This is a genomic window from Haemophilus influenzae, assembly GCF_003494325.1.
Lineage (GTDB): Bacteria > Pseudomonadota > Gammaproteobacteria > Enterobacterales > Pasteurellaceae > Haemophilus > Haemophilus influenzae_I.
Genome location: NZ_QQIK01000001.1, coordinates 115,344 through 173,014, shown reverse-complemented (window position 1 = coordinate 173,014; position 57,671 = coordinate 115,344). Strand labels below are relative to the sequence as shown.

At 36.8% G+C, this 57,671-nt stretch carries 53 protein-coding genes, 1 other RNA gene, 2 pseudogenes and 1 riboswitch (1 of these 57 only partly in view); of the genes and pseudogenes, 23 read left to right on the top strand and 33 right to left on the bottom strand.

All coding sequences use genetic code 11. From position 1 onward, the window contains the following. Window positions 1-803, bottom strand: partial view of a protein-disulfide reductase DsbD gene (locus tag DV356_RS00925; RefSeq protein WP_118806399.1) — the start only. It extends 937 nt beyond the left edge of the window; 803 of the gene's 1,740 nt are visible here — the first part of the coding sequence; it begins with the start codon at window positions 801-803; the stop codon falls past the left edge of the window. 191 nt (window positions 804-994) lie between these two features. Here DV356_RS00925 and arcA point away from each other — a divergent pair, with 191 nt between their 5' ends. Together arcA and DV356_RS00915 are read left to right on the top strand one after the other, a co-directional pair. Next, on the top strand, window positions 995-1,705 hold the full coding sequence (arcA, locus tag DV356_RS00920) for a two-component system response regulator ArcA (protein WP_118806398.1): 711 nt from the start codon (window positions 995-997) through the stop codon (window positions 1,703-1,705). A 176-nt stretch (window positions 1,706-1,881) separates the two neighbouring features. Continuing rightward, window positions 1,882-1,992, top strand: a riboswitch (glycine riboswitch). A gap of 111 nt (window positions 1,993-2,103) precedes the next feature. Continuing rightward, entirely contained in the window at window positions 2,104-3,474 is a 1,371-nt protein-coding gene (locus DV356_RS00915; RefSeq protein WP_005648183.1) for an alanine/glycine:cation symporter family protein, read from the top strand. Between the two features lie 58 nt (window positions 3,475-3,532). Here DV356_RS00915 and DV356_RS00910 read toward each other — a convergent pair whose 3' ends face one another. Continuing rightward, the gene (locus tag DV356_RS00910) at window positions 3,533-4,270 is read right to left on the bottom strand and encodes an epoxyqueuosine reductase QueH (protein WP_061723768.1); all 738 of its coding nucleotides are present in this window, start codon (window positions 4,268-4,270) and stop codon (window positions 3,533-3,535) included. Window positions 4,271-4,320: 50 nt separating this feature from the next. Next, window positions 4,321-5,310, bottom strand: coding sequence for an octaprenyl diphosphate synthase (gene ispB / locus DV356_RS00905; protein WP_006995542.1), 990 nt, complete (start codon window positions 5,308-5,310; stop codon window positions 4,321-4,323). Between the two features lie 212 nt (window positions 5,311-5,522). On the opposite strand from ispB, the gene rplU reads away from it, so the two are divergent. The 4 genes from rplU to cgtA all read left to right on the top strand — a co-directional run bounded on the left by rplU (window position 5,523) and on the right by cgtA (window position 8,316). Next, on the top strand, window positions 5,523-5,834 hold the full coding sequence (gene rplU, locus DV356_RS00900; RefSeq protein WP_005626416.1) for a 50S ribosomal protein L21: 312 nt from the start codon (window positions 5,523-5,525) through the stop codon (window positions 5,832-5,834). A 20-nt stretch (window positions 5,835-5,854) separates the two neighbouring features. Further along, a complete protein-coding gene (gene rpmA, locus DV356_RS00895) occupies window positions 5,855-6,112 on the top strand; it encodes a 50S ribosomal protein L27 (RefSeq protein ID WP_005539872.1) in 258 nt (85 codons plus the stop codon). Window positions 6,113-6,192: 80 nt separating this feature from the next. Then, window positions 6,193-7,113 carry a DMT family transporter gene (locus tag DV356_RS00890; protein WP_118806397.1) on the top strand — a complete coding sequence of 307 codons (921 nt, stop codon included), beginning with the start codon at window positions 6,193-6,195 and terminating at the stop codon, window positions 7,111-7,113. Window positions 7,114-7,140: 27 nt separating this feature from the next. Further along, window positions 7,141-8,316, top strand: coding sequence for an Obg family GTPase CgtA (cgtA, locus tag DV356_RS00885; protein WP_118806396.1), 1,176 nt, complete (start codon window positions 7,141-7,143; stop codon window positions 8,314-8,316). A gap of 69 nt (window positions 8,317-8,385) precedes the next feature. Here cgtA and ndk read toward each other — a convergent pair whose 3' ends face one another. Further along, entirely contained in the window at window positions 8,386-8,808 is a 423-nt protein-coding gene (ndk, locus tag DV356_RS00880; protein WP_162627499.1) for a nucleoside-diphosphate kinase, read from the bottom strand. Between the two features lie 9 nt (window positions 8,809-8,817). Then, window positions 8,818-10,122 carry an aminopeptidase PepB gene (pepB, locus tag DV356_RS00875; protein ID WP_118806395.1) on the bottom strand — a complete coding sequence of 435 codons (1,305 nt, stop codon included), beginning with the start codon at window positions 10,120-10,122 and terminating at the stop codon, window positions 8,818-8,820. 152 nt (window positions 10,123-10,274) lie between these two features. Between pepB and DV356_RS00870 the strand changes: the two genes are divergently transcribed. Beyond that, on the top strand, window positions 10,275-11,501 hold the full coding sequence (locus DV356_RS00870; protein WP_118806394.1) for an O-antigen ligase family protein: 1,227 nt from the start codon (window positions 10,275-10,277) through the stop codon (window positions 11,499-11,501). Between the two features lie 26 nt (window positions 11,502-11,527). Here the strand turns inward: DV356_RS00870 and rfbB are convergent, their stop codons facing one another. The 8 genes from rfbB to glnA form a co-directional block, all read right to left on the bottom strand. After that, window positions 11,528-12,541, bottom strand: a complete 1,014-nt coding sequence (gene rfbB / locus DV356_RS00865; RefSeq protein WP_010869078.1) for a dTDP-glucose 4,6-dehydratase — start codon at window positions 12,539-12,541, stop codon at window positions 11,528-11,530. 61 nt (window positions 12,542-12,602) lie between these two features. Then, window positions 12,603-14,018, bottom strand: a complete 1,416-nt coding sequence (gene wbaP / locus DV356_RS00860; RefSeq protein WP_118806393.1) for an undecaprenyl-phosphate galactose phosphotransferase WbaP — start codon at window positions 14,016-14,018, stop codon at window positions 12,603-12,605. Next, window positions 14,011-14,931, bottom strand: coding sequence for a glycosyltransferase family 52 protein (locus tag DV356_RS00855; RefSeq protein ID WP_118806392.1), 921 nt, complete (start codon window positions 14,929-14,931; stop codon window positions 14,011-14,013). Before DV356_RS00855 ends, wbaP begins: the two co-directional genes overlap by 8 nt. Window positions 14,932-15,974: 1,043 nt before the next feature. Next, window positions 15,975-16,859: a glycosyltransferase family 2 protein gene (locus DV356_RS00845; RefSeq protein WP_118806390.1), complete on the bottom strand. Its 885-nt coding sequence runs from the start codon at window positions 16,857-16,859 to the stop codon at window positions 15,975-15,977. A 5-nt stretch (window positions 16,860-16,864) separates the two neighbouring features. Beyond that, window positions 16,865-17,617 carry a glycosyltransferase family 2 protein gene (locus DV356_RS00840; protein WP_118806389.1) on the bottom strand — a complete coding sequence of 251 codons (753 nt, stop codon included), beginning with the start codon at window positions 17,615-17,617 and terminating at the stop codon, window positions 16,865-16,867. Continuing rightward, window positions 17,598-18,815, bottom strand: coding sequence for a flippase (locus DV356_RS00835; protein WP_118806388.1), 1,218 nt, complete (start codon window positions 18,813-18,815; stop codon window positions 17,598-17,600). Before DV356_RS00835 ends, DV356_RS00840 begins: the two co-directional genes overlap by 20 nt. A 237-nt stretch (window positions 18,816-19,052) precedes the next feature. Further along, window positions 19,053-19,676, bottom strand: coding sequence for an LPS O-antigen chain length determinant protein WzzB (locus tag DV356_RS00830; RefSeq protein ID WP_005651375.1), 624 nt, complete (start codon window positions 19,674-19,676; stop codon window positions 19,053-19,055). 476 nt (window positions 19,677-20,152) lie between these two features. Then, window positions 20,153-21,571, bottom strand: coding sequence for a glutamate--ammonia ligase (glnA, locus tag DV356_RS00825; RefSeq protein ID WP_118806387.1), 1,419 nt, complete (start codon window positions 21,569-21,571; stop codon window positions 20,153-20,155). Window positions 21,572-21,802: 231 nt separating this feature from the next. On the opposite strand from glnA, the gene typA reads away from it, so the two are divergent. Then, window positions 21,803-23,653: a translational GTPase TypA gene (typA, locus tag DV356_RS00820; protein WP_011272253.1), complete on the top strand. Its 1,851-nt coding sequence runs from the start codon at window positions 21,803-21,805 to the stop codon at window positions 23,651-23,653. An 87-nt stretch (window positions 23,654-23,740) separates the two neighbouring features. On the opposite strand, the gene pdxH is transcribed toward typA, so the two are convergent. Further along, the gene (gene pdxH, locus DV356_RS00815; protein ID WP_005648237.1) at window positions 23,741-24,373 is read right to left on the bottom strand and encodes a pyridoxamine 5'-phosphate oxidase; all 633 of its coding nucleotides are present in this window, start codon (window positions 24,371-24,373) and stop codon (window positions 23,741-23,743) included. Between the two features lie 192 nt (window positions 24,374-24,565). Between pdxH and DV356_RS00810 the strand changes: the two genes are divergently transcribed. From DV356_RS00810 to rlmB, 3 genes are all read left to right on the top strand, one after another. Beyond that, complete coding sequence (locus tag DV356_RS00810; RefSeq protein ID WP_005648239.1) at window positions 24,566-25,273, top strand: 7-cyano-7-deazaguanine/7-aminomethyl-7-deazaguanine transporter; 708 nt, start codon at window positions 24,566-24,568, stop codon at window positions 25,271-25,273. 191 nt (window positions 25,274-25,464) lie between these two features. Further along, complete coding sequence (gene rnr, locus DV356_RS00800; protein WP_118806386.1) at window positions 25,465-27,813, top strand: ribonuclease R; 2,349 nt, start codon at window positions 25,465-25,467, stop codon at window positions 27,811-27,813. 55 nt (window positions 27,814-27,868) lie between these two features. Then, on the top strand, window positions 27,869-28,609 hold the full coding sequence (gene rlmB, locus DV356_RS00795; protein ID WP_011272250.1) for a 23S rRNA (guanosine(2251)-2'-O)-methyltransferase RlmB: 741 nt from the start codon (window positions 27,869-27,871) through the stop codon (window positions 28,607-28,609). Window positions 28,610-28,646: 37 nt separating this feature from the next. Here the strand turns inward: rlmB and clpB are convergent, their stop codons facing one another. The 4 genes from clpB to DV356_RS00775 form a co-directional block, all read right to left on the bottom strand. Beyond that, window positions 28,647-31,217, bottom strand: coding sequence for an ATP-dependent chaperone ClpB (gene clpB, locus DV356_RS00790; protein WP_011272249.1), 2,571 nt, complete (start codon window positions 31,215-31,217; stop codon window positions 28,647-28,649). A 127-nt stretch (window positions 31,218-31,344) separates the two neighbouring features. Continuing rightward, complete coding sequence (locus DV356_RS00785) at window positions 31,345-31,908, bottom strand: 5-formyltetrahydrofolate cyclo-ligase (protein ID WP_118806385.1); 564 nt, start codon at window positions 31,906-31,908, stop codon at window positions 31,345-31,347. A 12-nt stretch (window positions 31,909-31,920) separates the two neighbouring features. Further along, a non-coding RNA gene (gene ssrS, locus DV356_RS00780) (6S RNA) lies at window positions 31,921-32,118 on the bottom strand. Between the two features lie 107 nt (window positions 32,119-32,225). After that, entirely contained in the window at window positions 32,226-32,528 is a 303-nt protein-coding gene (locus DV356_RS00775; RefSeq protein WP_005651366.1) for a cell division protein ZapA, read from the bottom strand. Window positions 32,529-32,676: 148 nt separating this feature from the next. Between DV356_RS00775 and polA the strand changes: the two genes are divergently transcribed. Beyond that, entirely contained in the window at window positions 32,677-35,484 is a 2,808-nt protein-coding gene (gene polA, locus DV356_RS00770; protein ID WP_118806384.1) for a DNA polymerase I, read from the top strand. A gap of 14 nt (window positions 35,485-35,498) precedes the next feature. Continuing rightward, window positions 35,499-35,744: pseudogene (locus tag DV356_RS00765) on the top strand (serine dehydratase subunit alpha family protein); the annotation flags it as partial. A 182-nt stretch (window positions 35,745-35,926) separates the two neighbouring features. Here DV356_RS00765 and DV356_RS00760 read toward each other — a convergent pair. Continuing rightward, a complete protein-coding gene (locus tag DV356_RS00760; RefSeq protein ID WP_005655721.1) occupies window positions 35,927-36,292 on the bottom strand; it encodes a transcriptional regulator in 366 nt (121 codons plus the stop codon). Between the two features lie 100 nt (window positions 36,293-36,392). On the opposite strand from DV356_RS00760, the gene DV356_RS00755 reads away from it, so the two are divergent. The 9 genes from DV356_RS00755 to DV356_RS00715 are packed head-to-tail and all read left to right on the top strand — an operon-like array spanning window position 36,393 to window position 44,704. Next, window positions 36,393-37,397 carry a TerC/Alx family metal homeostasis membrane protein gene (locus tag DV356_RS00755; protein ID WP_112119009.1) on the top strand — a complete coding sequence of 335 codons (1,005 nt, stop codon included), beginning with the start codon at window positions 36,393-36,395 and terminating at the stop codon, window positions 37,395-37,397. Window positions 37,398-37,431: 34 nt separating this feature from the next. Continuing rightward, on the top strand, window positions 37,432-38,013 hold the full coding sequence (locus tag DV356_RS00750) for a DUF4328 domain-containing protein (protein WP_239990308.1): 582 nt from the start codon (window positions 37,432-37,434) through the stop codon (window positions 38,011-38,013). A gap of 26 nt (window positions 38,014-38,039) precedes the next feature. Next, window positions 38,040-38,678: a vWA domain-containing protein gene (locus DV356_RS00745; protein ID WP_065245103.1), complete on the top strand. Its 639-nt coding sequence runs from the start codon at window positions 38,040-38,042 to the stop codon at window positions 38,676-38,678. Window positions 38,679-38,696: 18 nt separating this feature from the next. Next, window positions 38,697-39,332, top strand: coding sequence for a vWA domain-containing protein (locus DV356_RS00740; protein WP_005690492.1), 636 nt, complete (start codon window positions 38,697-38,699; stop codon window positions 39,330-39,332). Window positions 39,333-39,340: 8 nt separating this feature from the next. Continuing rightward, a complete protein-coding gene (locus DV356_RS00735; RefSeq protein WP_005690491.1) occupies window positions 39,341-40,378 on the top strand; it encodes a TerY-C metal binding domain-containing protein in 1,038 nt (345 codons plus the stop codon). A gap of 2 nt (window positions 40,379-40,380) precedes the next feature. Further along, window positions 40,381-41,937, top strand: a complete 1,557-nt coding sequence (locus DV356_RS00730) for a PP2C family serine/threonine-protein phosphatase (protein WP_112119008.1) — start codon at window positions 40,381-40,383, stop codon at window positions 41,935-41,937. Next, the gene (locus DV356_RS00725) at window positions 41,930-43,429 is read left to right on the top strand and encodes a helix-hairpin-helix domain-containing protein (protein WP_112119007.1); all 1,500 of its coding nucleotides are present in this window, start codon (window positions 41,930-41,932) and stop codon (window positions 43,427-43,429) included. The genes DV356_RS00730 and DV356_RS00725 overlap by 8 nt, the downstream gene beginning before the upstream one ends. A gap of 36 nt (window positions 43,430-43,465) precedes the next feature. Beyond that, window positions 43,466-44,044: a TerD family protein gene (locus DV356_RS00720; RefSeq protein ID WP_005660063.1), complete on the top strand. Its 579-nt coding sequence runs from the start codon at window positions 43,466-43,468 to the stop codon at window positions 44,042-44,044. A 12-nt stretch (window positions 44,045-44,056) separates the two neighbouring features. Next, on the top strand, window positions 44,057-44,704 hold the full coding sequence (locus DV356_RS00715; protein WP_005690478.1) for a hypothetical protein: 648 nt from the start codon (window positions 44,057-44,059) through the stop codon (window positions 44,702-44,704). Window positions 44,705-44,875: 171 nt separating this feature from the next. Here DV356_RS00715 and DV356_RS00710 read toward each other — a convergent pair whose 3' ends face one another. The 11 genes and pseudogenes from DV356_RS00710 to DV356_RS00660 all read right to left on the bottom strand — a co-directional run bounded on the left by DV356_RS00710 (window position 44,876) and on the right by DV356_RS00660 (window position 53,635). Next, on the bottom strand, window positions 44,876-45,634 hold the full coding sequence (locus DV356_RS00710) for a HugZ family heme oxygenase (RefSeq protein WP_112119006.1): 759 nt from the start codon (window positions 45,632-45,634) through the stop codon (window positions 44,876-44,878). 175 nt (window positions 45,635-45,809) lie between these two features. Beyond that, window positions 45,810-47,453, bottom strand: coding sequence for an ABC transporter substrate-binding protein (locus DV356_RS00705; protein WP_162627493.1), 1,644 nt, complete (start codon window positions 47,451-47,453; stop codon window positions 45,810-45,812). Window positions 47,454-47,599: 146 nt separating this feature from the next. After that, window positions 47,600-48,991 carry an MDR family MFS transporter gene (locus DV356_RS00700; RefSeq protein ID WP_118806383.1) on the bottom strand — a complete coding sequence of 464 codons (1,392 nt, stop codon included), beginning with the start codon at window positions 48,989-48,991 and terminating at the stop codon, window positions 47,600-47,602. Continuing rightward, entirely contained in the window at window positions 48,988-49,503 is a 516-nt protein-coding gene (gene mobB, locus DV356_RS00695) for a molybdopterin-guanine dinucleotide biosynthesis protein MobB (protein ID WP_005648290.1), read from the bottom strand. The genes DV356_RS00700 and mobB overlap by 4 nt, the downstream gene beginning before the upstream one ends. Before the next feature lie 153 nt (window positions 49,504-49,656). After that, window positions 49,657-49,854 (bottom strand): annotated as a pseudogene (locus DV356_RS09890) (hypothetical protein). Window positions 49,855-49,925: 71 nt separating this feature from the next. Next, window positions 49,926-50,360: a SoxR reducing system RseC family protein gene (locus tag DV356_RS00685; protein WP_005648296.1), complete on the bottom strand. Its 435-nt coding sequence runs from the start codon at window positions 50,358-50,360 to the stop codon at window positions 49,926-49,928. Next, complete coding sequence (locus DV356_RS00680) at window positions 50,354-51,127, bottom strand: class I SAM-dependent methyltransferase (RefSeq protein ID WP_012055257.1); 774 nt, start codon at window positions 51,125-51,127, stop codon at window positions 50,354-50,356. Before DV356_RS00680 ends, DV356_RS00685 begins: the two co-directional genes overlap by 7 nt. Then, the gene (gene trmA / locus DV356_RS00675) at window positions 51,109-52,200 is read right to left on the bottom strand and encodes a tRNA (uridine(54)-C5)-methyltransferase TrmA (RefSeq protein WP_015701887.1); all 1,092 of its coding nucleotides are present in this window, start codon (window positions 52,198-52,200) and stop codon (window positions 51,109-51,111) included. Before trmA ends, DV356_RS00680 begins: the two co-directional genes overlap by 19 nt. A gap of 143 nt (window positions 52,201-52,343) precedes the next feature. Continuing rightward, window positions 52,344-52,679 (bottom strand): MaoP family protein, encoded by a 336-nt coding sequence (locus DV356_RS00670; protein ID WP_005648303.1) that lies wholly within the window; start codon window positions 52,677-52,679, stop codon window positions 52,344-52,346. Between the two features lie 61 nt (window positions 52,680-52,740). Continuing rightward, entirely contained in the window at window positions 52,741-53,358 is a 618-nt protein-coding gene (gene dsbA / locus DV356_RS00665; protein WP_005693196.1) for a thiol:disulfide interchange protein DsbA, read from the bottom strand. 10 nt (window positions 53,359-53,368) lie between these two features. Continuing rightward, window positions 53,369-53,635 (bottom strand): YihD family protein, encoded by a 267-nt coding sequence (locus tag DV356_RS00660; protein WP_005648308.1) that lies wholly within the window; start codon window positions 53,633-53,635, stop codon window positions 53,369-53,371. Window positions 53,636-53,699: 64 nt separating this feature from the next. Between DV356_RS00660 and mobA the strand changes: the two genes are divergently transcribed. Next, window positions 53,700-54,278 (top strand): molybdenum cofactor guanylyltransferase MobA, encoded by a 579-nt coding sequence (gene mobA / locus DV356_RS00655; protein WP_118806382.1) that lies wholly within the window; start codon window positions 53,700-53,702, stop codon window positions 54,276-54,278. A 137-nt stretch (window positions 54,279-54,415) separates the two neighbouring features. Here the strand turns inward: mobA and DV356_RS00650 are convergent, their stop codons facing one another. The 3 genes from DV356_RS00650 to DV356_RS00640 all read right to left on the bottom strand — a co-directional run bounded on the left by DV356_RS00650 (window position 54,416) and on the right by DV356_RS00640 (window position 57,583). Beyond that, window positions 54,416-55,408, bottom strand: a complete 993-nt coding sequence (locus DV356_RS00650) for an amidohydrolase family protein (protein WP_005648312.1) — start codon at window positions 55,406-55,408, stop codon at window positions 54,416-54,418. A 197-nt stretch (window positions 55,409-55,605) separates the two neighbouring features. Beyond that, the gene (locus tag DV356_RS00645; protein ID WP_118806381.1) at window positions 55,606-57,363 is read right to left on the bottom strand and encodes a DUF3413 domain-containing protein; all 1,758 of its coding nucleotides are present in this window, start codon (window positions 57,361-57,363) and stop codon (window positions 55,606-55,608) included. 1 nt (window position 57,364) lies between these two features. Continuing rightward, window positions 57,365-57,583 (bottom strand): YejL family protein, encoded by a 219-nt coding sequence (locus DV356_RS00640; protein ID WP_005625990.1) that lies wholly within the window; start codon window positions 57,581-57,583, stop codon window positions 57,365-57,367. Between the last annotated feature and the right edge of the window lie 88 nt (window positions 57,584-57,671).

Genomic DNA, 57,671 nt, shown 5'->3' with positions numbered 1-57,671 from the left:
AGGGCAAGAGCAACAAATAAAATAGAAAGCCCTATCATCACATAAGGATGTTGCAAGGCGATTTGAAACGGCAAACCGATAGCCGCTACCGCGAGCCCTAACAAGGTGTAAGTCAGTGCCATGCCTTGAACATAAAGAAAAGCTAAACTAAACGCTCGCATCATATTTGGACGTTGTTGCTGACCGATAACAATAGCAGAAAGCAACGGTAACATTGGCAATACGCAAGGCGTAAAAGCCAGTCCCAATCCTAATAAAAAGAAACCAAAAATTGTCCATTTACTATGGAATAAACCATCAGCTAAACGATCTTGTTCAGATAAAAGTGCGGTATTTTTTTCAACTGTTTTTTCGACAATTTGCTCTTGAGAAACGGCTAAATCCCCAATTCGTAATACTTTAGTTTCAGGCGGATAGCAAAAACCTTCGGTACATCCTTGATAAGTGATTTCAACCTTATCATCAGCATTATTAAATGTGCCCCTAAATATGCCATCAATTGAGTGAGTAAAAACTTTTACTTCGCCAAAATAAGGATCTTGATGTAATTCCGCCGCCTGTTGGGTATGTAAAGAGAGAGGATTTGATTTACCGACTAACTCAGCACTAATTTTATCTTGATACAAATAATAGCCATCGGCAATATCCCAATGGGCTTGTAACTGGCTTTTATCTGTAGATAAAGTAGCAGAAAAAGCAAAAGCATCATCTACTTTTAAAAAGGTTTGTTTTTTATCGAATAAACCTGAATTAGCCGCAAAAGCGGTGAAAATCAGCGTAAAAAAAAGAAAGAGTTTTTTCATAGAATTGAGTGTAAAAATATAGATTCTCGAAATTCTATCACAAAGAAAGTTGAATACCTAAAACTATGATTTAGATCACAAAAACGAAAATCAAGTAAAAAATCACCGCACTTTTTTATTGTTACAATAATGTTGCACAGATAGAATGATAGCTTTGATAGCATACGCCAAAATAAGTATAAGGATGGAAAATGGCTACTCCAAAAATTCTCGTTGTTGAAGATGAAATTGTCACTCGAAATACGCTTAAAGGGATTTTTGAAGCGGAAGGATATGATGTGTTTGAAGCAGAAAATGGTGTTGAAATGCATCATATATTGGCAAATCATAATATTAATTTGGTTGTGATGGATATTAATTTACCAGGTAAAAACGGCTTATTATTGGCAAGAGAACTCCGTGAAGAATTAAGCTTACCTCTTATTTTTTTAACTGGTCGAGATAATGAAGTGGATAAAATTTTAGGTCTGGAAATTGGTGCCGACGATTATTTAACCAAACCTTTTAACCCTAGAGAACTGACTATCCGCGCACGTAATCTATTGCATCGCACAATGTCGCATCAAGAAAAAGAAAATACATTTGGTCGAGAATTCTATCGTTTTAATGGTTGGAAATTAGACCTAAATAGCCACAGTTTAATTACACCAGAAGGACAAGAATTCAAACTTCCTCGCAGTGAATTTCGTGCAATGTTACATTTCTGTGAAAATCCAGGAAAATTGCAAACGCGCAAAGAATTGCTCAAAAAAATGACGGGACGAGAGTTAAAACCTCAGGATCGTACCGTAGATGTCACAATTCGACGTATCAGAAAACATTTTGAAGATCATCCAAATACTCCAAATATCATTATGACTATACATGGAGAAGGCTATCGTTTTTGCGGAGATATTGAATAAAGTGATTGTTCTACATAAAAATTCCTTTTTGAAATTCATTTCGTGTTTTGTTAGAATTCGCACACTTTTCAATATCTAATGGAAAGTGAGTTCGGATGAAGGTAGCTGGAGAGCGGGGAATTGACCCCACACCGACGATGTAAAATCTTTCAGGTGCGATGGCAGGGACTGTTACTGGACGAACCCTTGGAGAGATCCATTTTAGAAATGGACGCCGAAGGCGCAAAAGAGCGGTTAATTTTTCAATCGTTTTTCAAACGCTCAGGCAAAAGGACAGGGGCAAAAGACAATCTATTGTAAGTGTGGAAATTATTTATTTTTTACCGCACTTTCTTTTCTATTGTATCTTTTCGTCTTCTTGTCGTGTTTATTTTTGATTTAAACGACGAGGAATCACAATGACAATTGAGTCAATTCTTTCAGCTATTGATAGCTTTATTTGGGGCGCACCGCTACTCATACTCTTATCGGGCACGGGGCTCTATTTAACGTTACGCTTAGGCTTTATTCAAATTCGCTACTTACCGCGCGCACTAGGTTATTTGTTCAAAAAAGATAAAGGTGGAAAAGGGGACGTTTCCTCTTTTGCCGCACTTTGTACTGCATTAGCTGCAACAATTGGAACGGGTAATATTGTGGGCGTAGCAACTGCGGTACAAGCAGGTGGGCCAGGGGCTATTTTTTGGATGTGGCTGGTTGCTTTGTTAGGAATGGCAACAAAATATGCTGAATGTTTACTCGCGGTTAAATACCGTGTTCGCGATAAAAATGGCTTTATGGCTGGCGGCCCGATGTATTACATTGAACGCGGACTAGGTATCAAATGGTTAGCAAAATTATTTGCATTATTTGGTGTGATGGTGGCCTTTTTCGGGATCGGCACATTCCCACAGGTCAATGCGATTACCCATGCAATGCAAGATACTTTTAATATTCCAGTTTTAGTTACTGCAATTATTGTGACGCTTTTAGTCGGCTTAATTATTCTTGGCGGTGTAAAACGTATTGCAACCGCATCATCGGTAATTGTGCCGTTTATGGCGATTTTATATGTCACGACTTCACTGGTTATTATCCTTTTAAATATAGAAAAAGTACCAGATGCGATTTTATTGATTATTGATAGTGCTTTTGATCCGCAAGCAGCATTAGGCGGTGCCGTAGGGCTTACTGTGATGAAAGCGATTCAATCAGGCGTTGCGCGCGGCATTTTCTCCAATGAATCAGGTTTAGGAAGCGCACCAATTGCAGCTGCAGCGGCACAAACTCGTGAACCTGTTCGACAAGGCTTAATTTCCATGACAGGTACATTCTTAGATACCATCATCGTTTGTACAATGACAGGTATTGTATTGGTATTAACGGGAGCGTGGAACAATCCTGAATTAGCGGGTGCTACCGTCACAAACTATGCCTTTGCACAAGGTTTAGGCACATCAATTGGTGCAACGATTGTAACAGTTGGTTTATTATTTTTTGCATTCACTACTATTTTAGGTTGGTGTTACTACGGGGAACGTTGCTTTGTTTATCTCGTCGGTATTCGTGGCGTAAAACTATATCGTCTAGCTTATATTATGTTGGTTGGTTTAGGGGCATTCTTACACTTAAATTTAATATGGATTATCGCCGATATTGTAAATGGTTTGATGGCTTTCCCAAATCTTATCGCGCTTATTGGATTGCGAAAAGTGATCATTGAAGAAACAAAAGATTATTTTCAACGTTTAAAAATTAATCATTATGATCAAGATGAAGTGATAAAATAGTGAAATAAAAGGTGCTGTTCAGCAAATTCTGTGAAACAACACCTTTATTTTTCTATTTTTAATCAGCACTATAATACAATTTTCCGATTTCAATTTTTTGACGACCCGTCTCTTCTCGCCATTTATTACTATCACGTAAAGAATACACACAACCGCAATATTCTTGTTGATAGAATCGCTCACGCTTACTAATTTCAATCATGCGTTGCGAGCCACCTTCTTTTCGCCAGTTATAATCCCAATAAACTACATTATCATATTTTTCCGCCGCACGATGTCCACAGCCATTGATTTGATTCATATCTTTCCAGCGAGAAATTCCCAAGCAACTAGTAAATACAGGGAAACCATGTTCATGAGCATATTCAGCAGCTTTTTCAAAGCGCATATCAAAACACATTGTGCAGCGAATACCTCTTTCAGGCTCCCATTCCATACCCTTAGCACGATCAAACCAATTTTGACGATCGTAATCAGCATCAATAAATGGAATACCAAATTTTTTTGCAAAACGGATATTTTCTTCTTTACGAATCAAATATTCTTTGAGTGGATGAATGTTTGGATTATAAAAATAAATCGTAAATTCAATGCCTGATGCAAGAATTGCTTCCATCACTTCGCCAGAGCAAGGCGCACAACAAGAATGCAAAAGGAGCTTATTGTGTCCATCTGGCAACTCAAGTTTTTCACGAATAAAAGGTGCGTTAGGATCCTTACGGATTTTTTGTTTTCGCGGTTTAGCTTGAAAATTGACCGCACTTTTTTCTAGTTTAGGTTGAAGTTCTGTATTCATAAAGTTTAATTAAAATTAATGGGTATCAAGTATATAAGCTAAATTATGGACTAATAATTTCTATCCACAGACAAATATGCCAATGAAATCAACGCTTGTTTATATTCACTTTCTGGCAAAATTTCGATTGCATCCACTGCTTTTTGAGCCTCTTCTTTTGCACGATTCATTGCGTAATCTAAAGACTTATGCTCAGTCATAATAGCTAATACTTCATCAATTGCTTCACGTTTACCACCTTGCTCAATCGCTTCGCGAATTAAAGCTGCCTGTTGAGCATTTCCATGACGCATAGCGTGTAGTAGAGGAAGGGTTGGTTTTCCTTCAGCTAAATCATCGCCTACATTTTTACCTAGAGCTTGTGCATTTGCACTATAATCCAATACATCATCCACGAGCTGAAATGCAGTGCCAAGATAACGCCCATAATCTTGTAAAGCCTTTTCTTGAGCTTCTGTTCCACCCGCGACAATTGCCGCAGCCTGACCAGCCACTTCAAACAAACGGGCAGTTTTGCTATAAATTACACGCATATAATTAGCTTCGCTCGTTTCGGGATCATTAACATTCATTAACTGCTGAACTTCGCCTTCCGCTAAAACATTAGTCGCATCAGCCATAATACTTAAAATTTTCAATGATTCTAATTGTGCAACTAATTGAAATGCACGCGTATAAATAAAATCGCCTACCAACACACTCGCTGCATTACCAAATTCAGCATTCGCCGTAGCACGCCCACGACGCATATCAGATTCATCTACGACATCATCGTGTAACAAAGAAGCGGTATGAATAAATTCAACAAAAGTAGCACAAGTAATTGAATTAGATCCTTCAAACCCTAAAGATCGTGCTGCGAGAACTGCGATCAACGGGCGGATCCGCTTACCACCACCTTGAACAATATAAAAACCTAACTGTCCTATTAGCGGTACATCTGAATTAAGCTGAGCAAGAATATTTTGATTAACTTTTTGCATATCTGGATCTGCAAGTTTCTGGATCTCGTCTATGCTCATAAGATCTTGTTTCTTCATTTTTCATCATTTATCAGTCAAAAGTGCGGTACATTTTACCCGAATTTTCAGACTTTCTGAAATCAATCCGCAAATGAAGGGAATTTTTTTATTTTATTATAAATAAATTCTTGCCATAGGTAGGATTTTTCCGTAGAATTTGCGACCTATTTATATGAATTTTTAAGTGTGGACTGCTAAAAAGCAGGAAAACACAATTAAGCGGAGTATTTATGTACGCAGTTTTCCAAAGTGGCGGTAAACAACACCGTGTGAGCGAAGGTCAAGTTGTTCGTTTAGAAAAACTTGAACTTGCAACTGGCGCAACAGTTGAGTTCGATTCTGTGTTGATGGTCGTTAATGGTGAAGATGTTAAAATTGGTGCGCCAGTAGTTGCTGGTGCAAAAGTAGTGGCTGAAGTAGTTGCACAAGGTCGTGGCGAGAAAGTTAAAATCGTTAAATTCCGTCGTCGCAAACACAGCCGTAAACAACAAGGTCATCGTCAGTGGTTCACAGAAGTGAAAATCACTGGGATTCAAGCATAATTTCAGAGGAGATCAAGTAGATGGCAACTAAAAAAGCTGGTGGTTCAACTCGTAACGGTCGCGATTCTGAAGCTAAACGCCTTGGTGTTAAACGTTTTGGTGGCGAATCTGTATTAGCAGGTAGCATTATTGTTCGCCAACGTGGTACTAAATTCCACGCAGGTAACAACGTAGGAATGGGAAGAGATCACACCTTATTCGCAACTGCAGATGGTAAAGTTAAATTTGAAGTAAAAGGCGAGAAAAGCCGTAAATACGTAAGTATTGTTACTGAATAATTTAAAATCTATTCCATTGAAACGCCCTACAATTTTGTGGGGCGTTTTGTCTTTTTTAATTTCACATAAGCGAGCAAGCAATGAAACAACAACCTTTATTAGGCTTTACCTTTGCGCTTATTACCGCTATGGCTTGGGGGTCATTGCCTATTGCCTTGAAACAAGTTTTGTCTGTAATGAATGCGCAAACTATCGTATGGTATCGTTTCATTATTGCTGCAGTTTCATTATTGGCTTTACTTGCTTATAAAAAACAATTACCTGAATTAATGAAAGTTCGCCAATATGCGTGGATTATGCTTATTGGCGTAATTGGTCTTACTGGCAATTTTCTATTATTTAGTAGCTCGCTGAATTACATTGAACCGTCAGTTGCACAAATTTTTATTCATTTATCCTCTTTTGGAATGCTCATCTGTGGTGTACTGATTTTCAAAGAAAAATTAGGGTTGCACCAAAAGATCGGACTTTTCTTATTATTAATTGGTTTAGGCTTATTCTTTAATGATCGTTTTGATGCATTTGCTGGACTAAATCAGTATTCAACAGGTGTCATTTTAGGTGTAGGGGCTGCTCTTATTTGGGTCGCTTATGGAATGGCGCAAAAATTAATGTTACGTAAATTTAATTCACAACAAATCTTGCTAATGATGTATTTAGGTTGTGCCATAGCCTTTATGCCGATGGCTGAATTCTCGCAAGTACAAGAACTCACACCTTTAGCTCTGATTTGTTTTATTTACTGCTGTTTAAATACCTTAATTGGATACGGCTCTTATGCGGAAGCACTTAATCGTTGGGATGTATCAAAAGTCAGTGTTGTTATCACACTTGTACCTCTTTTCACGATCCTATTTTCTCATATTGCGCATTATTTTAGCCCAGCAGATTTTGCGGCACCGGAATTGAATAATATTAGCTATATTGGCGCATTTGTTGTAGTATGCGGAGCAATTTTATCCGCAATTGGACATAAATTATTACCGCATAAAAATCATTAAAGTGCGGTTTATTTTGGAGAAGTTTTAATGAAATTTATTGATGAATCCCTTATTCGAATTGAGGCTGGGGATGGTGGTAACGGTTGCGTAAGTTTCCGTCGAGAGAAATTTATTCCGAAAGGCGGCCCTGATGGTGGCGACGGTGGCGATGGTGGCGATGTCTATTTACAAGCCGATGAAAACCTCAATACCTTAATCGATTATCGCTTTAATAAACGCTTTGCCGCAGAGCGTGGAGAGAATGGACGGAGTTCAGATTGTACAGGACGTCGCGGTAAAGATATTATTTTACCTGTTCCCGTGGGAACTCGTGTTATTGATAACGACACCAAAGAAACCTTGGGGGATTTAACCCAACATGGTCAAAAAATGTTGGTAGCCAAAGGTGGTTATCACGGTTTAGGGAATACTCGTTTCAAATCATCAGTAAACCGTGCACCGCGTCAAAAAACAATGGGAACGCCGGGCGAAAAACGCGATTTATTATTGGAATTAATGCTACTTGCTGATGTGGGAATGCTCGGTTTACCTAATGCTGGTAAATCCACTTTTATTCGTGCCGTTTCAGCAGCCAAACCAAAAGTTGCAGATTATCCATTTACTACCTTAGTACCAAGTCTCGGTGTTGTGAAAGTAGATGACTCACACAGTTTCGTCGTCGCCGATATTCCAGGATTAATTGAGGGCGCAGCAGATGGTGCTGGGTTAGGAATTCGTTTTTTAAAACATCTAGAACGTTGTAGAGTGCTTATTCATTTAGTCGATATAGCGCCAATTGATGGCTCTAATCCAGCAGATAATGTTGCTATTATTGAATCTGAACTTTTCCAATACAGTGAAAAATTATCAGAAAAGCCACGCTGGTTAGTATTCAATAAAATTGATACGATGGGCGATGAAGAAGCTGAAGAGCGAGCCAGAGAAATTGCTGAACAATTAGGTTGGGAAGAAGATTATTACTTCATTTCAGCGGCAACAGGGAAAAATGTTTCTCCACTTTGTCGTGATATTATGGACTTTATCATCGCAAATCCTCGAGAAGCTGAAACACAACAAGTTGCACCTGAAGAAGTGAAATTCAAATGGGAAGATTATCATCAAGAACAACTAGCAGCAGAGCATCAATTTGATGATGACGAAGATTGGGATGATGATTGGAGCGAAGAAGACGATGAAGGAATTGAGTTCATCTATAAACCTTAAGAAAGTCTAATTTTGTAAGCATTAAAAATTTAAAAGCACCTAAAACTTTTAGGTGCTTTTTGCTATCAATTAACGCTCAAAAATTTCAGAATCAGTAAAGAAATAAGCAATTTCACGATTTGCACTTTCTATACTATCTGATCCGTGAACTGAGTTTTCACGCTGATTTAATGCAAACTCTTTACGAATTGTACCTTCTGCTGCAGTTTCTGGATTCGTTGTACCAATCAAAGTGCGGTAATCTTTCACTGCATTTTCTTTTTCAAGAACAGAAACCACTATTGGCGAAGACATCATATATTCAACTAAAGGCGCAAAAAATTCTTTGCCTTGGTGTTCTGCATAAAAGCCTTCAGCCTGCTCACGAGTTAAGCGTACCATTTTAGAGGCGATGATTTCAAAACCATTTTGCTCAAAACAAGTTAAGATCGCCCCAATTAGATTACGCTTTACCGCATCAGGTTTAATGATCGAAAAAGTTCTTTCTGTCATCATATCTCCTTACTTCAATGATTTTGATAACATTAAATTTGCTAAAGTTTGCACACCAATCCCTGTTGCCCCAACAGCCCATAAATCACTACCAGATTTACGATAAGTCGCTGAACAATCAATATGCAACCAATTTTGTTTATAATTTTTTACAAAATACGATAAAAATGCCGTTGCTGTGCTTGCCCCAGCTCCAACTGGAACCGAACCAATATTAGCAATATCGGCAAAAGATGAATTAATTTGTGAACGATGAAAATCTTCAAATGGTAAACGCCAGAAAGGTTCATTTTCTTCTTGTGCTGATTGGAAAAGATTTTTCATAAGCTCATCATCCATAGACAATACAGAATGATAGTCGTTGCCTACTGCCACTTTTGCTGCACCAGTTAAAGTTGCACAATCAATAATAAAATCTGGATTTTGGTTGTCCGCTTCAATTAATCCATCAGCTAATACCAAACGACCTTCCGCATCAGTATTCAGCACCTCTGCGCTCACGCCATTTTTATAAGTAATAATATCGCCTAGCTTAAAGGCATTATTACTTACCAAATTTTCTGCGCAACATAAATACAGCTTAACGCGTTGATTTAATCCACGAGCGATAGCGAAACCTAAAGCCCCCGTTAATAATGCAGCCCCGCCCATATCGGTTCGCATTGTACTCATTCCATCACTTGGTTTGATACTGTAGCCGCCACTGTCAAAAGTAATCCCCTTGCCAACTAAACAAGCTAACACTGGCGCATTCGGATCTTGTGTTGGATTGAAATCAAGTTGCAACATAGCAGGTGGATTAGCAGAGCCTTTACCCACTGTCCAAATTCCGTGATAACCCTGTTGTTCCAGATCCTCTCCAGAAATAATCTTAAAACTTACCGCACTTTTTTCATTATAAATGTCCGCTTGGTTTAAGATAAATTCAGCCGCACGCTCCGCTAATTTAACTGGCGTTAAACTTTGTGCTGGTTCATTAATAATTCCACGCACAAAATCGCCACATTCAATACGTGCTAACAATTCATCTTGCGGTTCATCATCTAAATGTGGAAACTCAATCGCATAATCTTGTTTTGCAGTATAAAAACCTTGATAAAACGCCCAGCAAAATTCTAAATCCCATCCTTCACCGACTAATTCCACATCTTTAATCCCCTGCCCACGCAATTTACGAGCAACTTGTTGAACTAAAGTGCGGTCAGTTTTTTCATTATTTTTTAAATGAATCGTAGCTTTATTAGAGTCAAAGCTCAAAATCGCATTTTTTCCCCAAGCGTCATTCGCTAAGCTATTTGAAAGTGTAATTTGCATATTTATTCCCCCATATATAAAACAAAAAAGGATTTAAAAAACTATACCAGTTTTATGCCTAATTTCACATCATTCCATCATGAATAACAAGCATTTTACAAATATTTAAGGTAGAATCTACTAAATTTAAGTTTACACATGCTTTTATTCGTATGATTCAAGAAAAACATCTAACGTTTACAATTAACCTCTTAGTTTCTCTATTTTTCTTAACCGTTTTAATCATTCCAAAGGGTTATAACTATGCGCCAATAATATTAAGCGCAATTGGATTGATTTATTTCATACCATTAAAGAAAAAACTATCTTTTAGCTCTGAAGATAAAAAACTGATTTTTTCTTTTTTATTTTATTTTTTCACATTCTTATTATCTATCATTATCAATAAAGATGGAATTAGAGAAATAGATAATCCAAGCCGACTTCTTTTATTCATTCCTCTACTACTTTTATTCAAAAATTTTCCAATAAAAAGGAAAACAATTTTATACGCAATTCCTTCTAGTGCATTAATTACAGGATGTGTTGCGTTATTTCAGAAATTTGCATTAGGATATGAAAAACCGTTTCCTGAAACAATGCATATACAAATGGGCAACATTGCGATCTCTTTAGCCACATTCAGCATTGTTATCACTCTTCACTTCTTCATCAAAAAACAATATAAATCTACATTATTTGGGTTTGTAGCCATTATACTTGCTATCATGACTAGTGCATTATCTGGGGCTAGAGGTGGATGGATTGGCTTACCCGTTGTAGTTGGTATAATTTTATTTCTATACAAAGAATTCATTAATAAGAAACTTATTATAACTTTAATCGCCATTATTACCATTGGATTAACCGCACTAATTACCAGTCCTAAATTCGGAATTGAAAAACGATATAACGCAGCAAAATCAGATATTGTTAGCTATTTAGAAAAAAACAATAAAAATACCTCATTAGGTGCCAGATTTGACATGTGGGAAAATGCCTTAATTGCTATAAAGGAAGCGCCTATCTTTGGCCATGGGAGTGATGGATACGATGAGTTTAGACATAAACAAGTAAAATCTAAACAAATGGCTAAAACCACTTTAAATTTTGGAAGTTTACATAATCAATATTTAGAATCTTGGGTGAAACGTGGTTTAGTTGGATTTATAGCATTAATCCTGATTATTCTAACTCCAATATTTTTCTTTATTAAAAATTTAAACACCCATAATTTAGAAACAAAATGTATTTGTATTTTAGGAATTATACATATTGTTTCCCATATATTTTATTTCACAAGCCAGTCATTCTTGGCTCATAACTCAGGCAATATTTTTTATTTTTTCAGCTATGTTGTGTTTTATTGTCTAATAAAAAGAGAAAAAATTACAAGATAGATAAACATTCTTATCGTTTACCCTATTTAAGAAGATGAACTATTAAACAAATACCATTTTACCGTCTGACGAAGTCCTTGTTCAAAGGTTATTTGCGGTTGCCAACCTAATTCTGCATGAATTTTAGAACAATCCAATGAATATCGCACATCATGCCCAGGTCGGTCTTTTACAAAAGTCATTAAATCTTCGTAATACTTAATGTGATTAGGCTTACTTGGCGCAAGTTCTTCGAGTAATTGGCAAATTCTTTTAACCACTTCAAGGTTTGTTTTTTCACAATTTCCACCAATATTATAGTTTTCTCCGACTCGACCTTTTGTCAAAACTAAATATGAAGCTTGAACATGATCTTCCACAAATAACCAATCACGAATCTGCTGCCCATCACCATAAATTGGCAAAGGCTTTCCCATCACAGCATTTGAAATCATTAAAGGGATGAGCTTTTCAGCATGCTGATAAGCCCCATAGTTATTTGAACTGTTTGTGATAATCACTGGTAAACCATAAGTGCGATGCCAAGCCTGTACTAGATGATTACTTGCGGCTTTTGAGGCTGAATAAGGGCTGCTAGGATGATAAGGAGACTGTTCGGTAAAGGCAGGCTCAGAAAGGGATAAATCCCCATACACTTCATCTGTAGAAATATGGTGAAATCGAAAGGTCGTTTTTTTAGCCTCGTCTAAAGTATGCCAATAATTCTTAGCGACCTCTAATAACGTATAAGTACCAACAATATTCGTTTGAACAAAATCAGCCGCTCCTGAAATAGAACGATCGACATGACTTTCTGCCGCCAAATGCATCACCGCATCAGGCTGATATTTTTCGAAAATGTTTTCTATTACGTTAAGATCACAGATATCAACTTTTTCAAAGACATAACGAGGATTATTTTCTACCTCTCTCAAGGCTGATTGATTTGCTGCATAGGTCAGCTTATCAATATTGATAACGAAATCTTGAGTATGATTAATGATATATCGAATAAGAGCGGAACCGATGAAGCCAGAACCGCCGGTGACTAAAATATTCATCATGTTGGGTTAATAAATTTAAGGTAATGCAAATAGAAGAAATCTCACTTAAGAAATAACGTTAATAAGCTCCATAACGATTTAAAACCACATTCACTGTTTTAAATAAAATCGCAATATCATTCCAAAGTGACCAATTTTTTACATACCAAGAATCAAAATAAACGCGAGTATTATAATCGATATTATTACGTCCGCTGACTTGCCAAAGCCCTGTCATACCGGGTATTGCCATTAAGTAATAATCTACGTTTTCTTCATAACGCTCTAGCTCATCAATTACAATTGGGCGAGGCCCAACTAAACTCATTTCACCTTTTAAAACATTAAATAATTGAGGTAATTCATCTAAACTTGTTTTGCGAATAAAAGCACCGATTTTAGTAATTCTAGGATCATTCTTTAATTTAAAATCTTTTTCCCATTCAGCTCTTGCTTCAGGATCTGTTCTTAGCAATTCATCTAGCACTTCTTTAGAGTTCACAACCATTGTTCTAAATTTCAAACAGTTAAATGTTTTTCCATTACGACCAATTCTAGGATGCCCATAAATAGCATTACCACCATCTTTTTTTACTGCAAAATACAGATAAAGCAACACTGGGGAAAATATAATAATAATAGCTAAGGAGCCAACAATATCCATGGTTCGTTTCAAAATACGAGAAGATAGTGTAGCCAGATTATTATTCATTTGTAATAACATCATTTCATGGCTAAACATAAAAGACATGTCCGTATTATATAAAGGTAAGCCTCTCAATGTAGGAATCACAGAAACTGAACGATAGCCATTTGTGGAAAAATAACGTAACCAATTATTTCTATCTACCTCTTCATCATCTTCCAATGCAATAATAAATTGATCTGTTTTTTTAGTTACTGATGTCCAAGAAGACATACTATTTAATATAGGAATATTTAATTCCTTTACATTATTACTAATATTAGAAACTGAAATAAAATGCGTGACCTGAAACCCCAAATAAGGTTCATCTCTTAATGCATTATAAACATCAAAAGCATTATCCCCAGAACCAATCATAATTGTATCTCTAAGAAACCAACCTGATTTTATAAGAAATTTCTTTACTAAAACTCTCGCCAATGGAAAAAGTAGAAAGGTAATCCCCCATGTAAGCGCCCATAAGTAGCGAGAGAAATACAATTTAGAAAATGCAACAATTGCAAGTTCAAAAATCGCAAAGATAATAAGTGTTCTAAAAATCTCTTTTAACTCAAACCAAAAAGGTTTTCTATAAGTATAATGTCTTAGCCTAATAGCAAACCATCCAACACATATTCCAGCTAAAACAGCATGAATATATGTTCTGTCATCAATTTCATAAATAGGTAAATATTTTTCATAACCATTATGATAATAAGAAATAACAAATAAGGATAATAAAAAAGAAATATTAAATGTTAAAAAATCCAATAACCATAACGCAATTTTAGAAAAAAATAATCTATTCATACTCAATATTTCCAAACTTTGCTAATAACTTAGGGTGTATTTTGGTTCCATAAAAATCGACTTTCTCTTTGGGGTAAGAAAAAGCTGCTGTAGAAAAAAGAGTAATTACTCTACTAAATTTCACTTCCAAAATATCCAATACTTCCGAAGGGTAGGTTTCATCAAACACCTTAACATTTGGAAAAATTCTAGAATAATCTGTCTTCTCTCTTGGATGAGGCTTTATCACCAATTTTGATGCATCATACTTATCAATAATGCTTTTATATAATTCAATTTTTTCATTTTCTGTAAGAATATAATCTTCAGACAAAGGTTGAGTAAATAAAATAAAAGGCTCGCCAATCAATAGCTGAATTTTTTTCATATCTATACCCAATAGATATAAGATTTCTAATTTTTCCTCTTCTGTCTTTTTAAACCAAAGATCTTTGATATTTATGTATTCTACTTTACTTTTTATACAATCAGGAACATTCTCTCTCTTTGTAAGATAGATCCTTTTTACATTTTTATACATTCCAAATTTTGGTATTGAAAATAGTTTATTTTTCCAACTTCTCTTATAACTTTTTTGGTGATAATTTTCTGTACCATCTTCTATTAAAAAGAAAGAACACTTCTTCAGAAATAACAATGAATGAGACAAATGATCTACACCATAAACTATAGTCTCTTCCAACTTTATTTTTCTTTTTAGTAAAAAGAAAGATAAAGCTACCCTACTTCTAAGTTTTTTTATAAAAAGATCAAATAACCCCTTAGCTCTTGTAGAAACAAATGTAGGAGTTATATTAACACCTCGAATATTTTCGTCAAATATATACAAACAACTCTCTCTATCAGACTTGGCGGTTATTAACAAAAATAAAAATAACATCCTAGAATTACTAATTATAGAAACAAATTTCATTTAAAACCTTTTTATAGATAACTATCGAATATTGGTTTATAAGGTAAAAATGTATTTACACCAAACACCACATGAACATATATTCTTCTCAAGAAAACTATAGAAATATAATACACTAAAATAAAAAACATTAAAACTCTATTTACTCCAGATAATTCATTAATTAACAAAGCAAAAAGCGGAATAGAAAATATAAGAAACAACTCAGAGATCCTGAAGGCAAGACCACCACTCCTAAAAAAATATAATAAAATCATCAACCCAAAACTTCTATTAATCTTATTATAAAAGTATAAAACCATTACATATATAGAGAAAACCTTTATATAGTTTAAGGTATTAATTTTCCCTCCAGAATATTGGACAAAATAATAATAAACCCTACCAAATATATAGCTAACATTAGAGTGATTTTCATACAAATACTCTATACCCACCCGAAAAAATCATAATATACTAAAATAGCGGATAAGAGAGATAAAATCAAAATATCCCTTATCTTAAAATCAAAAAAGAAAGTAATAAGCAAGGAAGCAGATATAAAGCACTAGAACAATGAAAAAGATAAGATAAGATAAGATAAGATAAATAACCATTGCCATAGCCTGTCTGTGTCCACTAATATAATAAATATGAAAAAGAGCAAAAAATATTAATAACTAAAAAGACTTAAATGGATATCTTCTAATTCCAAGATATAGAAAATAGAATAAAACAATATCATATAAAAATAAAAAAACATTAAAGCTATTAGATAAATACTTAACCAACGATTCAAATAGTAGGTATCTCAATTAAATATTATTGGGTTCTTTAGTTAAAGCACCTATATTAACATCATATATTGGCCTGGATAAATTAAAAAGCTCCTGGTATTGGTAATAATCTACTCCAATTCCATCTCTAAGAGAAACAACAAAGAAAAAGGGCATAAAACTTATAAAAAAGAAAAAATACTTATTTTTCCTTGATGTTCCAAAAGCATCAATGGCACTACTAAATATAAGTAAAAATAATAGAAGAAAATATATAACCATATAAATTTAATAAAACAATCTACCATTAACATTCTTTATATATAATAAAGTTCTTCTCGATATTGTGCATTTAGACAATAAAGATAAATCATGAAAAACTTCTATTACCTCTTTCAAGGTTCCACTTTTTTTAATCAAATAGAATAGAGACCAAATCAAATTTGCACTATAGCGATAGATTCTAGGCATATAACGATTTAAAACGATCAATTGATTACGATAGCGAAAGAAGTTTTCTTTTTCTTTACTCATTCTTCCATCTGGTGAAACCTTATGGTAAGTCACAATATCACTAGCATAAAGTATCTGATAACCTGATTCTAAAATCCTAAATGACAAATCTCTTTCTTCGCCACCATATAGCCCCAGATCCTTAGGGTAAAGCCCCGCTTTTTGATAGACTTTTTTCCTTATTGCATGCCCAGCACCAATAAAATAATAAGTCAGTAAATTCTGTGAAAAATCTAACTTTTTATTACCATGTGGGATCTCGTGTGATAATGCTTTACGAGTAAAATAGTTTTTAATATTAAAGGCTAATGCTCCTACTTTAGCATTATTTGCCATATAATCAGTCACTTTCTGAATTAAAAGAGTAATATCTTCAATTTCAACATCGTCATCAAGTGTAATTAAAATATCGCCTTGAGCTTTTTCAATTAAGAAATTGCGTCCTTCAGCAACACCTAGATTCTCACCTGTATGAAAATAGCTAAATAAAATGCCACTATTATTTTCTACAATAGAAGATAGATCCGCTTCCAACTCTCTTTCTGGATTATTATCAAGGAAAAGTAATTCAATTTTGTTGCCATGATATTTATTGACACATGAAAACGTTTCTAATACTTCTTGATAACGCCCAAAGCTAATAATAAGTAATGAAATCATATTTTTTATTTCTTGTATTTAATAAATCCATTATAGGCATAGTGGATAAAATAATAAATTGATTTTACTACACCTAGTTTCTCTCTTTTAAAATAGATACTAAATGTCCAGATTGCACTTTTAAATTTATTTGATGAAACACTGACTTTACCGATTCTTACAAATGAACTTGCCTGATGGCTATATAGTATAGATTGTTTAACTTCTTTTAAACAATCCAAAAAGAAGGCATAATCTTCGTGTTTAATATTAGGAAACCTAAGTAATTTAATAGATTCTCTTTTAACAAGTACGGTCATTATTTTAAATTGGTTACCTTGTAATAAGGTTAAATAATCAATTTTTTCACTTGTTGTGACAGATTTTATCTGATTTCCTTTTAAATCACAGAAAGTATAATTTCCATGTGTCATTAAAAGATGATTTTGTAACATAAAATTTAGTTGTTTTTCTAACTTATCATTTGCAATAAAATCATCACTATCTAAGAATGTAATATAGTCACCTTGTGCTTTTCCTAACCCTATATTTCTTGCCGCCGCAGGTCCTTGATTAGTTAAGGTAAAGAAAAGTTTAACTCGCTTATCTTTATTAATGATGTTATTTATTATTTCAATACTTTTATCAGTTGAACCATCATCAATTAAAATCAATTCAATATTTTTATAAGATTGATTTAAGCAAGATAAAATAGCTTGATTAAGGTAACATTCTGCATTATAAACAGGCATTATTATACTAATGAGAGGCATATTCATTTTTTTCTACTCTTTTTGTTATTATGTATAATATAGGTAAAATTCCGAACGCTCCTAACACACTTGCGTAAGGAATATAAACCATATCTGTAAAAATTAATCCTCCTAATGCTCCTAAGTAAATCATTGTTGATAATACCGAGCAAAACGAGATCTCTTTGGTTTTGCCGTGATAAAACAAATAATTCACTAAAAAAAGATAAGGGATAGTTAGGCTAGTAGCAAGTAAGAATACAGTGATGTAATATTTTACTCCGATAAAATGTTCGCCTAATAAAAATAATAACCATTGTTCTGGAACAATTAAGGTAATAAGCGATGGGATTAACACAATCAATAGCGAAAGTAACGCCCATCTGTGTAAATCTTTTAGCCTGATCCTACCTTGTTTTAATCTTTCAAAAAGATAGGGAACAAGAGCTTTATTTATCGCTAAAATAAAAACTGATAAGATAGATGCAATTTGCGCTCCCATTGCATATAAGCCTAATTCTGCTTCGCTAAATCGGTGGAAAATAAAAACTCGATCTAATTGCCCTTTAATAAAAAAGCTACCGTGATGAAATATCATCGGAAAACCAAAAGCAATGACATAGAAAAAAGCAGTCTTATATTGTGCAAAGTTAAATTTTTTTGCTTTATCCCCTTTTATATAAATAAAATAAGCAAGGAGTGCAACTAAAACATTACTGAATAAAATTGCTAAAATTCGCTTTTCAACTAATTCTGTTTTGTAGAACTCCAACATCAATACTGTAAACAAGGCATTTGTTATCGTAGATGTGAGTTGAATAAAAGTATATGGAAGAGCTTGCTTTTGGCATTGTCTAATGCTGAGCTGAACTGAAAGAAATACCTGAAATATCGCACTTAATACTAAGTAAAACATTATTTCAGATTGCATTAACCAGCAAAAAAGCAAACCTAATCCCCCAATACCAAGCGTATAGGTATAGCCTGTGTTCACAACTAAATTTAATGAGCGTTTACCATACACATAAAAATAGCGAGCAACAGCACCATCTTGGCTTAGCCCAATAAAAATTACAAATAAAGCTAAAAACGTTTGATAGTAAGAAAGCTCCCCAAATCCTTCTACGCCTAATTTACGTGATAAATAGGGTAATAATAGAAAAGGTACAAATTTTGCAGATAACTCTCCGATTAAATAAATAGAACTATCTTTAATTAAGCTCATTCTTTATTCCTTACAGATCATAAAAGCATTTAGTTTTCCTTTTATTCTCACCAGCTAAGAACGCCTTAATCAGTTCATAATCCTTTTCAGATCAGCTCTCTTGAAAATATGGATTATCCATTGCAGGCAAACATTTTCGGAAAGCATCATAAATTTTGCTAGTACACCAGCTATAACAGGGAGTTAATATTTTAAAGATAATAACCGCTCCCGTACTGATAAAAATAGCCTTTTTCTTCATGACTGCTTTTTATTAGTTTGTATAACCGAACCTAATAAAATAAAGAAAGTAGGTAACAGAATACCGATAATAAACCCGATAGCAAGAATCAACGATCTCTTAGGATTATCTTTAACCACAGGATAATCAGGAGAGCTTAAATAATAATACGTTTTTACATCCTCAACTAATTCCAATTGTGAAGCTAATTTATTTAATTTAAATAACTGTCTATCTGTAATATAATAATTAGCTGGGTAAACAACAGGTGTGTTTTTAGCAATATCTAGTTGCGCCTGTAAATATTTTTCAGCGAGTATAAATAAATATGTACCATCTGCTAATTTAGAATCAGAGATATTATTTCCTCTTGAAAAATCTTTAATACCCGCTTTTTTAGCAATATCTAACGCATTTGTTAAGTTTTCAACTTGAACCTTTTTTGCTTCTGTTAGATTCTCTTCAATTTGTTCTTTACTAAATCTCAGCTCATCTAAACGGAGGTTAAATCCCTGTTTAAACTCTTGGTTTGTTTGGTTAAGACTATATTGACTTACAAAATTTACATACTCTGTCAATACAGATTGTGCATATTTTGGAGTTTCTGCTGAAAAGGTAATTTTTAAAGCTATTTTATCCAACTCAGTTAAATCTTTTTTCTTCGGATCAATTTCGTGAACAACTAAATACTTAGAGACTACATTTTCAATATAAATATGTCTTTATTCTTCTGTCATCTCCTTAGTATAATTTTCACCCATACAGATTGTTTTAAGAACTGGCGTTTTAAATCTCTAGAAAGAAGGAAGTGCCTAAATTGACCATACAATGAACCTGATAACGCTACAGAAGAAAATTCACTGTCGCCAATAATGTGGCATATTCCACACGTGTAGGCAGTAAGTTACCGAAATCGGTTGAACGAGGCACAACCCAATATCAGTTGAAGTCCACTGCTCTTTTGCCATACAGGCCTATACGCCAGCTATTGCTATGAATACGCAGAAAAGCTCCATTAAATCAATCTAGTCATTCTTTTGAGAAGAAATCTTAGTCATATTTACTCCTTTAAAAAAATACGGCGAAATTTCACCGCATTGTTCTTGTTTATATATCATTACGCATAATACATTTCAAATTCAACTGGATGTGGTGCCATATTTAAACGTTCCACTTCTTTACGTTTGATACTGATAAACGCATCAATAAAATCTTTAGCAAATACGCCACCTTGAGTTAAGAATTCATAGTCTTTTTCTAATGAATTTAACGCTTCTTCTAGCGAGCTTGCCACTGCTGGAATATCTTTTAATTCTTCTGGTGGAAGATCGTAAAGATTTTTATCCATCGCATCTCCTGGATGGATTTTATTTACCACGCCATCAAGACCTGCCATTAATAATGCAGCAAATGCTAAATATGGGTTTGCCAATGGATCTGGGAAACGTGCTTCTACGCGAATCGCTTTTGGATTGGTTACAGTAGGAATACGAATTGAAGCAGAACGATTGCTTGCAGAATAAGCCAACAATACTGGTGCTTCATAACCAGGCACTAAACGTTTATATGAATTAGTACTTGGATTAGTGAACGCATTTAAGGCTTTAGCGTGCTTAATGATACCGCCAATGTAGTAAAGTGCGGTCTCAGAAAGGCCTGCATATTTATCGCCTTGGAAAATATTTTTCCCGTCTTTACTTAACGACATATTACAGTGCATACCCGAACCATTATCTCCAGTAATTGGTTTGGGCATAAAACACGCCGTTTTACCGTGCTCTAATGCAACGTTTTGTACGACATGTTTATAAATTTGAGTTTCATCCGCTTTTAAAGTTAGCGTATTAAATTTAGTCGCAATTTCGTTTTGCCCGGCAGTCGCCACTTCATGATGATGGGCTTCAATGACTAATCCCATTTCTTCTAAAATCAAGCACATTTCAGAACGAATATCGTGCGCACTATCAATCGGTGCAACGGCACAATATCCGCCTTTTTTTAATGGGCGATAAGCATTATTGCCTTCTTCATATTTTTTATTCGTGTTCCAAGCAGCTTCTATATCATCAATAGAAAAAGATGCTTTGTTCATTGATACATTAAAACGCACATCATCAAATAAGAAGAATTCAGGCTCTGGGCCGAAAAAAGCTTGATCCGCAATACCTGTTGAACGCATATAATTTTCTGCACGAATTGCAATAGAGCGCGGGTCACGATCATAGCTTTGCATTGTCGTTGGTTCATAAACACTACAACGAATAGAAAGCGTTGGGATTTGCGCGAATGGATCGACAACTGCAGTTTCAGCCATTGGCATAAGCAACATATCGGCTTTATTAATAGTCTTCCATCCTTCTACAGAGGAACCATCAAACATCTTGCCGTCTTCAAACATATCTTCATCAACAAGGCTAACGGGGATAGAAACACCATGTTCTTTACCTTTAATATCGGTAAATCGAAGAAGTACAAATTTCACATTATTTTCTTCAATTAGCTTAAATACATTGGCGATTGCATTTGCGTTTGGCATTAGGAAATCCTCTATGGTTAGTCTTATTAAGATAAGCGTACATTATAACGTAGCCATGCTATTTTTTCATGAAATTTATTTTTCTTATTCTAGCCATAGCAGAAAAAGAAAAATACATGTATAATTTTTGCCTTTTCGACAAATGTAGAAATGTAGGGTGCAATTCATTGCGCCATTTTTTATGTAACAATGCAATAAAAATTGCATCTTATCCAATTAAAGCATTAAACAATGAAAAACGAAATTGATATTAAAAAACTCCGTAACATCGCCATTATTGCGCACGTTGACCATGGTAAAACCACCCTTGTAGATAAACTTCTTCAACAATCTGGTACTTTTGAATCTGCTCGTGGTGATGTGGATGAACGCGTTATGGACTCAAACGATCTTGAAAAAGAACGTGGCATTACCATTCTTGCAAAAAATACCGCGATTAACTGGAATGACTACCGCATTAACATCGTGGATACTCCAGGGCACGCAGACTTCGGTGGCGAAGTTGAACGTGTACTTTCTATGGTGGATTCTGTTCTATTAGTTGTTGATGCGTTTGATGGCCCAATGCCACAAACCCGTTTCGTGACACAAAAAGCATTCGCTCACGGCTTAAAACCAATCGTCGTAATTAATAAAGTTGATCGCCCTGGTGCGCGTCCAGACTGGGTTGTAGATCAAGTGTTTGACTTATTTGTCAATCTTGGTGCAAGCGATGAACAATTAGACTTCCCAATTATCTATGCTTCAGCACTAAATGGTGTTGCAGGTCTTGAACACGAAGATTTAGCGGAAGATATGACGCCATTATTTGAAGCCATTGTGAAATATGTAGAATCGCCCAAAGTAGAACTTGATGCACCATTCCAAATGCAAATTTCACAATTAGACTACAACAACTATGTAGGCGTTATCGGCATTGGTCGTATTAAGCGTGGTTCGATTAAACCAAACCAACCAGTTACTATCATCAATAGTGAAGGAAAAACTCGTCAAGGTCGTATCGGTCAAGTACTTGGACATCTTGGTTTACAACGTTATGAAGAAGACGTTGCTTATGCTGGCGATATTGTTGCTATCACTGGTTTAGGTGAATTAAATATTTCTGATACGATTTGTGATATTAACGCAGTTGAAGCATTGCCATCATTAACGGTTGATGAACCAACCGTAACCATGTTCTTCTGTGTAAATACCTCTCCATTTGCAGGGCAAGAAGGAAAATATGTCACATCACGTCAAATTCTTGAACGTTTAAATAAAGAATTAGTCCACAACGTGGCGTTACGAGTAGAAGAAACCCCAAACCCAGATGAATTCCGTGTATCTGGTCGTGGCGAATTACATCTTTCTGTATTAATTGAAAATATGCGTCGTGAAGGTTATGAACTTGCGGTTTCTCGCCCTAAAGTAATCTATCGTGATATTGACGGTAAAAAACAAGAGCCGTACGAACAAGTAACTATTGATGTGGAAGAACAACACCAAGGTTCTGTAATGGAAGCATTGGGTATCCGTAAAGGTGAAGTTCGTGATATGTTGCCTGACGGTAAAGGTCGTGTGCGTTTGGAATACATTATCCCTAGTCGTGGATTGATTGGCTTCCGTGGCGACTTTATGACCATGACTTCTGGTACAGGCTTACTTTACTCAAGTTTTAGCCACTATGATGAAATCAAAGGTGGAGATATCGGTCAACGTAAAAATGGTGTGTTGATTTCTAATGCAACAGGTAAGGCACTGGGTTATGCATTATTTGGCTTACAAGAACGTGGTAAGTTAATGATTGATGCAAACGTAGAAGTTTATGAAGGGCAAATTATCGGTATTCATAGTCGCTCAAATGACTTAACCGTAAACTGCTTACAAGGTAAAAAACTAACTAATATGCGTGCGTCAGGTAAAGACGATGCGATTGTGCTAACTACACCTGTAAAATTCAGTCTTGAACAAGCGATTGAATTTATCGATGATGATGAACTAGTGGAAGTAACACCTGAGTCGATTCGTATCCGTAAAAAACTTTTAACGGAAAACGATCGTAAACGTGCAAATCGTACAACGACAAGTACTAGCACGCATTAATAAATAAAGCTAAACGCTAAAATTTAGAAAAAATTAACCGCACTTTGGGGATACAACTAAAGTGCGGTTATTTTTATGCTCAATTTACTAAGGAGAAAGTCTTTCTCTAATCCAATTATCACTTTCTTTACGATAACGAATGCGATCATGTAAACGGCTTGGCCGCCCCTGCCAAAATTCCACGGTTTCTGGCACCACTAAATAGCCGCCCCAATAATCTGGTCGAGGCACGTTTAACGGATGTTTAGCAGCAACCAATGCGGCTTTTACTAGCAAAGATTTATAATTAGAAATCACCGCACTTTGCTCACTTGCCCAAGCTCCTATACGACTGGTGTAAGGTCGGGTAGCAAAATATTTATCGGATTGTTCTGCTGGAATTTTAACCGCCTTACCTTCAATCCGCACTTGGCGTTCCAATTCAGGCCAAAAGAAAGTCAGCGCGACATAAGGATTGCGCTCAATACAACCGCCTTTTCGACTAAGATAATTCGTAAAAAAGACAAAACCTTGTTCATTGACTTCTTTTAACAAAACCATACGGCTATTTGGGCGACCTTGTTCATCAACAGTCGCAATATTCATTGCGGTTGGCTCATTGACTTGAGCATGAATAGCCTCTTTCTGCCACTGTTCAAATTGCGAAATTGGATTTTTATGGCAATCATGTTGTGAAAGCACGCGTTTAGTATATTCATCACGAATATTGTGTAACTCCATTTTCTCTCCTTTCAAATTTGATGAAAAACGCAAATAGAATAAAGGCTGTAAAATCATTCGTCAATTTTCATAAAATATAAAACTCAAATGCAATCGACTCTTGCAATTATTAGAAATATGCGTATCATCTAGCTCCCTATATTCAGCCTCGGGTTCCCTAACCCCGATTTATTTAAACTAAAAAGGTACAACATGAAATTAACCTCTCCGATCTTTAATGATCAACAAAAACGTCGTGCAATCATCTGGCTCAGCTTTTTCCACATATTCATCATTGCAGCGAGCAATTACTTTGTACAAATCCCTTTTGAAATCACGCTAAAATTAACCGCACTTGGTGCAGCAAATGATTTTTCTTTCCACAGCACTTGGGGAACGCTCACATTCCCATTTATCTTTTTGGCTACTGATTTGACCGTGCGTATTTTCGGTGCGGAAGATGCGAGAAAAATCATCTTCGTGGTGATGTTTCCTGCACTTATTGTAAGTTACGTCATATCTGTTTTATTCTCTGAAAGCAAATTCCAAGGTTTCGAATCATTAACGCATTTTGATCTGTTTGTATTCCGTATTGCTATTGCGAGCTTTGCAGCTTACGTGGTAGGACAATTGCTTGATGTGATCGTATTTAACCGCTTACGCCAGTTAAAAACTTGGTGGGTGGCGCCAACTAGCTCAATGACATTTGGCTCAATGGCGGATACATTCGTTTTCTTCAGTGTAGCCTTCTATCAAAGTGCAGATCCGTTCATGGCTGAACACTGGGCACAACTCGGCTTTGTAGATTACCTATTTAAGCTATTTGTCGGCATTATATTATTCGTACCAGCCTATGGCGTAGTATTAAATGTTATTTTACGAAAATTACAAATGCTCGTAACAGAACGCGTTCCTGCATAAAATTTTTACCGCGCTTTTCATACTTTAAAAATATCTATAAAAAGTCATCACTGTTATAGTGCAGGGGAAAGATCGTTAAGTTCTTCAATTTTAAAATATCCTTAAAATATACAGTGATAATTTTATCCCCGTCTTGCATTATCCCCCTTACAGTGTCAAACTCTCCGCACTTTTTAAAACTGTAAAAAATAATGACAAAAAAACGTAAAAACTTAATCAACCAAGATCCTCATTACAAACGAGAATTGGAAAAATACGGCAATCCAATCCCGAGCCGTGAATTTATTTTAAGCGTTATTCGAGACAATAATGCGCCGATGAATCGGGATGAAATTTTGACCGCACTTTCCATTCAAAATGAAGAGCAAATAGAAGCGATGCGTCGCCGATTACGCGCGATGGAAAATGATGGGCAATTAGTGTTCACCAAACGTAAACGCTATGCCTTACCAGAAAAATTAGATTTATTTAAAGGCACGGTAATTGGTCATCGCGAAGGTTTTGGTTTTTTACAGGTCGATGGCAAAAAGGATGATTTATTCATTCCGAACCATCAAATGCAAAGAGTCATGCATGGAGATTTTGTCTTAGCGCAACCTGCTGGATTAGATCGTCGTGGTCGCCGTGAAGTGCGAATTGTGCGCGTATTAGAAAGCCGTAAAAAACAAATTGTGGGTCGCTTTTTCTTAGAAAACGGTTTTAGCTATGTGGTGCCTGATGACAGCAGAATTGGCCGAGATATTCTCGTGCCTAATGAACATCGTAATGGTGCTCGCATGGGACAAGTTGTCGTTGTCGAGTTGCAAGAACGTTCTGCCAGTTTTAACCAGCCAATTGGCGTGATCACTGAAATTCTAGGCGATAATATGGCGAAAGGAATGGAAGTAGAAATCGCCTTGCGTAACCACGATATTCCCCATAAGTTTCCAAGTGCGGTGGAAAAATACGTAAAAAAATTCACTGAAGAAGTGCCTGAAGAAGCAAAAAAAGGGCGTGTGGATTTACGTAATTTACCGCTTGTGACCATTGATGGCGAAGATGCGCGGGATTTTGATGATGCCGTTTATTGTGAAAAACACGGCAAAGGCTGGAAACTTTGGGTGGCGATTGCGGATGTTAGTTATTACGTACGTTTACGTTCCGCTTTGGATGTAGAAGCACATAATCGTGGTAACTCGGTCTATTTTCCAAACCGAGTTGTACCAATGCTACCTGAAATTTTATCGAACGGCTTATGCTCTCTTAACCCTCAAGTGGATCGTTTGTGTATGGTGTGTGAGATGCAAATTTCTGCCAAAGGTAAGCTCACAGATTATCGCTTTTATGAAGCGGTGATGAATTCTCACGCCCGCCTCACTTATACCAAAGTAGCAAAAATGCTTGAAGGCGATGAAGAATTACGCACTCGTTATTCTACGCTTGTGCCTCATTTAGAAGAGCTTTATAAACTCTATCAAGCGTTGCTTAGTGCACGTCATCAACGTGGTGCAATCGATTTTGAAACCATTGAAACTAAGTTTATTTTCAATGCTATGGGGAGAATTGAGCGTATTGAACCCGTTGTTCGAAATGATGCCCACAAAATCATTGAGGAATGTATGATCCTTGCGAATATCGCGGCAGCTAATTTTATGGAAAAACATAAAGAACCTGCGTTATATCGTATTCATGCCACCCCGAGCGAAGAAAAATTAACATCGTTCCGCACTTTCTTAAGTGAGTTTGGTTTAACTTTAGAAGGTGGCTTAAAACCAACCACAAAAGACTATGCTGCTCTGTTAGAAAAAGTTAAAGAACGACCTGATCATGAACTTATTCAAACAATGTTGCTACGTTCATTAAGCCAAGCTGTCTATCACGCTGATAATATTGGGCACTTTGGTTTGGCTTTGGAAGAATATGCTCACTTTACTTCGCCAATTCGCCGTTATCCAGACTTAACACTTCATCGAGGTATCAAATATTTACTCGCTAAAGAACAAGGCGCAAAACGTAAAACTACCGATACAGGCGGTTATCATTACTCTTTTGATGAAATGGATTTACTTGGCAATCATTGTTCAATGACAGAACGCCGCGCCGATGACGCCACTCGTGAAGTGGCTGATTGGCTGAAATGTGAATATATGCAAGATCATATTGGCGGTGAATTTAGCGGTGTTATTTCATCTGTAACGGGATTTGGTTTATTTGTACGCTTAGATGATTTATTCATCGATGGTTTAGTCCATATTTCCACCTTAGAAAACGATTATTACCAATTCGATGCAGCAAAACAACGTTTAATCGGTGAAAATAGCGGAATGCAATATCGCTTAGGCGATAAAGTTCGTATCAAAGTTGAAGCAGTACATTTAGAAAATAAAATGGTCGATTTCTCGCTGATGGGGAGTGAACGTAAACCTCGTCGTGCTGGAAAAACGGCGAAAGAAAAAGCCAAGAAAGTCTTTAAAGAACTACCGTCTAAAACATCCCAGAAACGAAAAAGTGCGGTAAAAAAGAAAGATGTTTTGAAGAAAGTATCTAGAAAACGAAAATAATTCACTTCCTATTGTAAAAATGAATTAAAAATTCAAATAAGAAAAAGAGAAATTTATGTCAGAACAAATCTACGGTATTCACGCGGTTAATAGTATTTTAACCCATTCGCCAGAGCGTCTAATTGAAGTCTTCGTACTTAAAAGACGTGAAGATAAACGCCTACAGCCACTCTTAAATGAGCTTTATTCCCTGGGAATTGGTGTGCAATTTGTTAATCGACAAACACTTGATAAAAAAGCCGATGGTGAGGTTCATCAGGGTGTCATTGCTCGAGTACAAGCGGCAAAAGAACTTAATGAAAATGATCTTGATGAAATTCTTGCGAATAAACAAAATCCGCTTTTATTAGTTTTGGATGGCGTGACGGATCCACACAACTTGGGTGCCTGCCTGCGAACAGCGGATGCAGCGGGCGCAGTGGCCGTAATCGTACCGAAAGATAAATCCGCACAATTAACATCTATCGCGCGTAAAGTTGCTTGTGGCGCGGCAGAAACCGTGCCGTTAATTCGTGTAACCAATCTTTCTCGCACACTGCGCGATTTACAGCAAAACCATAATATTTGGGTGGTTGGCACTGCTGGCGAAGCCACTGAAACCATTTATCAAAGCAAACTGACAGGACCACTAGCACTTGTTATGGGAGCCGAAGGCGAAGGAATGCGTCGTTTAACGCGTGAACATTGCGATCAACTGATTAGTATTCCAATGGCTGGTTCAGTTTCATCATTAAATGTATCTGTCGCAACAGGGGTATGTTTATTTGAAATTGCACGTCAGCGTTTAGGTTCATAAGAAAAGTGCGGTAAATTTACCGCACTTTTTTTAATACCTATTGTCTAGCTTGAACTTCTGCGTTGGCGTAATCAATGGTAACAACCTTACCAGGTAATAACGCACCAGATAGAATTTGTTGTGCCAAGCTGTTTTCGATCTCTTGTTGAATAGCACGTTTCAATGGACGTGCACCATAAATTGGGTCATACCCCACTTCACCAATGAAATCTAATAAAGCGTCGGTAAACACTAATTCATAGCCACGAGTTTCCATACGTTTTGCTAAGCGTTCTAATTGGATACTTGCAATCGCACGAATATTCTCTTTACCAAGCGGATGGAATACCACAGTTTCGTCAATACGGTTGATGAATTCGGGACGGAAATGTTGGCTTACCACTGACATCACTAAGGCTTTCATTTCGCTATAGCTTTCGTCTTTGTTACCTTGGATTAAATCAGAACCCAAGTTAGAGGTCATAATTACCACCGTATTACGGAAGTCCACAGTACGACCTTGCCCGTCAGTTAAACGACCATCATCCAATACTTGTAATAAGATATTGAATACATCCGCATGGGCTTTTTCAACTTCATCTAATAAGATCACTGAATATGGACGACGACGAACAGCTTCAGTTAAATAACCGCCTTCTTCATAGCCGACATAGCCTGGAGGCGCACCAACTAAACGAGAAACACTGTGTTTTTCCATAAACTCTGACATATCAATGCGCACCATCGCATCTTCACTATCAAACAAGAATTTCGCCAAAGTTTTGCAAAGCTCTGTTTTACCCACACCTGTTGGCCCTAGGAACAAGAAAGAACCAATTGGGCGATTAGGATCGGAAAGACCTGCACGACTACGACGAATCGCGTTTGCTACCGCATCAACCGCTTCTTCTTGACCAATCACTCGTTTATGTAGTTCATCTTCCATGCGCAAGAGTTTTTCTTTCTCGCCTTCCATCATTTTGGATACAGGAATACCTGTGGCTTTAGAAAGCACTTCTGCGATTTCTTCATCCGTGACACGATAGCGTAAAAGCGTCATTTCTTTTCCTTCGCTGGTTTCAGCTTGCTCGAGTTGCTTTTCAAGAGCAGGGATGCGTCCATATTGCAACTCTGACATTTTCGCTAAATCACCCGCGCGACGAGCTTGTTCTAGTTCGGTTTTTGCAGTATCTAATTCTTGTTTAATATGTTGAGAGCCAGAAAGCGTTGCTTTTTCAGATTTCCATACTTCTTCAAGTTCGGCGTATTCACGTTCTTTTTCAGCCAATTCTTTCTCTAACATTTCTAAACGTTTGCGACTTGCTTCGTCTTCTTCTTTTTGTAATGCCTGTTGTTCCAATTTTAATTGGATAATTCGACGTTCAAGGCGATCAAGCGGTTCAGGTTTAGAATCTATTTCCATACGAATGCTAGACGCCGCTTCATCGATCAAATCAATGGCTTTATCCGGCAATTGACGATCGGAAATATAACGATGTGAAAGCGTTGCGGCAGCGACAATCGCAGGGTCAGTAATATCCACGTGATGATGAATTTCATAGCGTTCTTTCAAACCACGTAAGATAGCAATGGTATCTTCTACACTTGGTTCGTCCACAAATACTTTTTGGAAACGGCGCTCAAGTGCGGCATCTTTTTCGATATATTGACGATATTCGTCTAACGTTGTTGCACCCACGCAATGTAATTCACCGCGCGCTAAACTTGGTTTTAATAAGTTACCCGCATCCATCGCACCATCGGTTTTACCCGCGCCGACCATAGTATGAATTTCATCAATAAAGAGGATCACGCGACCTTCTTCTTTAGAAAGTTCATTGAGCACCGCTTTTAAACGTTCTTCAAATTCTCCGCGATATTTTGCACCAGCAATCAATGCGCCCATATCTAATGAAAGCACACGTTTATTTTTCAAACCTTCTGGCACTTCGCCGTTTACGATACGCTGTGCCAAGCCTTCGACAATCGCCGTTTTCCCTACACCTGGTTCACCAATTAACACAGGGTTATTTTTGGTACGACGTTGTAATACTTGAATGGCTCGACGAATTTCTTCATCACGCCCAATTACAGGATCAAGTTTGCCACTTTCTGCACGAGCGGTTAAATCAATCGTATATTTTTCAAGAGCTTGTCTGCTTTCTTCTGCATTTTGATCGTTCACGTTTTGTCCCCCTCTAATGTGCTGAATAGCTTGCGAAATTTGTTCTTTTTTCGCACCGCACTTTTTCAAAATATCGCTGATCGTTCCTCGTTCTTCTAAAGCTGCAAGCAAAAACAATTCGCTCGAAATAAATTTATCTTGGTTTTGCTGTGCGAATTTATCGCATAAATTAAGTAGATTAATAAGCTGGCGTGAAAGTTGTACATCTCCACCATTGCCAATCACTTGCGGCAATTTATTTAGTTCTGTCTTTAATTCATTACGCAATAAAGCCACATTTACGCCACTTGCTGTCAAAATTGGCGCAATAGAGCCGCCCTGTTGATTTAAAAGTGCGGTCAATAAATGCACGGGTTCAATAAATTGATTGTCTTTTCCGATAGCAAGTGATTGTGCTTCGCTTAACGCTTCTTGGAATTTTGTCGTAAATTTTTCAATGTTCATACGCTTTCCTCAATTTGATTTCGGCTTTCGCCATTCGCATAAACTAAGTAAGCTCGGTTGAATAAATTTCAAGAGAAAAAATGAAATATTTTGATTTTATCTATCAATAAGATTTTGATGATAGGTTTTAATCCACCAAAATATCAAACAGTGGCACATCCCAATGCTCAGTGGGAAGATTTTCTACTTGCTGACATTGGTGCGCTAACCCCACGGGAATAAAAGATTTATCTTGCCAATTCTGCAACGTGCGATCATAAAATCCACCGCCCATACCAAGGCGATTTCCTTTTTTATCAAAAGCCACTAACGGCGTAAATAAAATATCCAGTTCATTTAATGGCAAAACATTTTGAACATTCAGCTTTGGCTCCCAAATGCCAAACTGATTTTGTTTCATTGGCGTATCAGGTAAATAGCGTAAAAACAATAAATAGTGTTTAGTAAAAGGATGTAAAACAGGCAAATACACATTTTTGTTTTGCATCCAAAGGGATTGGATTAGTGCTTTTGTTGAAATTTCACCATCAAAAGAAAAATATAATGCAATATTTTTGGCTTGTCGTTGCTCGATAAGATTTAACGCCTGTTGAGTAACCGATTGTTCAGCTTGGTGCTGTTGAAGTGCGGTTAAATTTGCACGTATTTTTCGGATTTCAGTGCGGATTTGCTGGCGTTTTTGAGTATTCATAGAAATGAAAAGGAAGACCCCAGAGTGCCGCTGCGGGCAGTAGTCCTTGAACCCGACGGTTCAAGGAAATCAGTTGATACCGTTTTCAGGTTTCTTAGCCCAATGAACGAGTCAAAGGTTAAGCCTACACACCAACGATAGGAAACCAATTTATAAGATTTAAAGTATCGGCTCAGGGACATAGCCTACTGACGAACACTCCAGGTAATTCTTATGGGTTTATACTAGCCCAAATTCTCAGTATTGACTAGCATTTATTTGTCAAATTTAACGAGTTGCTTATAAAACGACAAAATGACTCTAATTTGATCATTAATTTAATGCGGTTCTTTTGTAACACGAATATTTTCTAATGAATGATCTAATTGTTGGATACCCGTTCTCAATACCTCTTCAATTTTAGCCGTTTTATTTTTTTCTTGGCTTAATTCAAAACTCAAATTGAGTGCCACAATAGAAAGCACACGATCAAGCTGAATAAGGCCTGTCTTTTCTTTCATTTCGGAAACCAATATATCTAAATTACGCGCAGCTTGGCGCAGTAATTCTTCTTGTTCAATGGGTACATTTAAACGCAAAACCTGACCCAAAACTAAAATTTCGACCAATTTTAACGACATTTGATTTCCTTAAATTAAATATTTGAATGTCTGATATTATGCCATAGCAAAAAATATTCGTCATAAATTTTACATTAAACCCGCCATTCGCTCATCACCATAAATTACGCTATAATGCCCCCATTTTTCAGTTTAAAACGAGATTTTTATGGCCCAAATTGCAACAAATCCGCTTGTGCTAGTGGATGGTTCTTCTTATTTATATCGTGCATTTCATGCCTTTCCTTCTTTAACTAATGCCGCAGGTGAGCCAACAAACGCGATGTACGGCGTGTTAAATATGTTAAAAAGCCTCATCTCACAAGTACAGCCCACTCATATAGCCGTTGTTTTTGATGCAAAAGGGAAAACATTTCGCGATGAAATGTTTGAACAATATAAATCTCACCGTCCACCAATGCCTGATGATTTACGCAAACAAATTCAGCCTTTGCACGATATGATTCGTGCATTGGGCATTCCGCTTTTAGTGGTGGAAGGGATTGAGGCAGATGATGTGATCGGTACTCTCGCACTACAAGCATCAAGTTTGGGTAAAAAAGTGCTCATTAGTACTGGCGATAAAGATATGGCACAGCTAGTTGATGACAATATTATGCTCATCAACACCATGAATAATAGCCTATTGGATCGCGAGGGTGTGATTGAAAAATACGGTATTCCACCTGAACTCATTATTGATTATCTAGCACTCATGGGCGATAGTGCAGATAACATTCCTGGCGTTGCTGGCGTGGGCGAAAAAACCGCACTTGGTTTACTACAAGGCATAGGAAGCATGGCCGAGATTTATGCCAATCTTGAAAAAGTAGCGGAACTGCCAATTCGTGGGGCGAAAAAACTAGGTGAAAAATTATTGGCTGAAAAATCCAATGCCGATCTTTCTTATACATTAGCAACCATCAAAACCGATGTTGAACTTAACGTGACAACAGATCAATTGTTGCTTGGAGAAAGCCAAAAGGATCAACTTATTGAATATTTTGCTCGCTACGAATTTAAACGCTGGCTTAATGAAGTGATGAATGGGGCAGATTCTATTACCCAAACCACTGAACAGCCAGTGAAAATGAACCAGTATCAAGCGACATCACCAGCTCAAAATTCGGTGGGAAATAGTGCGGTGGAAAATACGCCTAAAATTCAAATCGATCGTACAAAATATGAAACCTTACTCACTCAAGCGGATTTAACCCGCTGGATTGAAAAACTCAATTCAGCAAAACTCATTGCAGTCGATACTGAAACAGACAGCCTTGATTATATGTCTGCGAATTTAGTGGGTATCTCTTTTGCTCTTGAAAATGGCGAAGCTGCTTATTTACCATTGCAATTGGATTATTTGGATGCACCAAAAACACTCGAAAAATCGACCGCACTTGCCGCTATCAAACCAATCTTAGAAAATCCTAATATTCACAAAATTGGACAAAACATTAAATTTGATGAAAGTATTTTTGCCCGTCATGGCATTGAATTACAAGGTGTTGAATTTGATACGATGTTGCTTTCCTATACGCTAAATAGTACGGGTCGTCATAATATGGACGATTTAGCCAAACGTTATTTAGGGCATGAAACTATCGCATTTGAAAGCCTTGCAGGAAAAGGGAAAAGTCAGCTTACGTTTAATCAAATTCCATTAGAACAAGCCACAGAATACGCGGCAGAAGATGCTGATGTGACCATGAAATTACAACAAGCACTGTGGTTGAAACTGCAAGAAGAACCAACGCTTGTTGAATTGTATAAAACAATGGAATTACCATTGCTTCATGTGCTTTCTCGTATGGAACGTACAGGCGTTTTGATTGATAGTGATGCTCTCTTTATGCAATCTAACGAAATTGCCTCAAGATTAACCGCACTTGAAAAACAAGCTTACGCATTAGCGGGCCAGCCATTCAATTTAGCCTCCACCAAACAATTACAAGAAATTTTGTTCGATAAACTTGGGCTGCCTGTTTTACAAAAAACGCCCAAAGGTGCACCATCAACAAATGAAGAAGTATTGGAAGAATTATCCTATAGCCACGAATTACCCAAAATTTTGGTTGAACATCGTGGGTTGAGCAAACTTAAATCCACTTACACGGATAAACTGCCTCAAATGGTCAATTCACAAACAGGCCGAGTGCATACCTCTTATCATCAAGCGGTGACGGCGACAGGGCGTTTATCATCAAGTGATCCAAACCTACAAAATATCCCAATTCGGAATGAAGAAGGTCGCCGTATTCGACAAGCATTTATCGCACGTGAAGGTTATTCTATTGTCGCCGCTGACTATTCTCAAATTGAGCTACGTATTATGGCGCATCTTTCCGGCGATCAAGGCTTAATTAATGCGTTCTCGCAAGGCAAGGATATTCATCGCTCCACTGCAGCTGAAATCTTTGGCGTGTCATTAGATGAAGTCACCAGCGAGCAACGTCGCAATGCTAAAGCGATTAATTTCGGCTTAATTTATGGAATGTCCGCCTTTGGACTTTCACGCCAACTTGGCATTTCCCGTGCTGATGCACAAAAATACATGAATTTATATTTCCAACGCTATCCTAGCGTACAACAATTTATGACTGATATTCGTGAAAAAGCGAAAGCACAAGGCTATGTGGAAACGCTATTTGGTCGCCGTTTATATTTACCAGATATTAATTCTAGCAATGCAATGCGTCGTAAAGGAGCAGAACGCGTAGCGATAAATGCACCGATGCAAGGCACGGCTGCGGATATTATTAAACGAGCGATGATTAAAATTGATGAAGTAATCCGTCACGATCTAGATATTGAAATGATTATGCAAGTACATGATGAATTAGTGTTTGAAGTGCGGTCAGAAAAAGTCGCGTTTTTCCGTGAGCAAATTAAACAACATATGGAATCCGCTGCTGAATTAGTTGTTCCGTTGATTGTGGAAGTGGGTGTCGGACAAAATTGGGATGAAGCGCATTAATTGGATAGGTAATAATGAATTTAGAAGGACTTAACGAAATTGAAAAACCATTACTCCACATTGTTAAACATGATGTTGTGCCAGCCCTAGGCTGTACCGAACCCATTTCTCTTGCGCTCGCATCCGCTACAGCTGCGAAATATTTAGGCAAAACACCTGAACGCATTGAAGCAAAAGTTTCGCCTAACCTGATGAAAAATGGATTGGGCTTTGCTGTGCCTGGAACTGGCATGGTTGGATTGCCTATTGCTGCGGCAATGAAGGTATTGTCGAACTCGTGATCGAACTATTGATAATCTCTGCGCTATTGCATCAAAAAGTATGCAACATATCGATAGACAGGTTATTGAAATTATAGTAAGCAAGCCTTGTCCTTAATGAAAATAAAGTGCGGTAAAAAATCTATATAATTTTTTACCGCTCTCATTGTGTATAATTTTGATTAAAGTTTATTTTGAAAAGAACTAATAAAAGCAATTAATGCTGATTTTTGCTGTTCCGATAGTCCAATAATCATCTTCAACAAAACTTCATCTAGCATTGTCATTTTTTCATTATCACCCACACCGTAACGCAACCATTCTGGTTTAACTAATAACCACTTAGATAATGTTTCAATTTTATCCATTGATGGAATAGCCAAACCATTAAGCCATTTATGTACGGCTTGTTGAGTAACAGACTCATTTGGGTGTTGCAAATTAAATTTAGTTGCTATTTCACTTGTCTTCAAATTCTGCATAGCCATTGCTGAAAGAGCTAGTTTTAAACGTGCACTAAATTTTTCTTTTTCAGTTAATATTTTCATAATGAAAATAATTATGACTAAATCCAAAAAGATCTTGTAAACCATTTAGGTTTTTATGTAAACTATATTGGTTTATATGTTTTCATTTTAGGTTTCATCTATGCATCATTTTGGATTTCCTTTAGAGGTTTTGGTTGTTTTCTTCTGTGCAATTTTATTCTCAATTTATATTGACTTAGTTGCTCACCGACATAGTAAAGAAATTACCGTAAAAAATGCCGCACTTTGGTCAATCTTTTGGGTTTCATTGGCATTGGCGTTCTACGTTTATCTTTATTTCCGTTTTGAACCGGAATGGGCAGATCTCTATCTTGCCGGTTATGTACTTGAAAAGAGTTTATCCATTGATAACTTGATGGTTTTTGTCGCAATTTTTGCTTCTTTCGGAATTAAAGATCATCTTCAGCACCGTATTCTCTATTGGGGCATTTTAGGAGCATTAATTTTCCGAGCAATTTTTGTTGTAATTGGGACTGGATTGTTTTCTGCAAGTCCTTGGGTTGGATTTCTTTTTGCTGCTTTTGTACTTTGGAGCGGATGGAAAATGTTACAAGGCGGAGATGATAATGAAGAAGAAATCGAAAACTATACTCATCACTGGAGTGTTCGTTTGGTAGGGAAAATAATGCCTGTTTTCCCAAAACTAGTGCAAGAAAAATTCTTTGTAAAAAATAACGAATTAAATGCAGATCAAATAGTTTCCGTTACTCGTCAAGGTTTTCGTTACGCAACGCCTGCATTTTTATGTTTAATGGCTATTGAAACATCTGATGTAGCATTCGCCTTTGACTCAGTACCTGCTGTTATTGCTGTTACTCAAGAACCATTACTCGTTTATGCTGCAATGATTTTCGCGATTCTAGGATTACGTAGTCTCTATTTTATTCTTGCTGCACTCACAAAATATCTTGTTCACCTTGAAAAAGCTGTCATTGCCTTATTGTTCTTTATTGGTATCAAAATGGGAATTCAATCTTGGAATCACGCGGTATTTGATACAGGCATTCGTATTTCTGCCAATGTTAGCCTTTATATTGTATTAGGTGTTTTATTTATTGGTGTTGTTGCTTCGTTTATTTTTCCTGCAAAAGCAGGAAAACATTAATGAATATAAAAAATCAAAATTATTAAGAGTAAATATGAGTAGTTACTTTGAATATTTGACATTGTTCTTGTTGTCTGTTTTAGGATTATATTTAACTTTTGTTAGTGTTACTGGCTTATTTTTCATTAGTATCTATTTAGAAAATAGACCACTATTGTCCCTCTTATTAGATTATGCTGACAACATAGATAGACTTAGCAGTTTAAGTTACATCACCAGTGTTCTATTAAGCTTATTTTGGATATACAAAGCACATAAAAATATAGAACAAAAAGGAATTAAAAATCTAAATTTTTCTAACAAAGCCTGTGTTTATTGGTGGTTTGTACCTATTTTATCGTTATGGAAACCTTACTATATAGTAAAAGAAATATTTTTAGCAAGTAAATTTGCTAATGATTGGAAGGATAAGAGCGCTATATTTCTTATTATTTGGTGGTGGTTATTTTTAATTAGTATCCTATTAAGCAAAATAGTAAGAGAGTTACCAGAACCAAGTTTGGAGTTAGTTTCTTCTTCTATTATTGTAGAGTTTATTTTAAGTATCTTATATATAAAGATTATTTACTCTGTTTATAAATTTCAAAATCGTATTTCTTTAACTAAAGCCATCTAGCTTATTAATTTATTCTGGAGAAATTTATGCGTCGTTTACCCGTTTATTTATTAGTGGATACGTCAGGCTCAATGATGGGTGAAGCCATTGAATCTGTGCGTAATGGTTTGCAAATGCTTGTTTCTGCATTACGCCAAGATCCTTACGCATTAGAAACGGCTTATCTATCTGTGATTACTTTTGATAGCAAAGCCAAACAAGTTATGCCACTCACGGAGCTAATGAGCTTCCAACTTCCAACCATCGAAGCATCTGGCTTAACATCAATGGGAGAAGCACTCTCATTATTAACAGATTGTATCAACCGTGAAGTACAAAAAGGCTCAGCCGAAGTAAAAGGTGACTGGAAACCAGTTGTTTTTTTACTTTCTGATGGTGTGCCAACAGACGATCTGCAAAAGGGAATTAATGCATTGAGAACCGTGAAAACTGGCACCTTTGTGGCTTGTGCGGCAGGCGCTGGAGCAGATACCAATGTATTAAAACAAATTACAGAAAGTGTAGTGTCATTAGATACCGCAGATGCCAACTCTATTAAAGCCTTCTTTAAATGGGTATCTGCCTCTATTTCTGTATCAAGTCAAAAAGTAGATCTCAACAAAAAAGATGTAAGCGGATTAGGTGAACTTCCTCCACCACCAGCAGAATTAAATATTGTTTTATAATTTAGGTGGTTAGTAGATATGTCTAGAAGACTACTCACTTATATTTGTATTGATACATCAGGCTCGATGAAAGGCGAACCAATTGAAGCCGTGAATGTTGGTTTGCAATCACTGCTTTCCGCCTTACGACAGAATCCTTATGCGTTAGAAAGTGTGTATCTCTCCATTTCAACATTTGATATGCAAATAAAAAATGTGCTGCCATTAACCGCACTTGAAGATGTGGTATTGCCGACCATTAGTTGCCCTGATAGTGGGGCAACCTTTCTTGGCAAAATGTTAGAAGAAATATCACAAGCGGTTAAAAAAAATCGTATTCTTGCTACATCTGAACAAAAAGGCGATTGGCGACCGATTTTAATTTTACTCACAGACGGAAAACCTTCCGATACATTAGCTTATGAACTCGCCATTCCACAAATTAAAGCCTTAAATTTTGGCAACATTGTCGCTTGTGCAGCAGGTCCCAAAGCGGATCCAAACATCTTAAAAAAATTAACGGATACCGTTGTATCACTCGATACAATGGATGCAAATAGCTTTGCACAGTTCTTCCAATGGGTTTCTGCTTCGGTTGCTCAAACCAGTGTCAGTGTAGGCTCAACAAGCAATGCTCTCCCGCCTCCACCTGATGAAATTACTGTTGTATTTTAGGAGAAATTATGCGTCGTTTACCTGTTTATCTTGTTGTTGATATCTCCGAAAGTATGGCTGGCGAAAATCTTCGTCAAATGCAAGAAGGCATTAGCCACTTGGTTAATCAACTTCGCCGTGATCCTTACGCGTTAGAATCTGTTTATCTTTCTGTGATCGCATTTGCTGGGGCGGCTGGTACGCTTGCACCATTAACGGAATTAATGAGTTTTTACCCACCTCGTTTGCCGATTGGTTCTGGCACATCTATTGGTGCAGCACTAAATCATTTAATGGATTCTTTAGAAAAAGATATTGTGCGTAGTACGCCAGAGAAAAAAGGCGATTGGAAACCATTGATTTACATTATGTCAGACGGTTCGCCAACAGATGATCCTGCACAAGCTATTTCTCGCTGGAAACACCATTTTCAAAATAAAGCGAAGCTAATCAATATTGGCATTGGTAAATTTGCCAACCTTGATACATTAAGTGAAATTAGTGATTTAACCTATCGACTAGATGATGAAGATATAGAAAAAGTTTACCGTGCTTTATGTGAATCTGTTGCGGATTCCATTCTAAGTCAAAGTCGCTCGCTGGGTGTGGAATTGCCTATATCACTGAATAAAGAAATTTTAGAAAGCGGTGCGATTTCTTTGATTAAAGAAAAAGAGCAAGTGGTCGCTTTAGATGAAAATTATGCAATCATCGTGGGTAAATGTAGCAAGGTGAAATTGCCTTATTTAATGAAATATGAACGACTTGAAAACAGTCCGCTTGATAATGCGATTTTTCAATATGTTGGTGTTTACCCAGCTGAAAAAGATTACGTAGATTGGTCTGATCATCGGCCAAATCACAGCCAAATTTCTACTTCACAATTATGGGGTGGTGGCGGTTGTCCCCATTGTGGAGCTGCTTTTGGTTTGTGTATGTGCAACTGTGGGCAAATTTTCTGTGCTAACGGCGAAAAAGAAGTCGTCTGCCCTGGTTGTAATGAAACCTTGTATTTTAATGATGAAGCCGACGGTGCTGATTTTGATATTACGCGTGCAAGGGGCTAGGGATGAATGCAACCGAACAATTAGAAAAAATAAAATCCTGGTTAAACCAGGCTGATGAAAAATATCTTGATGCCTTTGCCAGTCAAAATCAGACATTAATATCCCATATTTGTGAAATATGGCAACGTTTTCAGGAAGCTAAAAATATAACATCATTGGAAAATAATATGTTGACCATTCAACCAACAGAAACAACACCAGTATATAAAAAAGAGCTCATCATTACATTGCCAAATGCAAAACAAGATGAACCTTATTTTTACCAAAAAACCAATGATTTTCCTACAATTCAATCTCTAAAAGTCGAAGAGGACCTTGGATTAGCTTGGAATGTAGAAGCGCAAGCATTAGATGGTGTACCGATAAAGAGCGGTGAATTTTTACTGACTTTTCAACTTACTGACGGTAATACAGCACACTCAACCCTTTTTATCAATCCTAATCCGAAATATTTATGGAAGAACATTCCTTCCGATAAAAATAGCCGTTTTTGGAAACCAGATAGTGCAAGTAGCCAGATTTCCACAGACTTAGGACAATTAATCGCAGCACGTATGCGCGGACGTACTCACGCAATGAAAGGAACGTGCTGCGATGATGATTTTACTATCGGCTATCACGAGAAATCAAAATTTCATTTCATTGCTGTTGCCGACGGTGCTGGAAGTGCAGAATTTTCTCGCCAAGGCTCAAAACTAGCTGTAGAGACCGCAAAAGATAAATTTTTTGAGTTACTGAATATTGAAGGTAAGGACTACCAAAAACTTTCCCAAAAAAACGAACAAGAACTCGCTTATATTACCAAAGTGATGTTTAAAGAAGCGGTTCAAGCCGCTTATCTTGCACAAGAAACAGCGGCAAAAGATTATGTTATTGAACAGAAATCTCTTTCTTGCACATTACTGCTTGCGTTTACATTACCTTTAATTGATGGAAAATGGTTCACTGCTTGTTATTGGGTGGGAGATGGTGCAGCTGCAATCTTTGATCCCGCTATACAAAAAATTAAATTATTGGGTGAAGTGGACTCAGGACAATATTCAGGTGAAACCCAATTTTTAACCTTAGCGGAAGCCAATGCGGAAACAATTACCTCACGCATTTATACAGATATTCGTGATTATCCCCCAATCCTGATATTAATGACAGATGGCGTTTCCGATCCTAAATTTCATAGTGATGTACAGCTTAACACCTTTGAGGCTTGGCAAATATTTTGGCAAGAATTACGTGAACCATTACAAAAAGAGCAACCAGAAAAAGCCTTAGAGGAATGGCTAGATTTCTTCTCAAAAGGAGAACATGATGATCGCACTTTAGCGATATTTATTCCGCAGTCTGAGTGGCAAGCGATGACTTATACATCAACGAATAATGAAATTTTGGAGAAAGAGTCAACAATAGTGAATGAAATAGCTCCACAAGTGGCTGAAAATAATCAAGAATTTGCTAATAAAGAAGTCAGAACTACCAACATTACTCAGAACAATGAAACAAAAACAATCACGCTCCAAAAAGCAAGTGATGTGCAAGTTCAAAAGGAGCTGAGTAATGAGTAAGGTTATTACGCTCACTGCAACAAATGGTGAAACCATTCAATTTGTTGATGAAATCAAGGCTCAAGGTGGAATGAAAGATGTGATGTTCTCACCTAATAAAGATTATGTTGTTGCTTTCTTCCGAGAACCAGCCGATCTTGCCACAAAAGAGCGGTTAGAAATGATCACTGGCACATATCGCGAGAAAATCTTTAATCAAGAAGGGGGCGAATATCTTAAAAAATTATTCTGCTGGCCTACCGCCGTAGTGGAATATCAAGGAAAACTTGGTGTGGTGAGCCCTTTTTATCGTGATTGCTTTTTCTTCCAATATGGTAGCTGTAATAACGATATGTTGGGCATTAAAGGCAAAGATAAAGATGGTAAATGGTTCGCCAGTGCATCTAATCGCAATAAGTTTCTTGACTCGCGAGAGTTAGGCGATTGGATGTTGCATTTGAAAGTCTGCTTGATGCTGGCTCGTGCCGTTCGCCGTATGCATATGGCCGGATTAAGTCATAGTGACTTAGGTTACAAAAACTGCTTAATCGATCCAACAACGGGTCAAGCGAGTTTAATTGATATTGACGGCTTAGTTGTGCCGGGGAAACATCCACCAACAGTGGTGGGAACACCTGATTTTATTGCACCTGAAGTAGTGGCAACTCAACATTTAGACAAAAGTGATCCGAAACGTAAATTACCAAGTCGAACCACCGATCTACACGCATTAGCTGTTTTGATTTATATGTATTTACTTTATCGCCATCCACTTCGGGGAGATAAAGTCTTTGATATGAATGATAGCCAGCGTGATGAAGAATTAGGAATGGGAGAAAAGGCGTTATTCATTGAACACCCAACTGATCATTCTAATCGTATAAAAGTAGGGAATGTTAAACCTAGCGAACAGCCTTGGAAAGACACACAAAAAATGCCTTATACCATTACTGGCCCTTATTTAAGCGAATTATTTAAACGAGCTTTTATTGACGGCTTGCATAATCCTATTGCTCGCCCGACAGCAGATGAATGGGAACAGGCATTAGTAAAAACAGTAGATTTGCTTCAGCCTTGTCAAGGCGCTAATTGTGAACAGAAATGGTATGCTTTTGATAATTCTAAATCGCCCAAATGTCCGTTTTGTTGCACTGCACATCAAGGTAAATTGCCCGTGTTAAATTTATATTCTGCTGCACCAAATGGCAGTTATCGCCCTGATAATCACAGAATTATGGTCTACAGCGGGCAATCACTTTTTAAATGGCACGCTGACAACCGAATATTTCCTAATGAAAAATTGAAAGCTGAAGATGCTAAACGCATTGGCTATTTCGTGTTACATCAAGGAAATTGGTGGCTTGTGAACGAAAATCTGACTGATATGGTAGATGTCAATACGAAACAATCTATTCCTATTGGTGGAAAAGTGAAACTCGAGGAAGGCGCCAAAATTCTTTTGAAAAAAGGCGAAGGCGGACGACTTATCGTTGTTCAAATGACTGGTGCATAAGATTTATTAACCTAATAACAACTGGAGAATTATAATATGGCAATTTCATTAACCAAAGGTCAAAACGTTTCATTAAGTAAAACCGATCCGAGCTTAAAAAATGTGTTGGTTGGTTTAGGGTGGGATGCTCGTTCAACTGATGGGCAAGACTTTGACTTAGACGCAAGTGTATTTATGGCAACAGAAAATGGTAAAGTGCCTTCTGATAGACATTTTATTTTCTATAATCAATTAGTTTCACCTTGTGGTGGTGTAGAGCATACTGGCGATAACCTCACCGGTGATGGAGATGGTGATGATGAAAGCGTGATAGTTCGCTTAGACAAAGTAGAAAGTAATATCAAATCACTTTTTATTACTGTAACTATTCACGATGCAGAAGCTCGTCGTCAAAATTTTGGTCAAGTCAGCAATGCATTCGTACGTATTGTTAATAATGATACTAGTGATGAAATTGTTCGTTTTGATCTTTCTGAAGATTACAGCACCGAAACAGTAATGGTGTTTGGTGAAATTTATCGTCATAACGGTGAATGGAAATTTCGTGCAATTGGTCAAGGATATGCAGGGGGATTATATTCACTTTGCCAACAGTATGGTGTAAATGTAGGTTAATTGGAGTGAAAAATGGTTTCATTAAATAAAATTACTTTAGAAAAAAAAGGTGATTCGCATAAAATTGATTTATCGAAATCAACAGATCAGCAAATTACTATTAACTTAAATTGGACTCAACAAAAACCCTCTGGTTTCTTCAGTAGCTTATTTGGTTCAAATAAAGAGATTGACTTAGATCTTGGATGTTACTGGGAGTTACAAGACGGAACAGCTTCACTTATTGACGGTTTGCAATTTTCCCAAGGTCGTGGTGGGTCAAGAGAACGTCTAACACGCCAAGGATGTTATAGCCAAGCGCCTTGGGTATGGCATTGTGGAGATGATCGGAATGGCAGCTCAGCCGAAGGTGAAAATATTTTAGTCAACCCAAAAGGTATCAGAGATCTACGTCGTGTGGTTATCTATTGTTTCATTTATGAGGGGGCTGCTAAATGGGCCGAGTCTGATGCAGTGGTAACCGTTAAAGTGCCTAACCAGCCTGAAATCGTTGTTGAAATGGGGAAACAAACTGATCCTCACACATTCTGTGCGATTGCAAGCATTGACTTTGATGATTCTCAGATGTCAGTTCGTAAAGACATTAACTTCTTTAATGGACATGCAGATTGTAGCCAATATTACGGCTGGGGATTCGAGTTTTCCGCGGGAGCAAAATAAAATACCTTACTTACAAAGCTACATACAATAAAAGGTAATTTTCTTAAATGTAGGATATGCCATATAATCTTATATAAATACCTGTTTATTATATAAATTAATAAACAGGTATTTCTTAACTTTATGTATGAAAATCATTCCATATTATTTCATGAGAAAATACTAGTTATTTTATGCTATCTCTTTTTCATGTGGATTACCTTTGACACCAATATGAGAAATTTCCCCATTAGCATCAATCAAATAAGCTTGGCCAAAACCTCTTACAAAACGACCTGTTCCAAATGTAAGTTCAACTAAATCAAAATCAGTAAATTCACGAATTGTTTTGATTCCGCCTACATCATTCATAGTTTCGGCTAATTTATCTAAGACTTTTTCAACAATTGGATCTTCACGAGGAATAAAACGTGCACTTGCTTTATAACGTAAGCGAGTACGCACAATAATTGACTTCGCTTTGTTTTCATCTTCTAAAAACATCACTTCTACTTGATTTGGATTGCGTTTTAAATTCTCATAATGCTCTGCAATGGCACTGATATAAATATAATATTTTCCATCAAAGAAAATAATTGGTGCATAAGACGCCATCGGTAAGCCATCTTTATCTAAAGTAGAAAGCACACAGCTTTTAAACTCTTGACGAAATTCATCAATTTTAGCCTTGATACGATCGTAATTTGCAACTGGTTTATTTTCTACACAAAGATTGATGATTGCTTGTTTAATTGAACCTGCGTCAGCTTGTTGTGGAAATTCCACACGTAATGTTTTGCCACCATTATATTTAAAATCTAAACCAGCAAAATCTACATTAATTAATGTCACATCTGTGATTTCCTTTTCGCCACCAAATTTTTTACAAAGGGCAGCCATATCATCTTGATGATGATCATTCATATGAGTGATAATTCGATTGAAATCCATTTTTGTTCCTTATATTAACAATTAATTTTTATTATTCTACGGAATCATATCCGATAGAAATAATGCTGAGCATTATACTCAAGTTAAAGTTATTTAACATATTTTTTACAGAATAATCCTTGATAAATAAAAAGCCCTTATAAATAAGGGCTTAAAATAAGTAAATCAATATGAATTATTTACCATCAACACTCACACCATAAAAAGCGTCATAGCCAAATGGGCTTTGTACATAACCTTTTACGCGAGGACTAAGTGGCGCAAAACCAACAGAGTGGGCAACTGGAATCCAAGGTGCTTGATTATGGACAATAACTTGAGCTTGTTTATAAAGTTTCGCACGTTCTTCCTTATTGGTTAATCCAATAGCCTCATTGAGTAAAGCATCAAATTCTGAATTATTGAAACGTGCCATATTAGAATTACCTATATTTGAGCTACCTAATAATGGGGATAAGAAATTATCAGGATCGCCATTGTCGCCAGACCAACCAAAGATACCCGCAGTTAATTCTCCCTCTTTTGCTCGTTTTCTATAATCAGCCCATTCATAAGTCACTGGGTTAGTTTTTACACCAATTTTCGCCCAATCCGCCATAATTAATTCAGCCATACGTTTTGGATTTGGATTAGAAGCACGAATAACAGGTTGAATCCAGAAATCAGTTTCAAAACCATTTGGATAACCCGCTTCTGCTAAAAGTTGTTTTGCTTTTTCTGGATCGTACGGATAATCTTGGATTTCATCATTATAACTCCAAATTGTTGGAGGAAGTGGGTTTTTAGCTGATGTTCCTGCGCCTTGATAAACCGCTTCAATAATCGCTTTTTTATCCACTGCGTAATTCAACGCTTGGCGCACTTTGACATTATCAAACGGTGCTTTTTCGGTATTGAATGCGATATACGCTACGTTCAAACCTTTTTGTTCCAAAAGTTGTACTTTTGGATCGGTTTTCATTTTGGCTAAATCCGCTACATTTGGGAATAAAATTAAATCGCAAGTACCCGCCTGTAATTTTGCATAACGTGTTGTTGCATCAGGCACAATGCTAATGACTAAACGATCTAAAGGTGTTCTACCTTTCCAATAATTTTCATTCGCAACATATTGTATGGCTTGATCTGTTTTATAATCCACAAAAACAAAAGGGCCTGTCCCCACTGGGCGACTATCAAGCGTTTCTGGTTTACCCGCTTTCAGCATTGAATCAGCATATTCTGCAGAATAAATAGAAATAAAATCCATACCAAGACTAGCCAAGAAAGTCGCATCTGTCTTGTTTAAGGTAATACGAATTGTGTTATCGTCTACTTTCTCCACTGATTTCAACAATTCAGGGAATTTCATTGCTTTAAAATATGGATAAGTCCCCTTAGATACATTGTGATATGGATGATTTGGATCTAACTGACGTTGGAATGAAAATACAACATCATCTGCATTAAAATCACGTGTCGGGGTAAATTCTTTTGTTGTATGGAATTTAACACCCTTTCTTAAATGAAAAGTATAACTTAAACCATCATCGCTAATTTCCCAGCTTTCAGCTAAAGCCGGTTCAATATCTGTTGAGCCTTTTTTAAATTCAACTAAGCGGTTATACACTTGTTGTGAGCTTGCATTATAAGAAGTACCTTCAATTATTAACGCAGGGCTAAATCCCAATGGAGCTTTCGCTGTGCAATAAACGAAAGTATTATTTGACGAGGATTTTGCTTCAGTTTGAGCGGTAGATTTATTTGCCGAGCTAGATTGATCACAAGCTGCCAAAACAAGAGTTGCAGCGGCGAGAGTTAATGTTGCTTTTAGTTTCATAAGCATACCTCAATGTTAGGCAGGGAATGCCCCACCATTTATGGTTAAACGATGGAGCTATCTCCACCAACAAGAAATATCAATAAGATATAAGCAAATTTCCCTTTTTTTAAATAAAAAAATTCTATGGATTATAACAAATTAATCTAAGGCATTTTTCGTAAATGATCGCCATCATTTTTGTGTAATTTCATAAGCGACCAAACAAGGGCGATTACAAAAAGTGATGAGGTTAAAAAAGTATAGCTGAATGCCTGTTGTAAGCCATCACTTGCGCTAAAGAAATTTCGATAAAGATTTAAGATTATTGATGACACTGCAATACCAAATCCAATCCCAACTTGCTGTACAATACTTAATACGGTAGAGCCTGTGCCAGACTGTTGTTTTGAAAGATCGCCTACAGCCAGCGTATTAATTGAAGTGAAAATTATCGACATACAAGCCCCATACCACATAAGATTACAAATAATCCAAGTTAGAGAACTTTGTTTATCTAACCAAGCCATTGAAATCACAGAACCTGCCATCAAAAGTGCGGATGAAATTAACGTGGTTTTATAACCCCAACGATTTAAAATTCGTCCAATTAATATTTTCAACATCACAGAAATTAACGCAATCGGTGCTAATAGCCAGCCAGACATTTCAGCACTGTAACCGAAAGATAATTGGAACATCAAAGGCAATAAAAAGGGAACGCCAGATGCAGATAATCGAATAAAAATATTGGCAATAATGCTTAATCTGAATGTACGAGTGCGGAAAAGGGATAAAGGTAAAATGGCATTTTCATTGTTTTTAGCATAGCCACAATAAGTTACGAGTAACAGAATACCAACAACTAATATGCTATAAGTTACACTTGAATTATGCTGACTTTCTCCGAGTAAATCCAAACCAAGCGTAATACCAACTAACCCCAATGCAAAGAGTAAAAAACCTGTCCAATCTAATTTCTCTGCCTCGCCCTTGATATTATTCATCACGCTGCCCGATGCCAAAATTCCTAGCGCACCAATTGGAATATTAATTAAAAAAATCCAGTGCCAACTGGCGTGAATGACTAACCATCCACCTAAAATAGGCCCTAGAATTGGCCCAATCAAACCTGCAGTTGCCATTAAATTCCAAGCATTCACTAATTGTTGTTTGGGGACAGCTTGAATAATAGCTAAACGCGCAACGGGCATCATAAAGGCACCGCCTATCCCCTGAATCACTCGGGCTAAAATAAGGCTCTCTAAATTAGAGGCCGCGGCACAAGCAACTGAACCTAAAATAAACGTGAAAACTGCACCACGAAAAACGGTTAATGTCCCAAATTTTGCCGCAGCCCAAGCGGTAAGAGGAATAAATAATGCAACAGCTAAAGAATAAGCGATGATCGCCATTTGCATTTCAAAGGCGGGTTTATGTAAATCGGAAGATATCGCGGGTAAAGCTGTATTTAGAATGGTCGCATCGAGGCTTTGCATAAAAAGTGCCATTGCTGCTACCCAAGCTAAACCGCGATAGGCATTGGATTCAGTAGTCATCGTGCTCCGTGAAAATGGTGCAACCAATTTTCAATAAAATCGGCAATTTGCGGAATGCGGTTAATATCCAACAAAGTGCGGTCAATTTCAAGGGAATAATTCGTTGCAACTGCGAGCACATATTCGTCAATTTCGGGTAAAGGTTTTGTCATTTCTTGACGATGGAGCAAAATCTTTGGAATTGGCTCTTGTTTAAAGCCTTCCACCAACACTAAATCTGTTAAAGTGCGGTCAAATTGTTGCGCTAAATAATCCAATGAAACAGGTTTTGGCGTTTCCGTCATAATCGCCCAGCGTTCATCATTCGCTAAAATGACTTGAGAAGAACCCGCCTCTTTCATACGCCAGCTATCTTTTCCTTCTTTATCAACTTGCATATTGTGATGGCTATGTTTAATCACTGAAACGCGAATGTGACGAGCGATCAGTTCTGGGAGAAGTTTTTCTAATAATGTTGTTTTACCACTACCGCTATAACCGGTAATTCCAAGTAAAGGAATCTGATTGTTCATAAAAATAACCTTAAAAATCACCGCACTTTAGATACGGAAAACCCCGAAAGATCGGGGTTAATAAATTAAGAATGTTTTGCTACATAATTGGCAAAAATAAGTTCGCCAATAGCAAGAAGAGCAACAATGCCAAGCCCTATAGTAAGCCACATATTATTTTCCCTCCACTAAGAGACGAAATTTACGCTCATCACAAGGCAAGCATAAGCAATAATGAGCAAAAAACTAATATTTCATCCTTTTAGGAAAAGCGGTTGCTCGCCATAAAGTATAACAGGCATTGCTAGAATAGCAACTTTTGCCACATCATCACTAAGTTTTGACCAAGCCTCTAAAGAGCTTTTTTTCAATGGGTAATTTAAATAACTAGCTTTATAGTTTGCGATCTAAATCGCAGAAATAATAAAAAGCGAATAAAAAACTTAAGATAATATGCGCAATAAAACAGGCTGAAACTCTGTTTGTTGCCCTAATTTTCTGCTATAAGATTTTACAAATATGAAAGAAAGTGCGGTTAATCCGAAGATTAAAATTGCACGCAGAATTTCATTATCGCTTATGTAATCGGACAACATAGTCACAATCAATAAGGTCAAAAGCGGTACAACATACATCAATAATGCCGACAACAACATCGACTTTTCTTCTAATCCAATTTCAACAATTTGACCTTCGCGTAATGGCATTAATGTTTCCACATTAAAAATATGCTCGCCACGTTTACCGTTTAATTCGGAAAGGCTTGATGTTCCACAACTGTTTTTAGCTGCACATTGGCCACAGGCACTTTGGGATTGGCATTTCACTTTGGCAATGCCATTTTCATAGCTAATAACAACGGCACTTTCTCTTAGCATTGTGATGCTCCCATATAAATATCAAAGCGATGATTTTTCGTTTCACGGCTAAAGTGCGGTTGTTTTCCACAAAGAAATTCCGCATAGTCAGGACGCTTCACGACCACACGTTTTTTAGCTAATTGTAGTGCAGGTAAAAGCAATTCATCGGCATCTAAATCAGCCCCGACTAAATGCTGGAATACACGCATTTCCTTTTTTACTAGTGCAGATTTTTGTTTATGCGGATACATTGGATCGAGATAAACCACATCGGCATAATCGCTATTAGGATCAAGTTCATTAATATGGTGAACATTCAGCAAGCGCAAATTTTGTTGCAATATCTCGCCGATTTCCTCATCTTGATAAGCACGATTTAAACCATCTTGCAGAAGTAAAAAAACAACAGGATGGCGTTCTACTAAACGAACTTGGCAGCCAATTGCGGCTAACACAAAGGCATCACGTCCTAGACCAGCTGTTGCATCAATAACCGTTGGCAATGCCGAACCTTTAATCCCTACTGCTTTCGCTACGGCTTCTCCACGTCCACCACCGAATTTACGACGGTGAGCCATTGTGCCACCAATAAAATCAACATAAACAGCTCTAAGTTTAGGTTCATCTAATTTACGAAGTTCTAAACGTTCATCGGTTTGAACAAGCGCAAGTGGGCTCTTTTCATTATGAATAATGTTGTATTCAGCACAAAGTGCGGTCAATTCTGCTAATGTTTTTTCTGTCGATTCAGAAATCAGCTGAATTCCTACTTGCGAATGAGCCATACGCCGCTTTCCATGTGGTCAGTGTAAGGGAATTGGTCAAATAACGCCGCTTTTTCAATGCGGTGCGTTTTTGAAAGTTCAACAAGATTATCACACTGCGTATGTGGATTACAGGAAATATACAAAATGCGATCGTAATTTTGTACAAGTTTCACTGTATCAGGATCAAGCCCCGCGCGAGGTGGATCGACAAAAATGGTATTACATTCATAAGATTTTAAATCAATTCCTTTCAAGCGGTTAAAGGCTCTAACCCCATTCATTGCCTGCGTAAATTCCTCTGCCGACATACGAATAATTTGTAAATTATCCACTTTATTTTCAGCAATATTAAATTGTGCGGCGGCTACGGAAGGTTTGGCGATTTCTGTTGCCAATACCTTACGGAAATTTTGTGCAAGTGCGATAGAAAAATTACCGTTTCCGCAGTAAAGTTCTAATAAATCACCTTCGCTATTTTGGGTACAATCAATTGCCCATTCAAGCATTTTGCAGTTTACCGTTGCGTTTGGCTGGGTAAAACTATTCTCGACTTGGCGATAGACATAATTTCTGCCATTCACAGGTAAAACTTCGTCCACATAATCTTGCTCAAAACAGATTTTTTGTTTACTTGCACGCCCGATTATTTGCACATCAAAATCTTGCTTTTCGAGTAAATCTTTTAGATTTTTAGCCGCACTTTCCCATTCTTCAGTGAGTGTTTTATGATAAAGCAAGCTCACAATAATCTTATTACTCAAGGTGCTAAGGTAATCAATTTGGAATAATTTTTTGTGTAGCACTTCTTGTTGTTTTAACAAAGGTAATAAGGTTTGCATCATACGATTAATTAGCATGCTGGCGATTGGAAATTCATCCACGCGATAACGCTGCAGCGTCGCTTGATCAAACATAATATGGTAAAAATCATCTTGTTCGTGCCAAATACGAAACTCCGCACGCATGCGATAATGACTTGTTGGAGAGTCAAAAACTTGAATATCGGGTGCATTAAAAGGGTGTAAAAGTGCGGTTAATTTTTCAAGTTTTTTTTGTAGCAGTTCGTTGTATTGAGAAATCGGTAATTGCATAGAAATTAGTATTCATAGGGTGTATGAAGACAAATCGTTCATACAAAGATAGGAGAATAAAGTTATCAGCCGTGAATTACGCGTGATTTCACAAGCTATTCAAAAACAAAAGGCAGACTTCCGCCTGCCTTATTTAACGTATCTTATTCGCCGGAATAATCTTCACCGCCAGAGGCAGCTTCACTCACATCACTAGATAAGGTGTAAACACGTTTTTTAGTGTTAATACGAGTACGATATTTATTCCAAGTTTTTTCAAAGAAAGTCTCTGCTGCACGCTCACCACGGCAAAATGCGACGAAATCTTTTTCTTCTTTAGTCGCTGGCTCACGTTCCCCTAAGTCTAATGCTTTGAACGCTTGACCATATTGCTCAAGCACCTGTGATTCTTTAATTGTGTAATCACCGTGACGGGAAAAACCACGTGGGTAGTTTTTGTCGTCAAAGAAACGACGCGTTACGCTAAAACTTGCAGCCATAATATTCTCTCTTCTTTCATTAATATTTACAAAATAGGGCTCGCATTAAACCAATTTTTCGTTATTTTTGCAATAAACCTTTTACGGTTTGCACATAATCTTTCACGAAATCATCGTAATTTAACCCTTCAGGGTTTACACGGAATTTTCCATTTACATAAAAATCAGGTACGCCACGCACTTTAAATTGTTCTGCGGCATTCACTTGTTTATTAACTAAACCATTTACTGCAAAACTATTAATGCCACCATCAAATTGCTCGGCGGTTATGCCATTCGATAAGAAGATAGCTCGAATATCATCCATTGATTTCAAAGCATCCTTTTGAGCCGCTTCAAATAATGGTGATTTTACTTTACTTTCTGCACCTAATGCCATTGCTAACGCCCAAGCACGTGTTAAGTTTTCAGATTGATGACCTAAGAAATTTACATGATATTGTTTAAATTTCACATCTTTTGGTAAAGCATCTACGACTTGTTGTGGAATTTTGTATTCCATTTCAAAGGCGTAACAATGCGGGCAATAGAATGAGAAAAACTCAATCACTTCTTTTTGCTGTGAAGCCTGTTGACTCACTTGAACATATTGTTTGCCTTCTTGTAAATCTGCGGCAAAACTATTTACAGACATAAGCGTGCTGACACCTAAACCTAACGCAAGTAATACTTTTTTCATTTCTTTCCTCTTATTTAATGATACCGCGAGCACGGAGCAATGCGGTTTTAAAATCTTCTTCGTAATCTTTTTTGAGACCTGGAATTGGCTCATATTTATCTGTACCATCCATTTTTAACTGATAAATAATCACTTCATCAGTTAATTCATTTAATGGTTTTTGGAAACCTGATTCATTGGCAATTTTTTGCAAAATTTCCATTAAGCTCAAATCCGAGTCTTTAGACCAATAAAACTGTAAAAGTTCCAAAACTTCATTTAAACGCTTACATTTCATTGCTATTTCCTTTTTAATCGTAAAAAATAGGCAAATGATACTTGAAATAATGATAGATTAAAATATGACAATTACAATAAGCGCGGTAATTTTGGCAGGTGGCAAGGCTCGTAGAATGGGCGGGCAAGATAAAGGATTACAGATTTTAGGTAAACAATCTTTAATTGAACATGTTATTAATCGCTTACAACCACAAATTCATCAGATTTCAATTAACGCTAACCGAAATCAAACAGAATATGCAAAATTTGGCTTTCCTGTTTTCTCCGATGAACTGCCCGATTTTCAAGGGCCATTAAGTGGCATGCTAACAGCTCTAGAAAAGACAAAAAGTGACTTTATCCTTTTTACACCTTGTGATACGCCTTTTTTTCCTATGAATCTTTTAGATAAACTCAAAAGTGCGGTTAAAAATGACCGCACTTTAATTGCGTATGCTTGCGATGAAGAACGTGAACATCCCGTTTTTTGTTTAATGTCCGTTCAGCTAAAGGAAAAATTGCGACACTATTTAGCATCGGGTGAACGACGCCTTTTACAATTTATGAAAGAAAATGGCGGGATTTCAGTAAAATTCACGAAAAAAGAAGGAAATTTCGAGAATTTTAATACGCTAGATGATTTAAAGAAAACAGTCATCTAACCGAACACTAACAAAAGTGCGGTTTATTTTTATTATTTACGAGCACCAAATATCGCAATCAATTCTTTCACTTTTACGCGTTTTTCTGGGTTTTAAATAGTTATGGTAACTAGCTGGCTTAAACCCACCATACGCAACTAAATTAGCTCTAGTCCTAACACTTTACGACCGTTAATACTTGCGATATTGACCATTTCATCTAAGTGAGGGAAACGGCAACCCGCAGCTAATAGGCTTAATTCTTGCCATAAATCGCCTTCACATAGAGGAACCATGTAATCACAAATATTATCTGTGCCTAGGGCAACAGTGATACCTTCGGGAATCATTTCATCTGCTGGCGTGAGCGCATTGTGGAATGGCATAAGATCTTCTTTGCGATTACTGTCAATCCATGCCATCGGACAGGCTATCATCATCATTTTGGCTTTACGCATTTTTTCGTAAAGTTTGTAGCGATATTCTTTTGAATGTGAGCCAATGGAAATACCATGGATACCTACAACTCGCCCCTCCATTCCGTGTTCAATGGTTTTGTCGCAAAGTTGCTCGGTTTCTTTTTCACTTGGATTGTTGAATTGGTCTACATGTACATGACACATAATTCCAAGAGATTTGGCCTTATCTAACAAGATATCCATCGCTTCTAAGCCACGTCCATAATCCAATTCATCACGATATGGTAAGCCGCCAATCATATCTACCATTTCTGCACCAATATCAAACCATTTGCGCGCAGTGGGTTCGATTACCCCTTTTAAAGTTTGATTGGCAAATTTTAAAATAATGTCATGTTTATACACTTCGCGGGCTTTGTGTGCGGCAATAATTGCACGATCTTCACAAATTGGGTCTATATCGACAAAAGTACCAAATGCGGTTACACCTTGGGATATCATTAATTCAATAGATTGGCAAAAACGTGCGTAATAATCATCAACACTGGAAGTGCGTTTTACTTCATCCACTAAATCCCATTTTTGTTGCAAATTACTACTATGATAAATCCCAATTTTCTCTGGCGTCATCGTAAAAGCGCGGTCAGCATGAGCATGGGCATTTACCCACCCGCCTTTTTTGATAATTTCATCGCGAATATAGGTTTTAAAACTACGAACATGGCTTTTCATACAAACTCCGTAAAAAAGAAAGGATAAAAAGACGAGAATGTATATTAATTGAAAGGTACTGTAAGTACGGCGAGAAGCATTATGATAATGTTATGAAAAACTCACGGATTTTCATTAATAACATTTTTCAGTCTTAAACTGAGGCGTGAGTATAAAGACTTAAGGGCAAAAAATCCATTCTTTTGTGCACTTATAGATTATTTTTCAAAGAAGAAATTTTGTAATTGGAAGGCTTCTAAGAAGATTCCAAGTGGCGGTCTGTCTGAAGATTGCTCGATATAATCTTTATCGAATTTTTTGTAATTCCCTTTGCGATCAATGTGATATTGTGTTCCATCAGGTTGAATCACCACATTCCAGAGGAAATTAGAGGCAAGTACCCAGTCATCCCCCTTAAGATCAAAGAGATTGCGTCCCTGACTATAATCCATCAACGGGTTTTCTACACGGAATACTGTCTGCATTAACGCAGAGAAAATATCCGCATGATTACTTAATCCATTTTGTTTACCTACGGGTAAATCTTTCCAATATACAAGCAATGGCACTTGAATTTCATCACGCCCAAAGTAGTTTTCTCGCTCTTTTTGATTCATTTCATTAAAGGTTAAACCATGCTCTGACGTGATGATGACTAATGTATTTTCAAGCGGTGTACTTTCTAACGCTTTTGCTAAAAGAGAATCAATGTCTTGCAAAGTGCGGTCATAATCTGATGGGTTTTTAGCCTCCAAGGCTAAATCCAAATAAGCAAACCAAGGTGAGTCAGTTTTTTGTGCTTTAATAAAATCATTAAGATTTTTTACCGCACTTTCATTATTTGGTTTGTTGGTTTTATTCGATGAAAGTTTTATTTCACGAAATAATGCTTGGCGGAAGATGCTATCTTTGAAATTCGTAGCAGAAAATAAACCCAATTGATAATTTTCAGCACGTAATTTTTCGATTAAAACAGATTGGGTATGATTGCTTAAAATGCTATCGGTGTAATTTGCATTTAGCCCGTAAAATAACCCAATTAAGCCTGCGTTATTACTATTGCCTGTGCTGTAATGATTAGTAAATTCCGTTGAGCTTGTTGCAAATTTAGCAAGTTTTGGCATCTTTTCATTAGAAATCGCATCATGGCGTAAACCCGAAACCGTTACGAGCAGAATATTAGGTTTGTGCGTAATTGGTGCGTAAGTGAGTTCTTTTTTCGGATAATCAATTTTTAAGGCATCTAAACGACCTTCTTGCGCCAATTTTTGCGTATATTCTTCCCCATCCAAGAAACCGTGTTTTTCTAAAAAAGAACGAGCTGTCATTGGATAAGATAAAGGGAAATTAGAGCGTTGCATAGTGATCGGACGATACAAATAAGCATCTGCCCAAGCATAAATTAAATGTGTCGCAATGAACGTTGTGGTTAAGAATATACCAGTGCCTTTTAGCCATTTTTGGCGTTCAAGACTACGTAATTTTTCCCAACTCCAGCGAGAAAATAACATTTGTGCCAGTAAAATTATTGGCATTGGTGCAAAGAAAATTTGCCAATCGCGTGACATTTCACCATTTTCTGGATTGACCAGCAAATTCCATACAACAGAGGATAAATGCAGATTAAAACGATTGAAAACGGCGGTATCAAATAACAATAAGGTTGTACAAATCGTGGAAAAAATCACGGTTAATCCGCGAAAAGTGCGGTGATTTTTAACAATGAAACTCAGAGGAAAGACAACGAGTAAGTACAACGCAAAAACGTTGAAACTGAAATGCCCGAGCAAACTCACAAAGAAATAAAGTTTTCCTGCGAGAGTATCTGGCCAGTCAATGATAAAGGCATAACGTGCGCCAATAAGAATAGCAACAATGATATTAAAAAAGGCAAACCAATGACCCCACGAAATTTTTCGTGAAACGTCATCGCGGTATTGTTTGCCACTGAAGGTGCCTTTTTTAATCCATTTCATATTAACGTGTTTTTACCGCATTAATTAAGGAATTCGAAAACGCTTGAGCTAATGCCTCACGTTGAGTTTGTGGCACGCTGGTGGTTAATAAATTACTCGCCATGTTACCCAATGCGATTAACGAAAGATCTACAGGGGCTTTATGTTTTTCTAATACTGCGATCATATCGTTTACAATCGCACTTAATTGAGCATCAGAATATTTAGAATGTTGAGCCATAATGTTAAAAATAAAAAAAATTTGGCTTATGATACCCGATTATTTGGTAGAACCTAAATAATTTCTTTTTTCTTGCTTAAAAAGTGCG

Coding starts and splice junctions, on each gene's coding strand:
- arcA (WP_118806398.1), top strand. CDS start 995: ATGGCTACTCCAAAAATTCTCGTTGTTGAAGATGAAATTGTCACTCGA.
- DV356_RS00915 (WP_005648183.1), top strand. CDS start 2,104: ATGACAATTGAGTCAATTCTTTCAGCTATTGATAGCTTTATTTGGGGC.
- DV356_RS00910 (WP_061723768.1), bottom strand. CDS start 4,270: ATGAATACAGAACTTCAACCTAAACTAGAAAAAAGTGCGGTCAATTTT.
- ispB (WP_006995542.1), bottom strand. CDS start 5,310: ATGAAGAAACAAGATCTTATGAGCATAGACGAGATCCAGAAACTTGCA.
- rplU (WP_005626416.1), top strand. CDS start 5,523: ATGTACGCAGTTTTCCAAAGTGGCGGTAAACAACACCGTGTGAGCGAA.
- rpmA (WP_005539872.1), top strand. CDS start 5,855: ATGGCAACTAAAAAAGCTGGTGGTTCAACTCGTAACGGTCGCGATTCT.
- DV356_RS00890 (WP_118806397.1), top strand. CDS start 6,193: ATGAAACAACAACCTTTATTAGGCTTTACCTTTGCGCTTATTACCGCT.
- cgtA (WP_118806396.1), top strand. CDS start 7,141: ATGAAATTTATTGATGAATCCCTTATTCGAATTGAGGCTGGGGATGGT.
- ndk (WP_162627499.1), bottom strand. CDS start 8,808: ATGACAGAAAGAACTTTTTCGATCATTAAACCTGATGCGGTAAAGCGT.
- pepB (WP_118806395.1), bottom strand. CDS start 10,122: ATGCAAATTACACTTTCAAATAGCTTAGCGAATGACGCTTGGGGAAAA.
- DV356_RS00870 (WP_118806394.1), top strand. CDS start 10,275: ATGATTCAAGAAAAACATCTAACGTTTACAATTAACCTCTTAGTTTCT.
- rfbB (WP_010869078.1), bottom strand. CDS start 12,541: ATGAATATTTTAGTCACCGGCGGTTCTGGCTTCATCGGTTCCGCTCTT.
- wbaP (WP_118806393.1), bottom strand. CDS start 14,018: ATGAATAGATTATTTTTTTCTAAAATTGCGTTATGGTTATTGGATTTT.
- DV356_RS00855 (WP_118806392.1), bottom strand. CDS start 14,931: ATGAAATTTGTTTCTATAATTAGTAATTCTAGGATGTTATTTTTATTT.
- DV356_RS00845 (WP_118806390.1), bottom strand. CDS start 16,859: ATGATTTCATTACTTATTATTAGCTTTGGGCGTTATCAAGAAGTATTA.
- DV356_RS00840 (WP_118806389.1), bottom strand. CDS start 17,617: ATGAATATGCCTCTCATTAGTATAATAATGCCTGTTTATAATGCAGAA.
- DV356_RS00835 (WP_118806388.1), bottom strand. CDS start 18,815: ATGAGCTTAATTAAAGATAGTTCTATTTATTTAATCGGAGAGTTATCT.
- glnA (WP_118806387.1), bottom strand. CDS start 21,571: ATGCCAAACGCAAATGCAATCGCCAATGTATTTAAGCTAATTGAAGAA.
- typA (WP_011272253.1), top strand. CDS start 21,803: ATGAAAAACGAAATTGATATTAAAAAACTCCGTAACATCGCCATTATT.
- pdxH (WP_005648237.1), bottom strand. CDS start 24,373: ATGGAGTTACACAATATTCGTGATGAATATACTAAACGCGTGCTTTCA.
- DV356_RS00810 (WP_005648239.1), top strand. CDS start 24,566: ATGAAATTAACCTCTCCGATCTTTAATGATCAACAAAAACGTCGTGCA.
- rnr (WP_118806386.1), top strand. CDS start 25,465: ATGACAAAAAAACGTAAAAACTTAATCAACCAAGATCCTCATTACAAA.
- rlmB (WP_011272250.1), top strand. CDS start 27,869: ATGTCAGAACAAATCTACGGTATTCACGCGGTTAATAGTATTTTAACC.
- clpB (WP_011272249.1), bottom strand. CDS start 31,217: ATGAACATTGAAAAATTTACGACAAAATTCCAAGAAGCGTTAAGCGAA.
- DV356_RS00785 (WP_118806385.1), bottom strand. CDS start 31,908: ATGAATACTCAAAAACGCCAGCAAATCCGCACTGAAATCCGAAAAATA.
- DV356_RS00775 (WP_005651366.1), bottom strand. CDS start 32,528: ATGTCGTTAAAATTGGTCGAAATTTTAGTTTTGGGTCAGGTTTTGCGT.
- polA (WP_118806384.1), top strand. CDS start 32,677: ATGGCCCAAATTGCAACAAATCCGCTTGTGCTAGTGGATGGTTCTTCT.
- DV356_RS00760 (WP_005655721.1), bottom strand. CDS start 36,292: ATGAAAATATTAACTGAAAAAGAAAAATTTAGTGCACGTTTAAAACTA.
- DV356_RS00755 (WP_112119009.1), top strand. CDS start 36,393: ATGCATCATTTTGGATTTCCTTTAGAGGTTTTGGTTGTTTTCTTCTGT.
- DV356_RS00750 (WP_239990308.1), top strand. CDS start 37,432: ATGAGTAGTTACTTTGAATATTTGACATTGTTCTTGTTGTCTGTTTTA.
- DV356_RS00745 (WP_065245103.1), top strand. CDS start 38,040: ATGCGTCGTTTACCCGTTTATTTATTAGTGGATACGTCAGGCTCAATG.
- DV356_RS00740 (WP_005690492.1), top strand. CDS start 38,697: ATGTCTAGAAGACTACTCACTTATATTTGTATTGATACATCAGGCTCG.
- DV356_RS00735 (WP_005690491.1), top strand. CDS start 39,341: ATGCGTCGTTTACCTGTTTATCTTGTTGTTGATATCTCCGAAAGTATG.
- DV356_RS00730 (WP_112119008.1), top strand. CDS start 40,381: ATGAATGCAACCGAACAATTAGAAAAAATAAAATCCTGGTTAAACCAG.
- DV356_RS00725 (WP_112119007.1), top strand. CDS start 41,930: ATGAGTAAGGTTATTACGCTCACTGCAACAAATGGTGAAACCATTCAA.
- DV356_RS00720 (WP_005660063.1), top strand. CDS start 43,466: ATGGCAATTTCATTAACCAAAGGTCAAAACGTTTCATTAAGTAAAACC.
- DV356_RS00715 (WP_005690478.1), top strand. CDS start 44,057: ATGGTTTCATTAAATAAAATTACTTTAGAAAAAAAAGGTGATTCGCAT.
- DV356_RS00710 (WP_112119006.1), bottom strand. CDS start 45,634: ATGGATTTCAATCGAATTATCACTCATATGAATGATCATCATCAAGAT.
- DV356_RS00705 (WP_162627493.1), bottom strand. CDS start 47,453: ATGAAACTAAAAGCAACATTAACTCTCGCCGCTGCAACTCTTGTTTTG.
- DV356_RS00700 (WP_118806383.1), bottom strand. CDS start 48,991: ATGACTACTGAATCCAATGCCTATCGCGGTTTAGCTTGGGTAGCAGCA.
- mobB (WP_005648290.1), bottom strand. CDS start 49,503: ATGAACAATCAGATTCCTTTACTTGGAATTACCGGTTATAGCGGTAGT.
- DV356_RS00685 (WP_005648296.1), bottom strand. CDS start 50,360: ATGCTAAGAGAAAGTGCCGTTGTTATTAGCTATGAAAATGGCATTGCC.
- DV356_RS00680 (WP_012055257.1), bottom strand. CDS start 51,127: ATGGCTCATTCGCAAGTAGGAATTCAGCTGATTTCTGAATCGACAGAA.
- trmA (WP_015701887.1), bottom strand. CDS start 52,200: ATGCAATTACCGATTTCTCAATACAACGAACTGCTACAAAAAAAACTT.
- DV356_RS00670 (WP_005648303.1), bottom strand. CDS start 52,679: ATGGCTGCAAGTTTTAGCGTAACGCGTCGTTTCTTTGACGACAAAAAC.
- dsbA (WP_005693196.1), bottom strand. CDS start 53,358: ATGAAAAAAGTATTACTTGCGTTAGGTTTAGGTGTCAGCACGCTTATG.
- DV356_RS00660 (WP_005648308.1), bottom strand. CDS start 53,635: ATGAAATGTAAGCGTTTAAATGAAGTTTTGGAACTTTTACAGTTTTAT.
- mobA (WP_118806382.1), top strand. CDS start 53,700: ATGACAATTACAATAAGCGCGGTAATTTTGGCAGGTGGCAAGGCTCGT.
- DV356_RS00650 (WP_005648312.1), bottom strand. CDS start 55,408: ATGAAAAGCCATGTTCGTAGTTTTAAAACCTATATTCGCGATGAAATT.
- DV356_RS00645 (WP_118806381.1), bottom strand. CDS start 57,363: ATGAAATGGATTAAAAAAGGCACCTTCAGTGGCAAACAATACCGCGAT.
- DV356_RS00640 (WP_005625990.1), bottom strand. CDS start 57,583: ATGGCTCAACATTCTAAATATTCTGATGCTCAATTAAGTGCGATTGTA.